This window comes from Sinorhizobium sp. 8-89 (assembly GCF_030124325.1).
Lineage (GTDB): Bacteria > Pseudomonadota > Alphaproteobacteria > Rhizobiales > Rhizobiaceae > Sinorhizobium.
Genome location: NZ_JASKLR010000004.1, coordinates 1 through 57,161, shown reverse-complemented (window position 1 = coordinate 57,161; position 57,161 = coordinate 1). Strand labels below are relative to the sequence as shown.

At 61.9% G+C, this 57,161-nt stretch carries 52 protein-coding genes and 1 tRNA gene (1 of these 53 running past the window's edge); 27 read left to right on the top strand and 26 right to left on the bottom strand.

Annotated elements, in window-relative coordinates:
* Both hisC and QN219_RS10335 read left to right on the top strand, forming a co-directional pair.
* A protein-coding gene (hisC, locus tag QN219_RS10340; RefSeq protein ID WP_283999560.1) for a histidinol-phosphate transaminase crosses the window boundary here: on the top strand, positions 1–740 show its 3' portion. 367 nt of this gene lie to the left of the window's left edge; 740 of the gene's 1,107 nt are visible here — the last part of the coding sequence; the start codon falls outside the window, past its left edge; its stop codon occupies positions 738–740.
* On the top strand, positions 740–1,663 hold the full coding sequence (locus tag QN219_RS10335; protein ID WP_173509258.1) for a prephenate/arogenate dehydrogenase family protein: 924 nt from the start codon (positions 740–742) through the stop codon (positions 1,661–1,663). The genes hisC and QN219_RS10335 overlap by 1 nt, the downstream gene beginning before the upstream one ends.
* Before the next feature lie 39 nt (positions 1,664–1,702).
* On the opposite strand, the gene QN219_RS10330 is transcribed toward QN219_RS10335, so the two are convergent.
* Positions 1,703–2,716: a DUF2125 domain-containing protein gene (locus QN219_RS10330; RefSeq protein ID WP_283999559.1), complete on the bottom strand. Its 1,014-nt coding sequence runs from the start codon at positions 2,714–2,716 to the stop codon at positions 1,703–1,705.
* Positions 2,717–2,978: 262 nt separating this feature from the next.
* On the opposite strand from QN219_RS10330, the gene QN219_RS10325 reads away from it, so the two are divergent.
* Entirely contained in the window at positions 2,979–3,551 is a 573-nt protein-coding gene (locus QN219_RS10325; RefSeq protein WP_283999558.1) for a gamma-glutamylcyclotransferase, read from the top strand.
* A gap of 70 nt (positions 3,552–3,621) precedes the next feature.
* Here the strand turns inward: QN219_RS10325 and QN219_RS10320 are convergent, their stop codons facing one another.
* The 4 genes from QN219_RS10320 to ftsE all read right to left on the bottom strand — a co-directional run bounded on the left by QN219_RS10320 (position 3,622) and on the right by ftsE (position 7,214).
* Positions 3,622–4,404: a 1-acyl-sn-glycerol-3-phosphate acyltransferase gene (locus QN219_RS10320; protein ID WP_283999557.1), complete on the bottom strand. Its 783-nt coding sequence runs from the start codon at positions 4,402–4,404 to the stop codon at positions 3,622–3,624.
* A 259-nt stretch (positions 4,405–4,663) separates the two neighbouring features.
* Positions 4,664–5,365 carry a YdcF family protein gene (locus QN219_RS10315; RefSeq protein WP_283999556.1) on the bottom strand — a complete coding sequence of 234 codons (702 nt, stop codon included), beginning with the start codon at positions 5,363–5,365 and terminating at the stop codon, positions 4,664–4,666.
* Positions 5,366–5,554: 189 nt separating this feature from the next.
* Positions 5,555–6,562 (bottom strand): ABC transporter permease, encoded by a 1,008-nt coding sequence (locus QN219_RS10310; protein ID WP_283999555.1) that lies wholly within the window; start codon positions 6,560–6,562, stop codon positions 5,555–5,557.
* Entirely contained in the window at positions 6,555–7,214 is a 660-nt protein-coding gene (gene ftsE / locus QN219_RS10305) for a cell division ATP-binding protein FtsE (protein WP_167528349.1), read from the bottom strand. The genes QN219_RS10310 and ftsE overlap by 8 nt, the downstream gene beginning before the upstream one ends.
* A 431-nt stretch (positions 7,215–7,645) precedes the next feature.
* Between ftsE and QN219_RS10300 the strand changes: the two genes are divergently transcribed.
* From QN219_RS10300 to QN219_RS10290, 3 genes are all read left to right on the top strand, one after another.
* Positions 7,646–8,305: a hypothetical protein gene (locus QN219_RS10300; RefSeq protein WP_283999554.1), complete on the top strand. Its 660-nt coding sequence runs from the start codon at positions 7,646–7,648 to the stop codon at positions 8,303–8,305.
* 67 nt (positions 8,306–8,372) lie between these two features.
* Complete coding sequence (gene hpt / locus QN219_RS10295) at positions 8,373–8,918, top strand: hypoxanthine phosphoribosyltransferase (RefSeq protein ID WP_283999553.1); 546 nt, start codon at positions 8,373–8,375, stop codon at positions 8,916–8,918.
* A gap of 287 nt (positions 8,919–9,205) precedes the next feature.
* Positions 9,206–9,565, top strand: a complete 360-nt coding sequence (locus QN219_RS10290; RefSeq protein WP_136508849.1) for a response regulator — start codon at positions 9,206–9,208, stop codon at positions 9,563–9,565.
* A gap of 111 nt (positions 9,566–9,676) precedes the next feature.
* Here the strand turns inward: QN219_RS10290 and QN219_RS10285 are convergent, their stop codons facing one another.
* The 4 genes from QN219_RS10285 to argH all read right to left on the bottom strand — a co-directional run bounded on the left by QN219_RS10285 (position 9,677) and on the right by argH (position 15,668).
* Positions 9,677–12,313, bottom strand: a complete 2,637-nt coding sequence (locus tag QN219_RS10285) for a TIGR02302 family protein (RefSeq protein ID WP_283999552.1) — start codon at positions 12,311–12,313, stop codon at positions 9,677–9,679.
* A 253-nt stretch (positions 12,314–12,566) separates the two neighbouring features.
* Positions 12,567–13,835, bottom strand: coding sequence for a diaminopimelate decarboxylase (gene lysA / locus QN219_RS10280; protein WP_283999551.1), 1,269 nt, complete (start codon positions 13,833–13,835; stop codon positions 12,567–12,569).
* Between the two features lie 14 nt (positions 13,836–13,849).
* Positions 13,850–14,041 (bottom strand): LPS translocon maturation chaperone LptM, encoded by a 192-nt coding sequence (locus tag QN219_RS10275; RefSeq protein WP_283999550.1) that lies wholly within the window; start codon positions 14,039–14,041, stop codon positions 13,850–13,852.
* 223 nt (positions 14,042–14,264) lie between these two features.
* On the bottom strand, positions 14,265–15,668 hold the full coding sequence (gene argH, locus QN219_RS10270) for an argininosuccinate lyase (protein WP_283999549.1): 1,404 nt from the start codon (positions 15,666–15,668) through the stop codon (positions 14,265–14,267).
* 26 nt (positions 15,669–15,694) lie between these two features.
* On the opposite strand from argH, the gene tlpA reads away from it, so the two are divergent.
* Complete coding sequence (gene tlpA / locus QN219_RS10265; RefSeq protein ID WP_283999548.1) at positions 15,695–16,390, top strand: thiol:disulfide interchange protein TlpA; 696 nt, start codon at positions 15,695–15,697, stop codon at positions 16,388–16,390.
* A 3-nt stretch (positions 16,391–16,393) separates the two neighbouring features.
* Here the strand turns inward: tlpA and QN219_RS10260 are convergent, their stop codons facing one another.
* From QN219_RS10260 to QN219_RS10230, 7 genes are all read right to left on the bottom strand, one after another.
* Positions 16,394–17,266 (bottom strand): 3-hydroxybutyryl-CoA dehydrogenase, encoded by an 873-nt coding sequence (locus QN219_RS10260; RefSeq protein WP_173509271.1) that lies wholly within the window; start codon positions 17,264–17,266, stop codon positions 16,394–16,396.
* Positions 17,267–17,422: 156 nt separating this feature from the next.
* Positions 17,423–18,352, bottom strand: coding sequence for an electron transfer flavoprotein subunit alpha/FixB family protein (locus tag QN219_RS10255; RefSeq protein ID WP_283999547.1), 930 nt, complete (start codon positions 18,350–18,352; stop codon positions 17,423–17,425).
* 24 nt (positions 18,353–18,376) lie between these two features.
* The gene (locus QN219_RS10250) at positions 18,377–19,126 is read right to left on the bottom strand and encodes an electron transfer flavoprotein subunit beta/FixA family protein (protein WP_283999546.1); all 750 of its coding nucleotides are present in this window, start codon (positions 19,124–19,126) and stop codon (positions 18,377–18,379) included.
* A 291-nt stretch (positions 19,127–19,417) separates the two neighbouring features.
* A complete protein-coding gene (locus tag QN219_RS10245; RefSeq protein WP_283999545.1) occupies positions 19,418–20,209 on the bottom strand; it encodes a rhomboid family intramembrane serine protease in 792 nt (263 codons plus the stop codon).
* A gap of 30 nt (positions 20,210–20,239) precedes the next feature.
* The gene (locus tag QN219_RS10240) at positions 20,240–20,818 is read right to left on the bottom strand and encodes a cob(I)yrinic acid a,c-diamide adenosyltransferase (RefSeq protein WP_283999544.1); all 579 of its coding nucleotides are present in this window, start codon (positions 20,816–20,818) and stop codon (positions 20,240–20,242) included.
* A gap of 17 nt (positions 20,819–20,835) precedes the next feature.
* Positions 20,836–21,039: a twin transmembrane helix small protein gene (locus QN219_RS10235; protein ID WP_173509276.1), complete on the bottom strand. Its 204-nt coding sequence runs from the start codon at positions 21,037–21,039 to the stop codon at positions 20,836–20,838.
* A gap of 21 nt (positions 21,040–21,060) precedes the next feature.
* Positions 21,061–21,894, bottom strand: a complete 834-nt coding sequence (locus tag QN219_RS10230) for an SDR family oxidoreductase (RefSeq protein ID WP_283999543.1) — start codon at positions 21,892–21,894, stop codon at positions 21,061–21,063.
* Between the two features lie 118 nt (positions 21,895–22,012).
* Between QN219_RS10230 and QN219_RS10225 the strand changes: the two genes are divergently transcribed.
* Positions 22,013–22,888 carry a YihY/virulence factor BrkB family protein gene (locus QN219_RS10225; RefSeq protein WP_283999542.1) on the top strand — a complete coding sequence of 292 codons (876 nt, stop codon included), beginning with the start codon at positions 22,013–22,015 and terminating at the stop codon, positions 22,886–22,888.
* Between the two features lie 60 nt (positions 22,889–22,948).
* Here QN219_RS10225 and gluQRS read toward each other — a convergent pair whose 3' ends face one another.
* Positions 22,949–23,845 carry a tRNA glutamyl-Q(34) synthetase GluQRS gene (gluQRS, locus tag QN219_RS10220; protein WP_283999541.1) on the bottom strand — a complete coding sequence of 299 codons (897 nt, stop codon included), beginning with the start codon at positions 23,843–23,845 and terminating at the stop codon, positions 22,949–22,951.
* 157 nt (positions 23,846–24,002) lie between these two features.
* On the opposite strand from gluQRS, the gene QN219_RS10215 reads away from it, so the two are divergent.
* Both QN219_RS10215 and QN219_RS10210 read left to right on the top strand, forming a co-directional pair.
* Positions 24,003–24,647, top strand: a complete 645-nt coding sequence (locus QN219_RS10215; protein ID WP_283999540.1) for a DNA-3-methyladenine glycosylase — start codon at positions 24,003–24,005, stop codon at positions 24,645–24,647.
* A gap of 106 nt (positions 24,648–24,753) precedes the next feature.
* Positions 24,754–25,311 (top strand): HNH endonuclease, encoded by a 558-nt coding sequence (locus QN219_RS10210; RefSeq protein WP_283999539.1) that lies wholly within the window; start codon positions 24,754–24,756, stop codon positions 25,309–25,311.
* Between the two features lie 26 nt (positions 25,312–25,337).
* Here QN219_RS10210 and QN219_RS10205 read toward each other — a convergent pair whose 3' ends face one another.
* A complete protein-coding gene (locus tag QN219_RS10205) occupies positions 25,338–25,847 on the bottom strand; it encodes a disulfide bond formation protein B (RefSeq protein WP_283999537.1) in 510 nt (169 codons plus the stop codon).
* Positions 25,848–26,055: 208 nt separating this feature from the next.
* Between QN219_RS10205 and QN219_RS10200 the strand changes: the two genes are divergently transcribed.
* Positions 26,056–26,140 (top strand) — tRNA-Leu (locus QN219_RS10200).
* Positions 26,141–26,247: 107 nt separating this feature from the next.
* A complete protein-coding gene (locus QN219_RS10195) occupies positions 26,248–27,891 on the top strand; it encodes an AMP-binding protein (protein WP_283999536.1) in 1,644 nt (547 codons plus the stop codon).
* A gap of 103 nt (positions 27,892–27,994) precedes the next feature.
* Here QN219_RS10195 and QN219_RS10190 read toward each other — a convergent pair whose 3' ends face one another.
* From QN219_RS10190 to secA, 3 genes are all read right to left on the bottom strand, one after another.
* The gene (locus QN219_RS10190; RefSeq protein ID WP_283999535.1) at positions 27,995–29,269 is read right to left on the bottom strand and encodes a GNAT family N-acetyltransferase; all 1,275 of its coding nucleotides are present in this window, start codon (positions 29,267–29,269) and stop codon (positions 27,995–27,997) included.
* The gene (locus QN219_RS10185; protein ID WP_283999938.1) at positions 29,266–30,663 is read right to left on the bottom strand and encodes a lipopolysaccharide biosynthesis protein; all 1,398 of its coding nucleotides are present in this window, start codon (positions 30,661–30,663) and stop codon (positions 29,266–29,268) included. The genes QN219_RS10190 and QN219_RS10185 overlap by 4 nt, the downstream gene beginning before the upstream one ends.
* Positions 30,664–30,880: 217 nt before the next feature.
* Entirely contained in the window at positions 30,881–33,592 is a 2,712-nt protein-coding gene (secA, locus tag QN219_RS10180; protein WP_283999534.1) for a preprotein translocase subunit SecA, read from the bottom strand.
* Positions 33,593–33,834: 242 nt separating this feature from the next.
* Here secA and QN219_RS10175 point away from each other — a divergent pair, with 242 nt between their 5' ends.
* From QN219_RS10175 to QN219_RS10155, 5 genes are all read left to right on the top strand, one after another.
* Complete coding sequence (locus tag QN219_RS10175; RefSeq protein WP_283999533.1) at positions 33,835–34,689, top strand: peptidylprolyl isomerase; 855 nt, start codon at positions 33,835–33,837, stop codon at positions 34,687–34,689.
* A 234-nt stretch (positions 34,690–34,923) separates the two neighbouring features.
* Positions 34,924–36,165 carry a bifunctional glutamate N-acetyltransferase/amino-acid acetyltransferase ArgJ gene (gene argJ / locus QN219_RS10170; RefSeq protein WP_283999532.1) on the top strand — a complete coding sequence of 414 codons (1,242 nt, stop codon included), beginning with the start codon at positions 34,924–34,926 and terminating at the stop codon, positions 36,163–36,165.
* A 44-nt stretch (positions 36,166–36,209) separates the two neighbouring features.
* Positions 36,210–37,055, top strand: a complete 846-nt coding sequence (locus QN219_RS10165; protein ID WP_283999531.1) for a GNAT family N-acetyltransferase — start codon at positions 36,210–36,212, stop codon at positions 37,053–37,055.
* 69 nt (positions 37,056–37,124) lie between these two features.
* Positions 37,125–37,538, top strand: coding sequence for an 8-oxo-dGTP diphosphatase MutT (mutT, locus tag QN219_RS10160; RefSeq protein WP_269281863.1), 414 nt, complete (start codon positions 37,125–37,127; stop codon positions 37,536–37,538).
* A gap of 239 nt (positions 37,539–37,777) precedes the next feature.
* Positions 37,778–38,098, top strand: a complete 321-nt coding sequence (locus tag QN219_RS10155; protein WP_283999530.1) for a hypothetical protein — start codon at positions 37,778–37,780, stop codon at positions 38,096–38,098.
* Positions 38,099–38,174: 76 nt separating this feature from the next.
* Here QN219_RS10155 and QN219_RS10150 read toward each other — a convergent pair whose 3' ends face one another.
* Positions 38,175–39,062 (bottom strand): methyltransferase domain-containing protein, encoded by an 888-nt coding sequence (locus tag QN219_RS10150; protein WP_283999529.1) that lies wholly within the window; start codon positions 39,060–39,062, stop codon positions 38,175–38,177.
* An 88-nt stretch (positions 39,063–39,150) separates the two neighbouring features.
* Between QN219_RS10150 and QN219_RS10145 the strand changes: the two genes are divergently transcribed.
* The 4 genes from QN219_RS10145 (at position 39,151) to QN219_RS10130 (ending at position 41,671) form a co-directional block, all read left to right on the top strand.
* Entirely contained in the window at positions 39,151–39,897 is a 747-nt protein-coding gene (locus tag QN219_RS10145; RefSeq protein WP_283999937.1) for a ComF family protein, read from the top strand.
* 143 nt (positions 39,898–40,040) lie between these two features.
* Positions 40,041–40,298: a glutaredoxin 3 gene (gene grxC, locus QN219_RS10140; RefSeq protein WP_269281865.1), complete on the top strand. Its 258-nt coding sequence runs from the start codon at positions 40,041–40,043 to the stop codon at positions 40,296–40,298.
* A gap of 90 nt (positions 40,299–40,388) precedes the next feature.
* Entirely contained in the window at positions 40,389–41,246 is an 858-nt protein-coding gene (locus QN219_RS10135; RefSeq protein ID WP_283999528.1) for a carbon-nitrogen hydrolase family protein, read from the top strand.
* The gene (locus QN219_RS10130) at positions 41,243–41,671 is read left to right on the top strand and encodes a DUF1178 family protein (RefSeq protein ID WP_283999527.1); all 429 of its coding nucleotides are present in this window, start codon (positions 41,243–41,245) and stop codon (positions 41,669–41,671) included. Before QN219_RS10135 ends, QN219_RS10130 begins: the two co-directional genes overlap by 4 nt.
* A gap of 189 nt (positions 41,672–41,860) precedes the next feature.
* Here QN219_RS10130 and ubiG read toward each other — a convergent pair whose 3' ends face one another.
* The gene (ubiG, locus tag QN219_RS10125) at positions 41,861–42,607 is read right to left on the bottom strand and encodes a bifunctional 2-polyprenyl-6-hydroxyphenol methylase/3-demethylubiquinol 3-O-methyltransferase UbiG (RefSeq protein WP_283999526.1); all 747 of its coding nucleotides are present in this window, start codon (positions 42,605–42,607) and stop codon (positions 41,861–41,863) included.
* 338 nt (positions 42,608–42,945) lie between these two features.
* The gene (locus QN219_RS10120) at positions 42,946–44,475 is read right to left on the bottom strand and encodes an ABC-F family ATP-binding cassette domain-containing protein (RefSeq protein WP_283999525.1); all 1,530 of its coding nucleotides are present in this window, start codon (positions 44,473–44,475) and stop codon (positions 42,946–42,948) included.
* Positions 44,476–45,066: 591 nt separating this feature from the next.
* Between QN219_RS10120 and QN219_RS10115 the strand changes: the two genes are divergently transcribed.
* From QN219_RS10115 to clpB, 6 genes are all read left to right on the top strand, one after another.
* A complete protein-coding gene (locus QN219_RS10115) occupies positions 45,067–46,341 on the top strand; it encodes an aspartate kinase (RefSeq protein WP_283999524.1) in 1,275 nt (424 codons plus the stop codon).
* Between the two features lie 92 nt (positions 46,342–46,433).
* A complete protein-coding gene (gene ptsP, locus QN219_RS10110; protein WP_283999523.1) occupies positions 46,434–48,701 on the top strand; it encodes a phosphoenolpyruvate--protein phosphotransferase in 2,268 nt (755 codons plus the stop codon).
* Positions 48,702–48,871: 170 nt separating this feature from the next.
* On the top strand, positions 48,872–49,954 hold the full coding sequence (gene prfA / locus QN219_RS10105; RefSeq protein WP_283999522.1) for a peptide chain release factor 1: 1,083 nt from the start codon (positions 48,872–48,874) through the stop codon (positions 49,952–49,954).
* Between the two features lie 6 nt (positions 49,955–49,960).
* Positions 49,961–50,842, top strand: a complete 882-nt coding sequence (prmC, locus tag QN219_RS10100; protein ID WP_283999521.1) for a peptide chain release factor N(5)-glutamine methyltransferase — start codon at positions 49,961–49,963, stop codon at positions 50,840–50,842.
* Positions 50,843–51,173: 331 nt separating this feature from the next.
* A complete protein-coding gene (locus QN219_RS10095) occupies positions 51,174–51,824 on the top strand; it encodes a DUF4167 domain-containing protein (protein ID WP_283999520.1) in 651 nt (216 codons plus the stop codon).
* Between the two features lie 326 nt (positions 51,825–52,150).
* Positions 52,151–54,757 carry an ATP-dependent chaperone ClpB gene (gene clpB / locus QN219_RS10090; RefSeq protein ID WP_283999519.1) on the top strand — a complete coding sequence of 869 codons (2,607 nt, stop codon included), beginning with the start codon at positions 52,151–52,153 and terminating at the stop codon, positions 54,755–54,757.
* Positions 54,758–54,825: 68 nt separating this feature from the next.
* Here clpB and QN219_RS10085 read toward each other — a convergent pair whose 3' ends face one another.
* Together QN219_RS10085 and QN219_RS10080 are read right to left on the bottom strand one after the other, a co-directional pair.
* Positions 54,826–56,787: a M23 family metallopeptidase gene (locus QN219_RS10085; protein WP_283999518.1), complete on the bottom strand. Its 1,962-nt coding sequence runs from the start codon at positions 56,785–56,787 to the stop codon at positions 54,826–54,828.
* Positions 56,788–56,937: 150 nt separating this feature from the next.
* Positions 56,938–57,161, bottom strand: a 224-nt coding sequence (locus tag QN219_RS10080) for a hypothetical protein (RefSeq protein WP_283999517.1), incomplete at its 5' end; no start/stop codon positions are given.

Sequence of the window (57,161 nt, the reverse complement as noted above, 5' to 3'; positions counted from 1 at the left end):
AGATCCTGGCCGCCTGCGCCACCGCAGTCACGGTCAAGGAAAAGGATGCGCGCGTCGATGTCGACGCGATCCTCGCTGCAGTGACGGAACGGACGAAGATCGTCTTCATCGCCAATCCGGCCAACCCGACCGGCACCTATGTCCCGGTGGACGAGGTCCGCCGGCTGCACGCGAGCCTTCCCTCCGGGGTGTTGCTGGTGCTTGACGCTGCCTATGCGGAATACGTCCGGCGCAACGATTACGAGGCGGGCGTGGAACTGGTGTCGAGCAATCGCAACGTCGTGATGACGAGGACGTTCTCGAAGATCTATGGACTCGCCGGGCTTCGCATCGGCTGGATGTTTGCCCCGCGCGAGATCGTGGATGCCGTCGATCGTGTACGCGGTCCATTCAATCTCAATGCACCCGCGATCGCGGCAGGCGCGGCAGCTATCCGCGACCAGGCCTTCGTTGCCGTGGCGGTCGATCACAATCTTACCTGGCTCGCGAAAGTCACCGCGGCATTGCAGGCGATCGGTCTGCGTGTGACGCCTTCCGTAACCAATTTCGTGCTGATCCACTTTCCGGAGATGGGCGGGAAATCGGCCGAGGAGGCGGATGCGTTCCTGACGGCCCGCGGCTTTATCCTGCGCGCCGTGCGCGCTTACGGTTTTCCCAATGCGCTCCGCATGACCATCGGGTCCGAGGAAGCGAACGAAGGCGTCATCGCCGCATTGACTGAATTCATGGGACAAAAATAATGGCTCAACAGTTCGAAACGATCGCCCTTGTCGGTATTGGCCTGATTGGGTCGTCGATCGCCCGGGAAATCCGCGAGAAGCAATTGGCAGGCACGATCGTCGTCTCGACACGGAGTGCCGCGACGCTAAACCGGGCCCGCGAGCTCGGCCTCGGCGACCGCTACACGCTTTCGGCGGCCGAGGCGGTCAAGGATGCCGACCTCGTTGTCGTTTCGGTGCCGGTCGGCGCTTCCGGTGCCGTTGCCGCCGAAATCGCCGCGCATCTGAAGCCCGGTGCAATCGTAACCGATGTCGGTTCGACGAAGGGCTCGGTCATCGCGCAGATGGCGCCGCATTTGCCCAATACGGTCCATTTCATCCCCGGCCACCCGATTGCGGGTACCGAACACTCCGGCCCCGATGCCGGGTTCGTCGGACTTTTCCGCGGACGCTGGTGCATCCTCACGCCGCCCGTCGGCGCAGACGAAGAGGCGATCGCGAAGCTCAGGCTCTTCTGGGAGACGCTCGGCTCGATGGTCGACGAGATGGACCCCGAGCACCACGACAAGGTGCTGGCGATCGTCTCCCACGTTCCGCACATCATCGCCTACAACATCGTGGGAACGGCGGACGACCTGGAAACGGTCACCGAGTCCGAAGTCATCAAATATTCGGCCTCGGGTTTCCGCGACTTCACGCGCCTGGCGGCGTCGGATCCGACCATGTGGCGTGACGTCTGCCTGCACAACAAGGATGCGATCCTCGAAATGCTCGCCCGCTTTTCCGAAGACCTTGCCTACCTGCAACGGGCGATTCGCTGGGGCGACGGCGACAAGCTCTTCGATCTCTTCACCCGCACGCGGGCAATCCGCCGCTCGATCATCCAGGCGGGTCAGGACACGGCCATGCCGGACTTCGGCCGGCACGCAATGGATCCCAAATAGCGGGCAACCGCGAAGCGGCGGGAGGCCGCCGCCTCGGCTTCAGAGCGTCGGTAGCACGCCAACCGGAATGAAGGCCAGGAAGGCGGTGCCGTCCCGTACGTTGAGTTTTACCGTTGCCTCGTTCTTGCCGCCGGCCAGAGCCTTCAGCATGGTCGCGATGTTGTTGATCAGGTCGATTTCCTCGGGAACGACCTTCATGAGGCTCGTGTGCCAGGCATCGATATTCATCATGGTCAGCGAAAACTCGCCGGATATCAGGCCCTGATCGTTCACTGAAAACGGACCCGAGAGCTTCGCGCTCATTCCTTCGCCCGCATCAAGGGTCAAGTGACGCAGTTCGCCGCTGCTGCCGCGCAGCATGCGTGCTGAAAGGGCACCCGCCTGCATCCACCCGGCCTTGCCAACGACGGTGACGTCCGCTGCGACATCGACCGGCGAGGCGAGGCTCGGTCCTTGCGCCGGGCGCAGATCGAGCTTCTCGACGCTCAGGGCGGCATCGAGGTCTTCGCCGTTCTGGCGCAAGTGTATCTCGCCGTGACTGGCGCCGAAGCCCAGACTGTCACCCGTCAGCGGCCAACGCGCCGTTCCGGTGAGATTGTCGTAGGCGATCGACGAGCGCTCCAGGCCCGACATCGTCGCGTTGAGGCTCGCATGCAACAGCGTCCAGTCGGCCGAAACCGTAAGGCCCGGCGACATCCGGACCTCGGCGGGGCCGTCGAGTTCGACAATGGCGCGTCCCGGTTGATAGACCTGAGAAGCCGTCCTGAGGGAGCCGAAGGATACGGACGCGCCGCGAAGATTGTCGTCGAGGCGCAGCTTGTCGCAGAAAAGACCGATGCGGAACGGGAAGCCCCGCACTTCCATGTCCGTGCACTCACCGCCAAGACCGTTTTCCCGTTTTTCGGAGAGATAGGTTGTCAGTCGCTTTTCGATCTGGTCTGCGGCAAAGAACCAGCCGGCGGAATAAATGCCAGCGGCGAGCACGATGCCCACTGCCAGCCAAAGAAATTTCTTGCCGGCTGATGATCCGTTGGCGACATCGGTGACGGTCATTCTAATCGCGTACTCCAATTGATGCTGTGGCGGAAACCGCTTCGATCATCGCGACCGAAGACGGAAGGGCTGAAAGAACATTTTGGTTTTCTCTCATGCCGTTCCGGGTGGCGGTTGCCGATCCTGTAAACTATCTTCCATTCCTGTATACGGTGGCCGGCTGCCTTTTCCGTGTTCCGCAATGTGTGCCGTAGAAGTTCGGCTTGATCGATCACGACCGTGCCGGTGAATGATGCGACATGTGGCAAAGCGGCGTGTATGAATGGCAGTGGATATGGACGAATTTTGGGTCTTTGGCTACGGTTCCTTGATGTGGAACCCGGGTTTCCGTTTCGAGGAGAAGTCGACGGCACGCGCCTTCGGGTACCGCCGCTCCCTCTGCGTACACTCCTGGGTGCATCGCGGCACGGAGCAGCGGCCCGGTCTGGTGCTCGGCCTCGACTACGGAGGCTCCTGCATCGGCACCGCATTTCGCGTGCCGGGAAACGAAAAGTCCGATGTGATCGGCTATCTGCGTGAGCGCGAGCTGGTGACGCAGGTCTACAAGGAGCGGACCATGCCGATCCAGCTTGCCGACGGACGCCGGGTGCCGGCGCTTGCCTATGTGATCGATCGCGGCCACGCCCAATATGCGGGGGCGCTCAGTGCGGCGGAAGCGGCGGAAACCGTCGCGATCGCCTCCGGCAGGTCCGGGCCGAACAGGGAGTATGTCCTTAATACGCTCGCTCATCTCAAAGAGATGGGCATCCGCGACCAGTGGCTGGAGGACGTGGTTGCGCGATTGACCACGACTGCAGCGCCGCAGGTCTTATCAGACGCGCAAAGGTCGCTGTAATCATTTGAATTATGCATGTTTGCCGGAATCGGTCCCGATTCAGGCAAACATGCAGTAGGGCGGTCGCAGCTCAGGCCTGACCGAGTTCGCGCAGCCGCTGCTCCGCCGTCGGCGGCAACGGCAGATGCGGATTGGCCTTGACCGTCTCGACAAGCAGCTCATCGCTTGCGGCCTCGGTCACCTCGATCAGCTTTTTGAGGAACGCATCCGGATCCAAGCCGGCCTCCACCGGGGGCAGGACGCGTACCTTGAAATGACCGGGGAAGCGCAGGAATCTGCGTCGCGGCCAGAAGAGGCCCGGATGCATGGCAACAGGCACGACCGGAACCTGCAGGTCCCGGTAGAGGCGGGCGATTCCATATTTGTATTCAGGTGGCGCGCCCGGGGGGCGGCGCGTGCCTTCCGGATAGATGATCAACTGCCGCCCGGTCGCCATCTCGTTCTTGGTGCGCTCCATGACATCGGTCATCGCTTTGCCGCGCGCGGCGCGGTTTACTGGCACCATGCGCTGCTTGATGATGTACCAGCCGAACAGCGGTATCCAGGTAAGCTCGCGCTTCAGGATATAGAACGGATCGTCGAGCCAGGGCAGGAGCGCGTAGGCATCCCAGAAGGACTGATGCTTCGGCGCGAAAATATAGGGACCATCCGGAATATTCTCCAGGCCTTCGATTTCGAAGGTCGTGCCGACGATCTTCCCTAGGAGCCAGTGATTGCTGCGAACCCAATTCTTCGGCACGAACCAGGCCTTCTTGCGGGGAAGAAGGAAATAGATCGGCGTCAATACGATCATCTGGACGACCAGATTGGCATAAAACACAAGGTTGAAAACGATCGAACGCAGGATAATCATCAGGTGGCTCTCGATGCGGACTACAGGTCCGCGCGTCTTAAGACGCGCAAAGGACGCTGTAGAACTTTGAAGTGCTGCATGTTTCCTCAAATCGGCTACGCTTTAAGGAAGATGCAGCAGGCGGCGATTGGTGACCGGGGGTCGGCCACTCCGCTGCCTACACGAATATATCGCCAAGGAAAACCGCTGCGACGGCACCGCAGGCCTTTACCAGCGCAAAAGTCGCCGTCGGCTCTGCTCCGGGACGTAGCCGCCTTTTTTACTCTTCCGCCGGGGTCACCCGAGAGGAAATGGCCGCCCTCAGGCCGTTCGTCGGACGCGCGCCCATCATGTCGAGCACGGAGGCGACGGAATATTTGCCATATTCAAGCAGAATGGCCTTCAGGACCAGCGGGTTGCGCAGCCAATTTGTCGTCTTCAGATCGGAATTGATGACCGGATAGGCCATGAATTCCGTGTCGGGCTTGGCGCGCCGCAACTCCAGAAGGCTGCGCGGCATGTGGTAATTGTTGGTGACGACGAGCACGCTCTTGTAGCCCCGGTTGCGGATCCACTGGGCGGCCTCCGTGGCGTTGCCGATGGTGTCAATCGCTTCATGCCCGATGTCGACGCAGCATTTGAAGAGTTCGGCCGAGCTCTGCGTGTTTCGGCGTATCTGGCTTCCCGTCGTCGTCGGGTGTACGCCTGAAATCAACAGACGCTTGCCTGCACCCGTTTTCAGGAGATCCACCGCCTGATTGATCCTCTGGAAACCGCCCGTCAGGACGACGATTGCATCAGCCTTGGGATGTGTGGGCGGCTGCAGCGTTGCGACCGTATCGGCAAATTGCAGGAAACCGCCGATGAAAATGGCGAGGAATACGAGCAGCACGAAAAAGGTCCGGCGCAGAAGCTTGCGCAACAAGCTGCGGGACCGGCGGCGGCGCGCGGCTCTCTCCCGCCATCTGCCCCTCTCGGCCATTCCGCTCTCGCGTAATTCTCGCCCCATCGTGATTCTCTTCACATACAGCGCCCGCGTCCAATCGGACGCGCAAAGATCGCTGTAGCACTTTGAATTGCTGCATGTTCCTTAAATCGCTTCCGATCTAAGGAACCATGCAGTAGCCGCAGATTGCGGCAAGGAATAGATGGCGTGAGCGGTTCATGGCTTTCAGCTTTGATAGGTATCCGTCCGGCCGGGATCCGACCGGATGAGGTCGATTTCGTAGATCGTCCTCATGACTGTAAGGCGCGCCGTCAGGGTCGTCAGCAGAGCGATGACGATTATGATCGCGAAAATGCCGAGATAACCGGTATAGCCGATGGCAAACCGTCCAAACAACGCCGTCGCCTGGTCCGTTTCGGGGGTGGCAAGCGTTTGCGATTGCCAGAAGCTGGCGGCGGCGAAGGACAGCGCGGCCAGCAGACCGCCGGCACCGGCCCCTTTCAGGCTGATTCGGAGGAAGTGCTTCTGGAACTCGGAGGCCACGAAGCCCGCCTCCGCACCCACGAAGTGAAGTACTTCGACGATGTGGCGGTTGCCGGACAGTGCACCGCGGGTTGCGAAGACGACGGTGAGGACCATGGCAGAGAATACCAGCGCAAGGACGCCGCTTCCGATCATCGCGGTGGTATTGGCCATCGCCACCAGGCGGTCGACCCAGGTGCGATGATCGTCAAGAAAGGCCTGCGGGATGATTTCCGTCAACGCCGCGCGCATGGCGGCGAAATCGGGCGGGTTGTTCTCGTCGATGGTAATGACGACCAGTCGCGGCACGGGCAGTTCGTCGAGGTCGAGACCTTCACCGAGCCACGGCTCCAGGAGGCGGGCCGTGGCGGCCCGGTCGATGATCTTCCCGCCCGTCGTGCCGCTGAAGGTCAGAGCGAGGTCCTGCGCATCGGCCAGCGCCTTCTCCATGTCGAGATTATCGTCCGGCTTGATCTGGATGGTGATCTCCCGCGAGATCTGGGACTGCCAGCTTTGCGCCGTCGCTCGCACCATGCTGACGCCGCCGAGCGTCAAGCAGGCGAGGAACGACATGATGGCGATAACGCACATCAGCGCATGGCCGGAGACATTGGCCGAAGGAACGATCGGCCCCGTCGGGCGCACGCGCATCTCGGCGCGGCGTTGCTGCGGCGGCTCGGATTCACGGCGGGGGACGCTGTTCTCATTCATAGATGTCGAGCCGCCCCTGTGACAGGATCATGCGCCGGGCTTCGACCTGATCCATCAAGGACAGGTCGTGGGTGGCGATCACCACCGCCGTTCCGAGCCGGTTGAGCTCGAGGAAGAGGTTCAGCAGCCGGCGTGCCATCGGCGGGTCGACGTTGCCCGTCGGCTCGTCGGCAAGCAGGATCTCCGGCCGGTCGATCAGAGCTCTTGCGATCGCCGCCCGTTGTTTCTCGCCGCCCGAAAGCACCGGCGGCAGGACGTTGATGCGCTCGCCGAGGCCGACCCATTTGAGAAGTTCGAGCACATCCGCGCGGTAGCTTGCCTCCTCCTTGCCGCGCACCCGCAGCGGCAGGGCAACGTTCTCATAGGTCGTCAGGTGGTCAAGCAGGCGGAAGTCCTGAAAGACGATGCCGACGCGCCGGCGCAGCATCGGGAATTCGTCTCTCGGGATGGAGGAGATGTTGCGATCGAACATGCGGATCAGGCCGCGCGTCGGCTGCAGCGACAGAAAGAGCAATCGCAGCAATGTCGTCTTGCCGGCGCCCGAGGGGCCGGTGAGAAACTGGAACGACCGGCGTGGAATGTCGAATGTCAGGTCCCGGAGGATCTCCGGTCCCATGCCATAGCGCAATCCGACGTTCTCAAAGTGAATCAATGGGACAGCCCAGTCTCTCTTCACGACCTTCGATACCCGCGAAGCGATCGTCCGCGCGTACGGCGCCGCGCATTCCATAGGACGCGCAAAGATCGCTGTAGCACTTTGAATCGCTGCATGTTTCCTTAACCCGGCTCCGATTTAAGGAAACATGCAGCAGGACAGCACGCCTGCCAAGGCTAAACCGCGTGCGGCACGATGGTTAAGCAGCGGTTCATTTTCCATGAAAAGGCGCCGCTTTCACGGCCTCTTTCCGAAACATTAACCATTTCGGTTTACGTGTCGTAAGGATTTGATGCAATGCCCTGTTTCTTGCACGGGCCGGTTACAGGCATTGCCCGCAAGCTCCGCTCAAGGCTGGCGCCGGTCGAGCTGCCGATCCGGGCGCATGATGCGCCGGGAGGAGAGCCGGAGCGATCCCGAGGGGAACGATGCAGGCATTTCGTTCAAAAACCGCCGCACGTGTCGATCTGCTTCCGCCGGAGCGGGATGCGCGTACAAGGGGAGCCGTCGCTAGAAGCCCGAACTATGTCGACGTCGAATTCGAGACCGTCGCCAACACCGTCCGGCCCAGCCCCTATCCGGTCTTCAACGACAATCGGCAAGCCGCCGCCCGCGGGTGCAGTCAATGTGCCTCGACGGCGCAGTCCGGAAAACCGGCTCGGCAGGTTCTTACTGTCATCGAGACAAGGTTGCGCGCCATGCCGCCCCGACGTTTTGCCGGGCTGGTCGGCGGGCTCGGCCTTGGAGCGTTCCTTCTGATCGCGGGCCTCTTCAACGAAGACCAGGGGGACGCCCGACCTCTGTCGATCGGTGGCGTCACGACGTCCTTCGACTATGCCGGCGGCATGCGTGTGCTTTCGGTCTACGGAAGCATCGACAACCGTTCCGGCACCGAGCAGCGTCTGCCGCTGGTCGTGGTCGACGTCACGAGCAATGGCCGGAAGGTGACGGCAACGCGTTTGATGCCCGACGGCACGTCGATTGCACCCGGCGAGAGCCGCCATTTCGCTGCCCGCCTTCCTTATGCGGGCGGGAAAATGCCCGACGTGACGGTTTCTTTCGCCGAAACCAGTGTTTCTCGGCTCTGATTGTGCTAAGCGGCGCCTGAAAGGGAAGGCGCTCCCGTCTTCCGCAATTAAGCGCTGGAGAGCCCGCATGCCCGTCGTTCGCGGTAAGAACATCGAAGTCCTTTACAGCGCCGAGACGATCGCTGCCCGCAATCACGAATTGGCCGAAGCAATCGTTCGCGGCCCGCACAAGGATCTGCTGGTCATTTCGATATTGAAAGGTTCGTTCATCTTCGCGGCCGATCTGATCCGCGCCATGCACGATGCCGGTCTCGCGCCGGAGGTCGAATTCATCACGCTGTCGAGCTACGGCATGGGCACCGAATCCAAGGGCGTAAAGATCACCAAGGATATCGACAGCGACGTGCACGATCGCGACGTCCTGCTGATCGACGACATTCTCGAGTCCGGCCGGACATTGCGCTTCGCGAAGGATCTGCTTCTGGAGCGCGGCGCGCGCAACGTCACGATCGCCGTTCTCCTGGACAAGCGGATGAAGCGGCGAGTCGATCTGGAGGCGGATTATGTCGGCTTCGAGTGCCCGGACCATTTCGTCGTGGGTTACGGCATGGACGTCGCCTACGCCTTCCGGGAACTGCCGTTCGTCGGCGTCGTGACCGGCGACGCTGAGTGATAGCGAGGCTCCAACGCGCAAATGTCGTTGCGGTCCCTGGATCGGAACAACGACCCATGCATGGCCTTTTCTGAAAATCGACGTTCCGGCGTTTACCGAAAGCAAACGAAAAGCTGTTTGTTTGAAGGAGCGTCACGGCTTCGGCCACGCCGAAGCGCGACGTCGGCATATGCTCGAAATCGGAAGCGATTTTCGGAAGGCATGATGCTCGAGTTCAAACGAGATGAGCGTCCTTTGCATTCCAGGGGGCGCGTGGCGCTCTATGAGAGCGAAGACGGGAGGCCATGATGGCGAGAATCCTGATTACCGAGGATGAGGATGCCTTGCGCTCATTTGTGGCGCGCGCATTGCGACTCGATGGGCATGAAACTGTCGAGGCCGGGGATGGAGCCGACGGGCTCGCCTGCCTTCAAAGCCAAGCCTTTGATCTGCTCTTGTCCGACATCCGCATGCCGGTGATGGACGGCATTGAATTGGCCCATCAGGCATCTGCCGCGTTTCCCGCGCTCAAGATCCTGCTGATGACCGGCTACGCGGAACAGCGCGAGCGCGCGGACGACCTCTCCGGCAAGGTTGTCGATGTGATTTCCAAGCCGTTCTCGCTGCCCGATATCCGCAAGGCGGTCGCCCTGGCACTCGTCGCCTGAGGCTATCCCGCTTTCCGGCCTTCGCCGCCTCGGCGAGGGCCGGCTCCTGCACCGAGCGTCCTTTCCGACGGGATCGATAAATCGAATCCGATTCAGGGAATCACGCAGTCGTCAACGCATGTCGAGCAGGCGTTCGAGGTATTGCCGCTCAGCTTCCGGAGACAGGCTGTCACCGAGCTTGCGGCGGATCGCGTCGAGGATCTCACGGGCGCGCTGCGTGTCGATTTCGTCCGGAACCTTGACCTGATCGCCGAAGTCAGGACCGACGTTTTGCTGGCGACGGCCGAGCGGGTCACGACCGTTCTGGCCATATTGCGGAACGCCCTGTCCGGGACCTTGTCCCTGTCCCTGGGCCTGCATCTGGTTCATCATGTCCTGTGCGCCTTCGCGCAGCGCCTGCAGCGCCCGGCCCTGGTTGCCGACGGCCTGTTCCCCTTGGCCTTCGCCCAGAGCGTCGGCCGCGCCTTTCATTTCACGCTGTGCCTGGCCGAAGCCTTTGCCGGGCTTGATGCCAAGGTCTTCAAGGCCCTTCTGCAACTCACCAAGTTGCTTGCCAAGCCCCTCCTGCTGCTGCCTCAGTTGCTTCAAGGCTTCCTTCAACTGTTCCGCGGTCATATCGTCGAGCGGGTTGGGCTGGCCGTTGGGGTCGTTCCGCTGCCCGGGATCCTGCGGCATGTCCTGACCGAAAAGTTCGTCGTCTTCGCCCTGCAGCGGGTCGCCGCGTTGCATGCGGTCGCGCAACGCCTGGTCCAGTTTGAAGGTCTCGTCCATCAACTGTTGCTGCTGCTGCATCAACTGGCCAAGCTTGTCCATCTGCTGGCGCATGGCGTTGTTCTGCTCGCCCATCTGCGGCATACGCCCGGCCTGCAGGTTGTTCATCATTCTTTGCAGTTCGGACAGGAGTTGGCGCGCCTGATCGCGCGCACCCGACCGAGCCAGATTTTCGATCTGGTCCATCATCTTTTGCAGATCCTGCTGGCGCAACACGTTGTTCTGGTCAGGGTTGGCCGCCATGCGCGGATTTTTCGCGGCTTGCCGTGCAAGTTCCTGCATGTATTCCTGCATCGCCTGGCGCAATTCCTGCATCAGCTTGGCGATTTCCTCGTCGGACGCGTCGCGGTCCAGTGCATCGGAAAGCTTCTGCTGAGCGTCGCGCAACCGCCGCTCGGCGAGCGACAGGTCTCCGTCCTCGATGCCGAGTGCAATCTCCCAGAGATGATCAGCTGCGTCCCTGAGCATGTCGTCGTTGCGCGCTAGCGCCATGCGCGTGCGTGCCGACTGGATCAGCAGGAAATGTGTAAGATTCGGGATCGTCTCCTCTGCATAGAGCGTCAGTGCGTCGTTGAGATCGATCGCGCGTGGCAGGTCGTTGACATTGAGCGCGAAGACCTGCCGTTGCTCGGCAACGGCAGCAGCGAGCGGTTCGAAGAACTGCCGTGCCGGAAGGATCATGTCCTGCGGCACACTTCGGCCTTCCTGGCCGGCGGCATCGCGGGCTACCAGTGTGATGCGCACACGCTTTCCGGCGAGCGGATGCTCGCTGAGGTTCCGGCTCGTGGTCCCCTTGGCCTCACGGGCATTGCGTCGCGGCAGGTCGAGGCGGTACTCGGGCGGAGGGTAGAGCGACCGGGCGCCGGCAGGCGGCTCATCCAGCGGCTTGATCTCAGCCCAGGCCTGCGCGATGCCGTAATCGTCATGCGCAAGGAAGCTCATTTCGAGCGACGCATTCGCGGTCGGGCGCGGGGCGCCGTCGAAGGCGATGTCCGGGACGCTGTCGGGCGTGATCTTGAAGTCCCAGCTCTGCCCACCGACCGAAAGCGTTCCGTCCTTGGTTATTTTGTAGAGATGGTTGCGGACGTCGTTTCGCGGTGCCTGAGCTGTGTCCTGCGGTTCCTTCTTCGGCTCCGATCTCGCCTTGCCGTCGGAAGTCGGAACGACGATCGGCTCCGATCCGCCAGCTTCGGCATAGCTGACGCGTGCCTCCGGTCCGACACCGGTTATCCTGACGGTCAAATCGCTGAACTGCGGCACGGTGATGAGAGCTTTTTCCTCAGCCGGGGGCTGCTCCTGAGCTGGCCCCGTGTCCTGTCGGCCAGTCAGGAAAATCGGCGCGCGGCCCGTATAGGCCGGCGGCGTCACCCAGGCATCGATGCGGATGTCCGCCGCGACGACCTGTTGCTGGGGCAGCCGGAAGGCGTCCGTCACCAACCCCGCGCGGTTCGAATAGGAGTAGGCGAAGGCGAGGCAGGCAAGCAGCACAGGGACCGCCCTCAGCGCTAGGGGATCGTGGCGCGCGATGTCGGGACGCGGCAGGCCGGTGTCCAGGCCGCGGACCAGTCGGGCCATGCGCGCCTGGTGCTCGCGCCACAGCGCCGCGCCGAAAGCTCCATCTGTCGCCGGCGTGTCATCCTGGACGCGGATCGCCTGGTGGGGCAAATAGTTCCGCTCCTCGAGCATCCGGTCCGCATCGGCGTTTTCCGGCCAGCGGATCCGCGTCAGCGGCAGGAGCGAAAAGAACAGTGCGGCGAAGAACGCGAGAAGCATCGCGGCATGCAGCCACAGCGGCGCTACACGGAATAAGCCGAGCCAGCCCGCGGAGAGGAACAAGAGGACAAGCGAGGCCGGTATCAGAGTGCGAGGCAGCACCTGCTCCGCCAAAAGGACCGAACGAGCGAAAAACCTCTTGGTCGCCAGCATTCTGGCAAACGGCTTCGGTTGTGGCGTGTTATCCCGCCGGAATTGCGTCATCCGCCCAAGTTCCCTTTCGGTCGCTCATGATCACTCTCCTGCATGTTCCTTAAATCGCAGTCGATTTAAGGCCAAAAACATGCAGCAATTCCAAGTGCTACAGCGTCCCTTGCGCGTTTGATAAGACGTGCAACGCTGTAGTCGATCCTCGCACCGCAGGATAACACCGTTTGTGGCGAAGACGAGGGCGACAACAAAACGTGATCGCCACAGGGCTTTGCGCGGTCAGGATCAGAAACTGAATGAAATTGGCTCAGTCGAGCCAGTCCGGCACGGAGTCGAGGCCTATCAGGCTGTCGTGATCCGTGCGCGGACGGACGACATGGAAGCGGTCGCCCTTGACGAGCACTTCCGGCACGAGCAGACGGCTGTTGTAGGTGCCGGCCTGCACGGCGCCATAAGCACCGGCCGAGCCGATCGCGAACAGGTCGCCCGGTTTCGGCATGGCCATTTCGCGATCAAGCGCCAGATAGTCGCCGGTTTCGCAAACAGGGCCGACCACGTCGGCCTTGATGCGCGGCGCGTTGGCGGCGGAAATCCTTACCGGCCGGATTTCGTGGTAAGCCTCGTATAGGGTCGGGCGGATCAGGTCGTTCATCGCGCCGTCGACGATGACGAAGGTCTTGTCGCCGCCGTCCTTCACGTAGATCACTTCGGTGACGAGAATGCCCGCATTGCCGACGATCAGCCGGCCGGGTTCCGTCACAATCCGGCAGTCAAGGCCCTTGAGCTGGCTCTTGACGATCTCGGCATAGGCATCGGGCAGCGGCGGCGGATTGTTGTCGTCCTTGTAGGGAATGCCGAGACCGCCGCCGATATCGACGTGGTCGATCGCGTGACCATCGGACCTGAGGGTATCGACGAGTTCACGCAGCAGCTTGAAGGCATCGTCGAAGGGCTGCAGCTCAGTGATCTGGCTGCCGATATGCATGTCGATGCCGGTAACCTTGATGCCGGGCAGAGTGGCGGCATGGGCATAGACGCCGCGCGCCCGCTCCCAGGAGATGCCGAACTTGTTTTCCTTCTTGCCGGTCGAAATCTTGGCATGCGTGCGTGCATCGACGTCGGGGTTGATGCGGAAGGAAACATGTGCCTGCTTGCCAGCGCGCAGTGCCCGCTGGTTCAGGATCTCCAGTTCCGGTTCGGACTCGACGTTGAAGCAATAGATGCCCACTTCGATCGCGAGATCCATTTCGCGCGCGGTCTTGCCGACGCCGGAAAACATGATCCGGTTTGCCGGAACGCCTGCGGCAAGCGCGCGACGGAGTTCGCCTTCGGAGACCACGTCGATCCCCGCGCCAAGCCGGGCCAGCGTCTTCAGCACGGCCTGGTTCGAATTGGCCTTCATGGCATAGCAGACCATGGCGTCAACATCCGCAAAGGCTTGCGCGAAGACCCGGTAGTGGCGTTCTAGCGTTGCCGTGGAGTAGCAATAGAAGGGTGTTCCGACGGCTCTTGCGATGTCCGTTACGGGGACGTCTTCGGCGTAGAGAATTCCGTCACGGTATTCGAAATGGTTCACGGCGTTTGCTCGGTTCAGAGGAGGGGATCAAGCAGGAAGGGTCGGTCCTCTACCGTAGCCTTCTCTTCGACGGTTCCGGCCGGCGCTTTCGTGTTGAGCGTCGTGGCGCCGGGTCTGTCGAGATCGCCCTTACGCCCACAACCGATGAGAACCAGCCCGGGGATAGCGAGCAGAAGCGCAAGCCGGGCTGCCTTCGTCAATGTCATCGTTATTTTCCTTTGCCGGAACTGGAGCCGATTGAGTTGGAGCGGGCGGATTTCTCGCGCCGCTCTGGTGCGATGTCTTATCGATTTTTCAGGGCCTTGTGCACCCTTTTTCTGCGCTGCCCAAAGCGCGTCGCATTCAATGGGAGCCAGGCACGTGCTCTAGGTTTTCGCTTGCATGCACACCGTTGTTCCGAAACCGCTGCACACTTTCGGGCGACATGCGTTAGTTGCGGGCGCGCCACCAAGAGATCTGCTTGCGCACCTCGGCCGGCGCGGTGCCGCCGAAGCTGGTGCGGCTTGCGACCGAGGCCTCGACGGTGAGCACGTCGAAGACCTTCTCGGTGATCGCCAGGTTGATCGACTGCAGGTCGGCGAGCGAGAGATCGGCGAGATCGCAGCCCTTCTGCTCGGCAAGCGCGACGGCGCGGCCGGTCACGTGATGGGCATCGCGGAAGGGGAGGCCCGCTTCTCGCACCAGCCAGTCGGCAAGATCGGTCGCAGTCGAATAGCCGGAGCCGGCGGCGGCCTTCATCCGGTCCGCGCGCACGGTCATGTCGCGCACCATGCCGGTCATCGCCGCGATCGCGAGTTCGAGGCTCTCAGCCGCGTCGAAGACTTGCTCCTTGTCCTCTTGCATGTCCTTCGAATAGGCGAGCGGCAGGCCCTTCATCACCGTCAGCAGCGCGACCAGCGAGCCGTTGATGCGTCCGGTCTTTGCGCGCACGAGCTCGGCGGCGTCGGGGTTCTTCTTTTGCGGCATGATCGACGACCCGGTCGAAAAGGCGTCCGAGAGGCGGATGAAGCCGAATTGCGGCGTCGACCAGATGACGATCTCTTCCGCCAGGCGCGACAGGTGGGTCGCCGCGATCGAGGCGATCGAAAGGAACTCCAGCGCGAAGTCGCGGTCGGAGACGGTGTCGATCGAATTGCGGGTCGGCTCGCGGAAGCCGAGCGCCTTTGCGGTCATGTGCCGGTCGATCGGGAAGCCGGTGCCCGCGAGGGCGGCAGCGCCAATCGGGCTCTCGTCCATGTGCTCGATTGCGTGGCGAACGCGCGAGCGATCGCGGCCGAACATTTCGACATAGGCCATGCAATGGTGGCCGAATGTGACCGGCTGCGCCGTCTGCAGATGGGTGAAACCGGGCATTACCGTATCGGCATGCTCTTCCGCGCGATCCAGGAAGGCGGCAATGAGCGCCGTCAGAGCCTTTTCGGTCTTCTGCAGTTCCTCCTTCACCCAGAGGCGAAAATCGAGGGCCACCTGGTCATTGCGCGAGCGTGCCGTGTGCAGCCGGCCGGCAGCAGGACCGATTAGGGTTGCCAATCGCGCCTCGATGTTCATGTGGATGTCTTCCAGACGCCGTGAGAACTCGAATGCGCCGCTTTCGATCTCTGACAGGATTGTGTCGAGCCCGTGAACGATCTTGTCTTTGTCGTCCGCTGAAATGATGCCTTGATGCGCCAGCATGGTCGCATGCGCTATTGAGCCGCGGATATCCTGGGCATAGAGCTTCTTGTCGAAGCCGATCGAGGCGTTTATCTCCTCCATGATCGCATCCGGGCCCGAGGCGAAGCGCCCGCCCCACATCTGGTTGGAGGATTTCGTCTCGGAACTGCCGTCAGCCATGAGGATGCCCGCCCTTGGAGAATGAAATGCCAGACCAGAAGAAAAGTCCGCTGGCCATCAGGTTGTTCGCGCTTGCCGCCCTTTTCGGCGTGATCGTCGGCGCGGCTGCGGTATACGTGAAGGAGACGGGGTCTGGCAATGCCGTAGGGCCTGGCGATGGCGCTGCACCGTTAACGGCTCAAGGCGGGAGCTGCCCGCAAGCCAAACAGAAAATCGCCTCGCTGACTCCCTTCATGAAAGGGCAGGTTGCGGCCATGACGCCGGCGGCCGATCCGCGTCCAATCGGCGGCCTCGACTTCAAGGGGCCGGATGGTACACCGCTGACGCTCGCGGCCTTTGCCGGCAAGACGATCCTCGTCAATCTTTGGGCAACCTGGTGCGTGCCCTGCAGGGAAGAGATGCCGGCCTTGAATGGGCTGCAGAAGGCGCTCGGCGGCGACCGCTTCGAGGTCGTTGCGGTCAACATCGATACTGGCGACGACGACAAGCAGAAGGCCTTCCTCGACGAGATCGGCGTTCGCGAACTCCGCTACTACCGTGACGCGTCGATGGGCGTCTTCAACACGCTCAAGAAGGAGGGCCTCGCCTTCGGCCTTCCGGCAACAGTGCTTCTCGACGAGAAGGGCTGCTTGATCGGATCGATGAACGGTCCCGCCGCCTGGGACAGCGAGGATGCCAAGCGGCTCATCGAGGCAGCGCTCGGCTCGATGGCCGGGAGTTGACCGTCAGCGCGTCGGAACGGGAACGTCGCCGCGATAGTCGTAGAAGCCGCGGCCTGACTTGCGGCCAAGCCAACCAGCCTCGACATATTTGACCAGCAGCGGGCAGGGGCGGTACTTCGAGTCCGCCAAGCCATCGTGCAGCACCTGCATGATCGACAGGCAGGTATCGAGACCGATGAAGTCGGCCAATTGCAGTGGCCCCATCGGATGGTTTGCACCGAGTTTCATTGCCGTGTCGATGGCTTCGACGGTGCCGACACCCTCGTAAAGCGTATAGATCGCCTCGTTGATCATCGGCAGCAGGATGCGGTTGACGATGAAGGCGGGAAAGTCTTCCGCTACGGTGACTGTCTTGTCGAGATGGGCGACGAATTCCTTCGCGGCCTTGAACGTTTCTTCCTCGGTCGCGATGCCGCGCACCAATTCGACCAGTTTCATCACCGGCACCGGATTCATGAAGTGGATGCCCATGAAGCGCTCCGGACGATCGGTCGCGGAAGCGAGCCGCGTGATCGACAGCGAAGAGGTGTTGGTCGCGAGAATCGCTTCCGCTTTCATAAGCGGACAAACCTGCCCGTAGATCTTGCGTTTGACCGTTTCGTCTTCCGTCACCGCCTCAATGACGAGATCGGCCTGCGAGAGATCGTTCATGTCGGCGGAACCCTTGATCAGGGAGAGCGCCTTCTTGCGGTCCTCGTCGGTCATCTTGCCGGAGGAAACCTGACGGGCGAGATTGCCGTTGATGGTGGCAAGCCCGGCCTCGATGCGGTCCGCAGCAAGATCGTAGAGCTGTACCTTGTATCCGGCCGCTGCTGAAACATGGGCAATACCGCAGCCCATCTGCCCAGCGCCAATAATTCCGACAGTCTTGATCATCGAAGCGAACATCCATCTTCAAGAGATTTCGGCGGCTTTGCTGCCGCAGATATAAAAATACCGGGCCGATTGGGCCGGCCCGGTACGATTGTTAATGCCAAGCCCGCGCTTTTTCCAGCCTTTTTCATGCCGGAGGTAAACGCGTTTTACGCGCGGTCACAGCGCCTTTTCGAGTTCCGGCAGGACATCGAAGAGGTCGGCGACGAGGCCGTAGTCGGCGACCTGGAAGATCGGCGCTTCCTCGTCCTTGTTGATCGCGACGATCACCTTGGAATCCTTCATGCCGGCAAGATGCTGGATGGCGCCGGAAATGCCGCAGGCGATGTAGAGGTCGGGGGCGACCACCTTGCCGGTTTGGCCGACCTGCCAATCGTTCGGGGCATAGCCGGCATCGACGGCGGCGCGGCTGGCGCCGACGGCCGCACCGAGCTTGTCGGCGACCGGCAGGATCACTTCCTTGAACTTTTCCGACGAGCCGAGCGCCCGACCGCCGGAGATGATGATCTTCGCCGAGGTCAGTTCTGGCCGGTCAGAGGACGACAGCGCATCGGAAACGTGGCTGGAAAGGCCAGGATTGGTGGCGGCTGCGACCGTCTCGATCGGCGCCGAGCCGCCTTCCTGAGCGGCGGCGAAAGAGGCGGTGCGGACGGTGATCACTTTCTTCGCTTCGGTCGTCTGCACGGTCTGGATGGCGTTGCCGGCATAGATCGGCCGCTTGAAGGTGTCACTGGAAACCACCTCGATGATTTCCGACACCTGCGAGACGTCGAGCAGCGCTGCGACGCGCGGCATGACGTTCTTGCCGACCGAGGTGGCGGCGGCAATGAGCGTGTCGTAAGAGCCGGCGAGAGAAACGATCGTTGCCGCCAGCGGCTCGGCGAGATTGTTGGCAAGGCTTTGATCGTCGACAACCAGCACCTTGGCGACGCCGGCAAGCTTTGCCGCCTGTTCGGCAACGGCCTTGGCGCCAGCGCCGGCGACCAGCACATGCACATCGCCGCCAATCTTCGTCGCTGCCGTCAGCGCCTTGGCGGTCTGGTCGGAAAGGTTCGTATTGTCGTGGTCAGCCAGAAGCAGAATGGCCATGAGTAGTGTCTCCCTTTCCTGATGTTATAGAACGCCGGCTTCGGTCTTGAGCTTTTCGACGAGCTCGGCAACCGACTTGACCTTGACGCCAGCCTTGCGGCCCGACGGCTCTTCAGTCTTCAAAACCTTCAGCCGCGCCGTCGTGTCGACGCCGAAATCGGCCGGGCTCTTCTTGTCGAGCGGCTTCTTCTTCGCTTTCATGATATTCGGCAGCGAGGCATAACGCGGCTCGTTCAGCCTGAGATCGGTGGTCACCACCGCCGGCAGCTTCAGTTCCACCGTCTGCAGGCCGCCATCGACCTCGCGCGTCACCTGAGCCTTGCCGTCGGCAATCTCGACCTTGGAGGCAAAGGTGCCCTGGGCCCAGCCGAGCAGCGCCGAGAGCATCTGGCCGGTCTGGTTCGAATCGTCGTCGATCGCCTGCTTGCCGACGATGATCAGCCCCGGCGCTTCCGCCTCGGCGACACCCTTGACGATCTTGGCGACGGCGAGCGGCTCGACCTGGTCTTCGGTCTCGACCAGGATCGCCCGGTCGGCACCCATGGCGAGCGCGGTGCGGAGCGTTTCTTCGGCCTTGGCCGGACCGACCGAGACGACAACCACTTCGCTCGCCTTGCCGGATTCCTTCAATCTCAGCGCCTCTTCGACCGAGATCTCGTCGAACGGGTTCATCGACATCTTGACATTGGCAAGCTCGACGCCGGAACCGTCCGCCTTCACCCGGATCTTGACGTTGTAGTCGACGACCCGCTTCACCGTCACAAGTACTTTCATGGATTCATTCCCTCCAAGAGCTTTCGCAGGAAAATGCCCCTTAACAGAGCTGCCTGATTGTCGGTTGGCGACATCGATACGCGTTTTTTCTCCAATTACAATCGTCGCCCGCGAAGCTAAATCGATATAATCCTGAGATTTGGAATTACGTTTACGTACACGTAAGAATGCCGCCTGGCAAGAGGTGAGGCCGGGAACGTCCAACGGCCCGAACGACGCCATCCGCGTCAGGGCCAAGGCATTGAAATCGCGTTTTATATCGGCGCCAATAGGGCACGTCGAGATCAGGCCTCAGGTAGGACGTCCCCAAGGTGTAGGCGGTTTTCTCGTGCCAGTGGGGCTGGCGCTGATCTCGTCGGTTCGCTCCGCGCGATGCTCGACGGCGCGCGGGGTGACGATCGTGCGGTCGAAAAGCGGAACGCCGCGCCGTCGCAAAATGACCACCAGCAGAAGCCCCGCAACAATTCCGCCGACATGAGCGCTCCAGGAGACACCGTTGCCGGAGTCGACCACCAGCATGAAGAATTGCTGGCCGATCCAGAAAGCGAGCGGGATCGCGGCGGGCAACGGCAATGGAATGCGGAAGAGGACGAGCACCCAGACCCGCACCTTCGGATGGAGCAGGAAGTAGGCGGCGACGACGCCCGAGATGGCGCCGGAAGCGCCGATCAGTGGCGCTTCGGAGGCGGGGTCGAGCAGTCCGTGTGCAAGCGCGCCTGCTGCCGCGCACAGCAGGTAGAAGACGAGGAAACGAAAATGCCCGAGCGCGTCCTCGACATTGTCGCCGAACACCCAGAGAAACAACATGTTCATCGCCAGATGCATGAAGTCGCCGTGCAGGAACGAATAGGTGACGAACGTGAATTGGTCGGGGACGATCACGAGCGACGGATCGAGATTGGCGTAGTCGAAGATCACTGCTGGGATGTAGCCGAGCCCGAGCACCGCCGCGTTCGCGAACTCCTCCGTGGCGATCGGGCCGGTAACCAGCCACACGGCGATGTTGGTGGCGATCAGGGCGATCGTCACATACTGCATGCGTATGTGCTTCAGCGTGTTCCTGTCGTGAAGCGGTATGAACATGCGGCCCCCGAGCGCGATTCTTGACGAACGTTATCTGTTCTTGCCCGGAACCCAAAGCACATCGGCACGTCCCTTGTCATTTGCCCAGCGGGCCGCGACGAAAAGGAAGTCCGAGAGACGATTGATATAGGCGATTGCATCGCGGCTGACGATCTCGCCGGCCGTCTGCCCAAGCGCCACCATCTGCCGTTCGGCGCGGCGCGCGACGGTGCGGGCTACATGCAGGGCCGCGGAAGCCGGGCTGCCGGCCGGCAACACGAAAGAACGCAGGGGCTCGAGTTCGGCATTGAGGCGGTCTATCTCCGCTTCGAGTCTTGTGACCTGGGCGGCGGCGATCCTCAGCGGCTCATGGTCCTGCTTCTCGCCGGTGTCGGGCGTCGCAAGGTCCGCGCCGAGGTCGAAAAGGTCGTTCTGAATGCGCATCAGCATTGCGTCGAGTTCGGCGATGTCGCCGGTATGGAGGCGCGCGAGGCCGACCAGCGCGTTCGCCTCGTCGACCGTTCCGTAAGCCTCGACGCGAAGGTCGGACTTCGGACGGCGCGGCCCGGAAACGAGGCTTGTGGTGCCGTTGTCGCCGGTTCTCGTGTAGATCTTGTTGAGCCTTACCATGGTGCCGCCGCCTGCGCTTAACTCGGCCGTCCGCCGCCGGTGATCCAAAGTGTCAGCATGATCAGAGCGATGGCGATCGCCTGCAGGACGATACGCGCCTGCATCAGCTTGTTTGACGTGTTGCCGCTGCCGCCCGTGGCCATGTTGAAGAGACCTCGGATCAGGACGATGACGACCAGGCCCATGACGAGCAGGGTCAGGCCGGTGAAGAAACTGGACATGATGAATATCCTCCGATTCGGTCAGCCGAGGCGGCCGATGATGCGATAGAACAGAGCGGCCGGCAGGAGTTTCTTCAGCAGCGCACCCTGCTTGGCGGGTCTTGTTACTATATAGTGCGGCCGCGGCCTGCGTGACGTCAGCGCATGTTTCAAGACAACATAGACCGCCTCAGGCCCGAGCTTGCCGGACGCCGGTTTGCTTTCGCCGCGCAGGCGTCGCATCTGCCGCTCGTACTCCGTGCGATGGACGGAATTCTTGAGATCGATGAAACGCTCGATGTAGGGTATCGCATTGGCCGTGAATTTCGACGCGATCGGCCCGGGCTCGATCAGGCTGACGTCGACGCCGCTGCCGGCAAGCTCCATTCTCAGGGTCAGCGACAGTCCCTCGAGTGCAAATTTCGAGGCATTATACGCGCCGCGCCAGCGATAGGGGACGATGCCGAGAATCGAGGAACACTGGACGATGCGACCATGGCCGCGTGCGCGCATCGCCGGTATCACGCGGCGCGTCAGGTCATGCCAGCCGACGACGTTGGTTTCGAGCTGCAGCCTGAGCGCCTCCGGCGGAAGATCCTCGACCGCGCCCGCCTGGCCATAGGCACCGTTGTTGAAGAGGGCATCGATCCGCCCGCCGGAACGGGCCATCACAGCCTCCACAAGCGCTATGATCGTTTCCGGTCTGGTGTAATCCATGATGAAGGTTTCGATGCCCTCGGCCTCCAGTTCCGCCTGATCTTGCGGCTGGCGAACGGTCGCGAATACCCGCCAGCCGTCCGTCTTCAGGGCGCGGGCGCAATAGGCTCCGATGCCGGAAGAACAGCCGGTGACGATGATGGCGGGGCGATCGGGCATCCGGTCGATTCCTGTAGAAATCCATCCCCCGTTTCCCATATTCATCGCTGGGATACAAATTGAATTGCATGTGTACACTCGCGTCATTTCGAGTGGATGCCGCAAGCTCGGAGATGGAATGCCAGCCCTCGTTCGCGTCATCTGGAAGGTCATATTCGATGCGCTCTGGCATTTCAGCGAGGACGACGGCTGGGCGATGGCAAGCCACGTTGCGCTTTCCTCTCTGATGGCCGTCTTTCCGTTCCTGATTTTCGGTACGGCACTCGGCAGCTTTCTCGGCGCCGACCAATTTGCCGTGACCGCCGTCCATCTGATTTTCGATGCGTGGCCGGAATCGATCGCGAAACCCGTCGCGGACGAGATCGTGGAGGTGCTGACAGTTCAGCGCGGCGGCCTGCTCACCATTTCGGTGCTGGCGGCCGCCTATTTTGCCTCGAATGGGGTCGAAGCGCTCCGGATCGCACTCAACAGAGCCTATAGGGTCGCGGAAAGCCGCCCCTGGTACTTCACCCGCCTCTCCAGCCTTGCCTTCGTGCTCGCGGCCGTCCTCATTCTCGCTGCCGTCAGCATCGTGCTCGTCGCCGTGCCGCTCGCCGTCCGCAATGCCGACGAGTGGCTGCCTTGGCTCGACGCGGTGCTGGCGACGGTGGACAATTGGGGGTTGGCGCTGGCGCTGGTGATGGTGACTTGCGGGCTTCTGGTGTCGCATCTGTGGCTACCGGCCGGCCACCGCAAAGTCGTCGACGTGCTGCCCGGCATCGTTCTGACGCTGCTCCTGTGGTCGGTCGGCGCCTATGCCTTCGCTTCTTACATCTCGACCTTCTCCAATTACGTCGCGACCTATGCCGGTCTCGCCTCGGTCGTGATCGTGCTCGTTTTCCTTTACATGATTGGTGCCATCTTCATCATCGGCGCGGAGATCAACGCCGCAATCATGAAGTTCAGGGTGAGACGCATGGTCATGCGCAGCTTTCAGACGACGCGGGACGAGTGACCGCCGGCTTGCAATAATCGCGATCCACATGAGCCGGTGCGGGAAGCGGGCGACCGCGGTTCATGATGCGCCCTCGCGGACCATGGCGCGGACGTCCGCCGGCGAGCGCCCGGCGACGCGGAAGGCGGCAATGCCCGTGTCCTGATTGCTCTTCGACAATTTCCGCCCGTCCGGTCCAAGAACAAGACGGTGGTGGTGGTAAACCGGCTCCGGCAGATCGAGAAGCCGTTGCAGCAGACGGTGGACGGAGGTTGCATGATAGAGGTCGCGCCCGCGCACTACATGGGTGATGCCCTGCAGGGCGTCATCGACCACCACCGAGAGATGGTAACTCGAGGGCGCATCCGAGCGCGAAAGGATGACGTCGCCCCAACCGGCCGGATCGGCTGTGATCAGGCTCGTTTCACCTGCCGGGCCGGCCCCCGTTTCCTGCCATGTCAGCGGTTCGGCAACGAGCTTGATTGCCTTGGCGACGTCGAGGCGCCAGGCATAGGGCCGCTCGCCGGCGGCAAGAGCGGCCTGCCCGCGAGGCGAGAGCTCGCGCTCGTAGCCCGGATAGAGAGGCGATCCGTCCGGATCGCGCGGCCAGACCACGCCATCGGCTTCTGCCGCAGCCACGGCTGAGCGGATCTCGCCGCGGGTCATGATGGACGGATAGACGACGCCCATGGTCCGCAGGCGCTGAAGCGTCTCAGCGTAAAGATCGAGATGGTCTGACTGGCGCCGGACTGGCTGTTCCCAGGCAAGCCCCAACCAGGCGAGATCCTCGATGATCGCCGCTTCGAATTCCGGACGGCAGCGCGCCCGGTCGATGTCTTCAATCCTCAAGAGGAAGCGTCCATTCGTGGCGGCCGCCATGTCATGATTGAGGATGGCGGACAGGGCGTGACCGAGGTGCAGCAGGCCGTTGGGGCTCGGCGCGAAGCGAAAAACGGGTTGCTCTGGCAAAATGGGCATCGGTTCCCTTTGGCATGGAAGAGGTATAAACGTCACCCGCTTTCTACAGCGCCGTGCGTCTTCTCAGACGCACAAAGATCGCTGTAGCACTTTGAAGTGCTGCATGTTTTTCTCCTTAAATCGGTTACGATTTAAGGAGACATGCAGTGGAGGGCGTATGCGGATCATCCGGACACACGAGGACGTCGAGGCCGGGCTTGCCGGTCTGATGATGCTCGACGCCCGTCTCGAGCATGTGGTCGCCAAGGCAGGGCCGGTGCCGCTCAGGCGCACCGATCCCGGCTACCGCGGTCTTGCCAACATCATCGTTTCGCAAATGGTCTCGAAGGCGAGTGCTGCCGCGATCTGGCGGCGCATGGAAGCCTCCCTCGGTGAGATCAGTCCGGCCGCAGTCCTTTCGCTTGGCGATGAAGATTGCCGGCAGTTCGGTCTTTCCCGCGCCAAGGCCGACACCCTGCGTCGCGTCGCAGCGGCGGCACATGCAGGCGAGATCGACCTCGACGCCATCTGCGATGCGGACGCCGCTGTTGCTGTTCGCGAACTGACGGCGATCAAGGGCGTTGGCCGCTGGACGGCAGAAGTCTACCTGCTTTTCTGCGCGGGCCACCCGGACGTCTTTCCATCCGGCGACGTTGCCCTGCAGAACGCCATCGGCCACGCGCTCGACTTCGATCGCCCGACGGCAAGCGAGATCGATTCGCTCGCGACCTCCTGGTCACCGTGGCGCAGCGTCGCCGCCCGGCTGTTCTGGGCCTATTATGCACAGGAAATGCGGCGTGATGCGATGCCGGTGACGCCTTGAAGAAAAAAGCGAATCCTTCGCGTCGTTTTTCTTTGTGGCTTCACAATCCTGTCGCAACGCGCCTAATATAGAAGGTGCAGATGCCGAATCGATCAGGAGAATACGCTTGACGATTGCAGTCTCACCTCAGGCCTTGCCGGCGCTCGTCTTGAACGCCGACTACCGGCCGCTGAGTTATTACCCCTTGTCGCTCTGGTCCTGGCAGGACGCGATCAAGGCCGTATTCCTTGACCGCGTCACAATCCTTGCTGAATACGAGCATTCGGTGTCGTCACCGAGCTTTTCGATGCGGCTGCCGAGCGTCGTCTGTCTCAAGAGCTACGTGCAGCCGTCGCGTCATCCGGCATTCACCCGATTCAACGTTTTCCTCCGCGACAAATTCGAATGCCAGTATTGCGGATCGCCTGACGATTTGACCTTCGACCATGTGGTGCCCCGCGCTCACGGCGGCCAGACGACGTGGGAAAATGTCGTGGCGGCCTGTTCGCCCTGCAACCTGCGCAAGGGCAGCAAGTTGCCGAAACAGGCCAACATGTTCCCTCATCAGAAGCCCTATCACCCGACGGTGCAGGACCTGCACAACAACGGCCGGCTCTTCCCGCCGAACCATCTGCATGAAAGCTGGATGGACTATCTCTACTGGGATGTCGAACTGCAGCCGTAAAGGTCAAGCCTGAAGTGAAAGCACTCTCAGGCCTTGGCGGCACCGCGTAAAGCGATGGCCGCGAGGATGAGGCTTGCGATCACGTTCCAGCCGGCGAAGGAAAGGCCGAGGACGCGAAGCGCGGCATCCGTGCAGGAGGGGGCGTGTTTGGCATCGAGATCGCCGAGCAGATCGCCGACATCTGATGAAACGCCCCGGGCGGCTGTCGCGCAGGTCGACGGTCCCTCCCAGAAATGCCATTCGACGCCCGAGTGATAGACCCCTATGCCGGCGCCGACGAGCATCAGAATGCCGACGAGAAGGAGCAGCGCTCGCGTGATCCAGGCCGGCAGCTTGAGGGCGCTCGCGACGATCGCTAGGATGCCGAGCGGGATGCCGTAGTAATAGGGGTTGCGCTGCAGCAGGCAAAGCGCACAAGGGATGTAGCCGCCGATGTGCTCGAAACCAAGCGCGCCGCCGACAGTTGCCGCCATGCCGAGCGTGACGAGAACGGCGCCAACAAGGTGTTGGCGTTGAGCGACGGAAGCTGCGGTCATGGATACCTCGCGCTTATGCGAAACGGCGGTCGGCGATGCCGGCCGTAAATTACGACGCCTTCTTAGGAAGGATCTGTCTCGCTGTAAATTGCCCGCATAATACAGAGTTTGCACGCTTTTGTGATCGCCGGGGGCCGAAATGCAATTTCGCGGTTGACCGCCGCGAAATCGATCGTGTAAATCGCAAACCGCTGACATCACAGCCTTGGCCCCATTGGCGGAATTGGTAGACGCGCTCGACTCAAAATCGAGTTCCGAAAGGAGTGCTGGTTCGACTCCGGCATGGGGCACCACTACACCCCCGCAGATCATCGGACGCGTTCCCGCGGCCGTACCTCCATTGAACAGACGGGGGCGAAAATGCTAGCTGCGTGGCGGAAAAATTCTGTTGCGGCGGCCCATGCTCCCGAAAATCGAAAACTACGACGAACTTTACCGCGATTTCCACTGGCGGATTCCGAAGCGCTTCAACATCGGTGTTGCGGTCAGCGATGCCTGGGCGGAGCGCGAACCGGAACGCGTCTGCCTTCAGCATTTCAAGCCCGACGGCGGGCATCTGTCTCTGACCTATGGTGAATTCGCGGCGCGCTCTTCCGCCTTTGCCGGTGGATTGGCGGGTCATGGTGTGAAGCGCGGCGATCGTGTCGCGATCTTCCTGCCGCAGGGCTTCGAGGCCGCAATTGCGCATGCCGCGATCTACAAGCTCGGCGCGATCGCCCTGCCGCTCGCTTTGCTGTTCGGCGTCGATGCGCTCGAATATCGCCTGCTGGATGCCGGGGCGACGGCGATCGTCACCAATCGGTTCGGCTATGAGCGGCTTGCGGCGATCCGGGCGAAGTTGCCGGACCTCGGCCTCATCGCGCTCGCGGAAGAGGCGGATGAGCCCGGGACGGTTCGTTTCGACCGGCTCGCGAACAGCGGGAGGCGTTTTGCCGCGGCCGACACGACGCCGGACGATCCGGCGCTGATGATCTATACCTCCGGGACGACAGGTCCGCCGAAGGGCGCGCTGCACGGCCATCGTGTCCTGCTTGGCCATTTGCCGGGCTTCCAGTTCCATCATCATTTCCTGCCGCAGCCGGGCGACCGGATGTGGACGCCGGCCGATTGGGCCTGGGCTGGCGGCTTGCTGAACGCACTATTGCCGTCGCTGCTGCTCGGTGTGCCGGTCGTTTCGTCGCCGGCTCAGAAGTTTGATCCGCATGTAGCTTTCCGGATCATGGAAGAGATGGACGTCCGCAACGCCTTCATCCCGCCGACGGCGCTTCGGCTCTTGAAGGCCGTCGACCGACCCCGTGATCACTACGCCCTCAAGCTGCGCACGATCGGTTCTGCGGGTGAGTCGCTCGGGCACGGGACCTTCGAATGGGCAAAGGCTGCGCTCGGCATCGAAGTCAACGAATTCTACGGCCAGACGGAATGCAATATCGTGATTTCTTCGGCGGCAAATCTCGGTGTCTTGAAGCCCGGCTCCATGGGCAAGGCGGCGCCTGGCCATCGCGTGGCGATCATCGACGGCGAGGGTCGCGTCCTGCCGCCGGGCACGGTCGGGCAGGTGGCTGTGCGGCGTCCGGACCCGGTGATGTTCCTCGGCTATTGGCGCAACGAGCCGGCGACTGAAACGAAGTTCATCGGCGACTGGATGACGACCGGGGACCAAGGCGTGATGGATGCGGAGGGCTACTTCACCTTCTTCGGCCGTGACGACGACGTCATCACCTCGTCGGGCTACCGCATCGGTCCGGGCGAGATCGAGGATTGCCTGGCCGGCCACCCGGACGTTCAATTGGCGGCCGCTGTCGGCAAGCCCGACCCGCTCCGCACGGAAATCGTCAAGGCCTATGTGGTGCTGAGACCCGGCGCCTCTGCGGATGAGGAGACCGCGGCAGGGATCCGTGACTGGGTGAAGACGAGGCTCTCCATGCATGAATACCCGCGCGAGATCGAGTTCGTCGACAGCCTGCCGTTGACAACGTCGGGGAAAGTGATCCGCCGGCTTCTGCGCGATCGGGCGGCTGCGGAAGCCTGCTGCATGTTCCCTTAAATCGTAGCCGATCAAGGAAACATGCAGCAATTCCAAGTGCTGCATCGTCCTTTGCGTCTGGTGAGATGCGCCGCTTAAGAGAGCAGTAAAGCCGGACTGCGCGTCAGCGGCCGGCAAGCGCGCGTATCTTCTCGCGGAGCAATCGCGCCATGTTGCGAGTGTTGCGATAGAGGTGGAGCTGGGCGGCTACCTGGCGGACATCGCGGTCACGGTTCTGCTGCAAGCCGATGACGAGTGTTCCCATCTCCTCTCGCTCCTGCCAGAAGCGGCCTATTACCGGATGGTCGGGCACGGCGCAGGAATCGGAGCGGGCTATATTGGCATCGTCGAGATGCCATTCCGTCAGTTCGGCGAGCAGCAGCTTGCCTGGCGAATATTTGGCATATCGCTCGTCATAGGTCGTCTTCCACGTATAGGCTTCGCCGGCCATCAGCAGAACGACCATGGCGGCGATCGCCCTGCCATCGAGATCGAGTGTGTGGATGCGGACGCTGTCCGTCTCGGCGAGATTGGTGATCGCCTCCCTGGCGAAGGCGGCGCGGAAGCGATCCATGATCATGGCGCTGCGCTCTCGCCCCTTCCAGCCGGAAGCCTCCAGCGCCAGGAATTCCTCCATGCGCAGCCGGATTTCCTCGGGCCGGCGCGCGACGTTGTAGATCAGCTGTCCGTGCTTTTCGAGGTTCTTCCACTGGCGCCGCAATTCCTTGAAATGCGGGCGTTTGATCGCGTTGCGCAGATAGGTCGGGCCGTCGAGCAGGCTTTCGAGCATCGGCCGCTCGAAGGTGTCGGTCACGGTCAACGGCAGGTTTTCGCCGATCGCGACCGCGCGGGCGAGCTGTGCGAACCGGCCCTTGAGCCTCACGTCCGGCAGCACGAGCACCGGCGGCAATCCGGACGAGGGGACGGCCAGCGCTTCATAGAGATTGCTGAGCGTTTCGGCCGCGTCTTCGGCGTCGAGCAGCGGTACGCCTAAGGGACCGAATGGGTTGGACCAGGCACGAATGATGGTCGCGCCGATCGCGAAGCCAGGCTTCTCGATCGAGAACGGCATGAGGAAGCGCATCCGGTTGCGGTGTTCGTCGTTGTCCCGGATCACGGCGAGCCGGATCACCCGGTCTTCCAGGCGCGGCATGGCCGGAGCGAGAAAGCGGCCGGTAAAGAATATGTTCGGTTCTATCGCACGGTTCGAGAGGAAATCGAGCTCTCGCTGCAGCTCGTAGCCGGCCTTTGCGGAATAGATCGAGAGATATCGGCCGGGCCGCCCGACGCTTACGGTCTGCTCGGGCTGCGACGAGTCGAAGCCGGGCTGGGCCAATCCGGCGAGCAGGCGGCTCGCCCTGCTGTTTGCGTCTCCGGGAAGGGGGGTGTTGCCGATCATGGACGGATCGCCTCGTTCTTGTCGTTGCCGCTTCCTCTGCCCGCGAAAGCGAGGAGCGGGATGTCGAAAGTGCGTCTTGCGGCGAGGTGCAGAATTGCCGCCTCGACGAACATCGCTCCGGCGGTGGCGAGCGCTGCGCCCGTCAGGCCGAAGGCGGGGATGAGAACAAGGTTCAGCGCGATGTTGACAGCGAGAGCGGTCGCGTAAAGGATCACGCAGAGCTTCTGCCGGCCAGCCATGGTGAGCAGCGTTTCGACGGGGCCCACGAAGGCCTTGGCCAGAATGCCGGCAAAAAGGATCGCCATCAATGGCGCGCCGGCGGTAAAGGCCGGGCCGAATAGCGACAGCAGGAACCGACCGGCGAGGAGCACCGCGCCGCCCATCGCGAGCGAGGGCCAGAAGGACCAGTGCGCGCTTTCGGTCGCGATTTCGGCGAGTTGGCGGCGATCGCGGGCAGCCATCGCCTCGGAAAAGCGCGGCCCGGCCGCTGCCTTTACGGCGAACATGACAAAATGCACGAGAGCCATGGTCTTGGCGGCCGCGAAGTAGATCGCCACGTCATCCGGCGGCAGGTAGAACCCGACGATCACGACATCGGAATTGGTCAGCAGGAAACCGAAACCGTCGACGAGAAATATCGGCACGGAGAGGCGCAGCCATGGTCCGAGTTCGATCTTCATCGGGCCGCGGACGTACCGCCTGCGGAGGCGCCGTGTCATTGCGAGAAACTGCCCGAGCGTCGTGACGTAGGTGGCAGCCAAGGCGGCGATCATTGCGGTCTTCGCCGTGTTGGGCAATCCGGCGGCGGTGGTGGCGAGCACCATGAAGGCGAGGATGAGCAGCGGCCGGATGATGAAGGTGGGACTCAACGCGGCGAATGGCCAGCTGTGCGCGCGCGCGGTGCCGTCCATGACATCGCCGAGTGCGATCATCGGCAGGGCGACGAGGCCGAGATAGAGGGCGACGAGATAATAGCGCTCGATGACGTCCGCAAAGAACCAGAGACCAATGCCACCGAGCGTGGCCAGCGCAGTCGCCGAAAGGAGCGCGAAGACGCGCGCGACCGTCGTGAGGCCGCGGATTTCGGCCACGGCGTCGGCCGTTTGATATTCCGGCAGAAAGCGGATCACGGCCGTGTGCAAGCCGAGGCAGGACAGATTTCCGAACAGGATGGCCAGGACCCAGACGAAGACGAAGACGCCGTATTCGAACTCGCCCATGAGACGAGCGAGAACGATCTGCGAGACGAGGGCAATGGCTGCACTGAAGATGCGGATCGCAAAGGCGATCAGGGCCGTGCGTTGCGCGCGGCCCTTGGGGTCGGTGGTGGAGGCGATCGATCCAAGCCTGCCCGGCAGCGGAGACAGGCGGTGCCTCAGCGCCGACGGCAGCATTCGTCCGGCCGATTGACATACCGCCATGAACACGAGGACACCCTGAACCTACGCAATACAGGGCCTCACTTCTGCCAGATCAGCGTTAACAAACGGTTCAGCGCGGCTATCTCGACGACGGCCATCACAATCCGATCCGCGAAAATCGGCGCCGGATCATGCCGCAGGAAAAGCCGAAGGCGCGCCTATGAAAATGCCGCCCGGAGGCGGCATTCGATCACGCTTCATAGGTTCCGTGGCAATGCTTGTATTTCTTGCCGGAGCCGCAAGGGCAGGGCTCGTTGCGCGATACCTTGCCCCAGGTCGAGGGGTCGGCCGGATTGCGGTTCGTTGGCGCGATGGCCAGCAGCGACGCTCCGGACTGCGCGAAGTCGTCCTCGCCGGTCAGCGGATCGATGTGATGACCTTCCATCGGCGGCAGCGGCTGCGGTGCTTCGGGTGCCTCGCGCACCAGTTCGACGCGCATCAACTGTGCCGTCACGGCCTGGCGGAGATTGCCGAGCAGGGCCTGGAACAGTTCGAATGCCTCGGACTTGTATTCCTGCAGCGGATCGCGCTGGGCGTAGCCGCGGAAGCCGATGACCGAACGAAGATGGTCGAGGTTGACGATGTGTTCGCGCCAGAGATGGTCGAGCGTCTGCAGTACGACGGAGCGCTCGACATATTGCATGACGTCGAGGCCGAAGCGTTCGGTCCGGTCGGCTGCTGCCTTGTCGGCGGCCTCCCTAATGCGTTCGAGAATATCGTCCTCGGCAATACCCTCTTCCGCAGCCCACTCGGTGATCGGCAGGTCGAGATTGAGATACTGCTGGACGTCCGCTTTCAGGCCTTCGACGTCCCATTGCTCGGCATAGGCGCGCTCGGGAATCCGCTTGCTGACGACATCCTCGATCACTTCGTTGCGCATGTCGGTGACCGTCTCGGTGACGCTCTCCGCATCCATCAGTTCGATGCGCTGCTCGAAGATGACCTTGCGCTGGTCGTTGAGCACGTCGTCATATTTCAAGAGGTTCTTGCGGATGTCGAAGTTGCGTGCCTCGACCTTTTTCTGGGCCCGTTCGAGTGCCTTGTTGATCCAGGGATGGACGATTGCTTCGCCTTCCTTCAAGCCCAGCTTCTGCAACATGCCGTCCATGCGGTCGGAGCCGAAGATGCGCATCAGATCGTCCTGGAGCGACAAGAAGAACTTCGAGCGCCCGGGATCCCCCTGACGGCCGGAACGGCCTCGCAGCTGGTTGTCGATGCGGCGGCTCTCGTGGCGCTCGGTGGCGAGAACATAGAGACCGCCGGCGGCGAGCGCCTTCTCCTTGAGCTTCTGCACCTCTTCGCGGATCGCCTTTTCGCGCGCTTCGCGCTCGGGGCCGGGCTCGATCTCGTCCAGTTCCTGCTGGATGCGCATGTCCGGATTGCCGCCAAGCTGGATGTCGGTACCGCGGCCGGCCATGTTGGTCGCGATCGTGATCGCGCCGGGCACGCCGGCCTGGGCGACGATATAGGCTTCCTGCTCGTGGTAACGGGCGTTCAGGACCTGGAACTTCGAGAAGCCGCTCTTTTTCAGCATTTCGGCGAGAAGCTCGGATTTCTCGATGGAGGTGGTGCCGACGAGCATCGGCTGGCCGCGCTCGTGCGCGGATTTGATCTCGTCGATGATCGCCTTGTATTTCTCACCCGCGGTCCGATAGACCTCGTCGTCCTCGTCGAGGCGCTTGATCGGCAGGTTGGTCGGAACTTCGATCACTTCGAGGCCATAGATATTGCCGAATTCTTCGGCTTCCGTCGCTGCCGTACCGGTCATGCCGGCAAGCTTCTCGTACATGCGGAAGTAGTTCTGGAAGGTGATCGAGGCGAGCGTCTGGTTCTCGGGCTGGATCTGCACCTTTTCCTTGGCTTCCAGCGCCTGGTGCTGGCCTTCGGAATAGCGGCGGCCCGGCATCATGCGGCCGGTGAATTCGTCGATGATGACGATCTCGCCGTTGCGCACGATATAGTCCTTGTCGCGCGTGAAGAGCTTGTGGGCTTTCAAGGCATTGTTGACGTGGTGGACGATCGCGACGTTCTCGATGTCGTAAAGCGACTCGCCTTTCAAGAGGCCCGCCTGCCGCAGCATGTTCTCGAGCTTCTCGGTGCCTTCTTCGGAGAAGTTGGCCGAGCGCTGCTTCTCGTCGATTTCGTAGTCTTCCGGCGAGAGCAGCGGAATGAACTCGTTGATCGTATTGTAGAGGTCGGAGCGGTCGTCGAGCGGACCGGAGATGATCAGCGGCGTGCGCGCCTCGTCGACCAGGATGGAGTCCACTTCGTCGACGATCGCGAAGAAGTGACCGCGCTGCACCATCTGCGAGCGCTCGTATTTCATGTTGTCGCGCAGATAGTCGAAGCCGAGTTCGTTGTTGGTCGCGTAGGTGACGTCGCAGGCATAGGCGTCGCGGCGCTGCTCGTCGGTGAGGCCGTGAATGATGACTCCGGTCGTCATGCCGAGGAAGCCGTAAATCCGGCCCATCATGCCGGCGTCGCGCTGGGCCAGATAATCGTTGACCGTCACGACATGCACGCCCTTGCCGGCAAGCGCGTTGAGGTAGACGGGCAATGTCGCGACGAGCGTCTTGCCTTCGCCGGTCTTCATTTCGGAAATGGCGCGCTCATGCAGGATCATGCCGCCGATGAGCTGGACGTCGAAGGGACGTAGGCCGAGGACGCGGCGTGCGGCTTCGCGCACGACTGCAAAGGCCGGCACGAGGATGTCGTCGAGCGTCTTGCCTTCGGCCAATTGCTGGCGGAATTCCGCGGTTTTTGCCGCCAGCGCTTCGTCGCTCAACGCCTTCATTTCGGCTTCAAGAGCGTTGATGGCGTCCACCCGGCCCTTGTAACTACGGACGCGGCGCTCATTGGCGGAACCAAACAACTTGCGGGCGAGGCCGCCGAGACTGACCATACGAATGGCCCTTTCTTTATTTGTCGCCTGGGGTTTCAGGTTGGGCTTGAAAAACCGCATAATGCCATGAAACGCCCGGAAACTGTTCTGGACGCGAGGTTGCGTGACAGATAAGAGGGGGGTCGGATTATGTCAACGCACTTGCACAGCCGGAAGGCTACAGAACGGCCACATTCTGGTGTTGTGCAGCCGCAAGGGCCAGAGGCAATCGAGCTGGCGGCCAAAGGTGAAAGGTTAGTGAAATGTCCAGATACAAGACTTTGGCGGCTGCGGCATTCGTCGTGGCAATCGCTGTGCACGGAGCGCGCGCCGAAGAGACCGATCCGGTGATCGCGACAGTTGGCGGGCAGGAAGTCCGTCAGTCCGAACTCAACCTCGCTCTCAGTGGTCTTGATCCGCAGCTTCAGCAGATGCCGGAAGAACAGAAACGCGCCGCAGCGCTTTCGGCCGTCATCGATGTCAAGCTTCTGGCAAAGAATGCCGAGAAGGAAGGCCTGCAGGACGACGCCGTTTTCAAACAGCGTATCGCTTACCTTACCGAACGTGAGCTGCACAATGCGTTCTTCAAGAAGCATGTCGTGGACGCGGTGACGAAGGAAGAAGTCAAGGCCCGCTACGACAAGGAAGTTGCCGCCATCCCGGCACAGGAAGAGATAAAGGCCCGCCATATCCTGGTGAAGACCGAGGATGAGGCCAAGGCTGTGATCAAGGAGCTTGAGGCAGGCAAGAGCTTCGTCGACCTCGCCAAGACGAAGTCGTCCGATCCGAACAAGGATGAGGGCGGCGATCTGGGCTACTTCGCCAAGGGGCGGATGGTGCCCGAATTCGAAGAAGCAGCATTCGCGCTCGAAAAGGGCGCCTATACCAAGACCCCGGTAAAAACACAGTTCGGCTTCCACGTCATCCTGGTCGAGGACAAGCGCCCGCAGGCGCCGCCGACCTTGGAACAGGTCGAACCGCAGGTGCGTCAGCTCGTCATGCGCGACAAATACCTGGAGCTTCTGGCTTCCGCGAAAAAGGACACCGGCGTCGAAATTTCGGATCCTGCGCTCAAGAAGGCCTACGACGAGGCCAACAAGCCGCAGGAAACGAAGTAAGGTATCGCAGATGTCGTTTCGCCTGCTGCATGTATCCTTAAATCCTAGCCGATTTAGGGATAGAAGCATGCAGCACTTCTAAGTGCTACAGCGTCCTTTGCGCGTTTGATGAGACGCGCGGCACTGTAGAGGGCTGAGCGACATCCGGTCTCGCTCATTGTCGATGCCCGACGGCGCGATGCCGTTCGGGCATTGTCGCAACATCATCCAGGCTTCTCCAAAGCAGGTTTACACATGTCCGGCTCCGTCTCTCCGCTTGCTCCGAAAATCTTCGCCGAAATGCCGCCACTTCGAGGCGTGCGCATGGCAACGGCCGCGGCGGGGATCAAGTACAAGAACCGCACCGACGTGCTGATGATGATCTTCGACGAGCCCGCCGCGGTTGCCGGCGTCTTCACCCGATCGAAATGCCCGTCCGCACCGGTTGATTTCTGCCGCAGGAATCTCCAAGGAGGCGTCGCGCGCGCCGTGGTCGTCAATTCGGGCAACGCCAATGCGTTCACGGGCAAGAAGGGGCGGGAGGCGACCGAACTCACCGCGCAGTCCGCAGCCAAAGCTGCCGGATGCAGCGAGAGCGAGATCTTCCTGGCCTCGACCGGCGTGATCGGCGAGCCGCTCGATGCGACCAAATTCGCCGGCGTGCTCGATGGTCTTGCTGTTTCCGCCAAGGAGGATTTCTGGTTCGAGGCGGCTAAGGCGATCATGACCACGGACACCTACCCGAAGGTCGCGACCCGCAGTGGGGAGATCGGCGGCATCACGGTGACGATCAACGGCATCGCCAAGGGGGCCGGCATGATTGCGCCAGACATGGCGACGATGCTCTCCTTCGTCGTGACCGATGCGGACATCGCGCCGGAAGCACTTCAGGCCCTGCTTTCGGCTGGCGTCGGTCCGACGTTCAACTCCGTCACGGTCGACAGCGACACCTCCACGTCCGACACTCTGATGCTGTTTGCGACCGGTGCCGCGGCGAAGGAGGGTCAGGCGAAGGTGGTCGACGCCGCCGATCCGCGCCTCGACGCCTTCCGTGCCGCCCTCAATGATGTGCTGCGTGATTTGGCTCTCCAGGTCGTGCGCGACGGCGAAGGCGCCCGCAAGATGGTCGCCGTGACCGTCGAAGGTGCGGAGACCGATGCCGCCGCCAAACGCATTGCGCTGTCGATCGCCAATTCGCCTTTGGTCAAGACGGCCGTTGCCGGAGAGGATGCGAACTGGGGCCGCGTGGTCATGGCCGTCGGCAAATCCGGAGAGATGGCCGAGCGCGACCGGCTGGCGATCTGGTTCGGCGACGTGCGTGTCGCCGTCGAGGGCGAGCGGGATCCGCATTATTCGGAAGCGGCTGCGAGTGCCGTCATGAAAGGCGAGGACATTCCGATCCGCGTCGACATCGGTCTCGGTTTGGGCCGCGCGACCGTCTATACCTGCGATCTGACCAAGGAATATGTCGAGATCAACGGCGACTACAGAAGCTGACGATTTCGCGTGATGCGGTATCCGGGACCCGGGGTTAAGGGCGAATGACATCGAACGACAGGCGGCCGCCGACGGAAGGCGCGGCGGTTGGGGAAACGATCATGGTTGACCTTCCGAGTGTGCGCCGGCTGGAAGCCGTCGGCTTCCGCGCCTGGCCGTCTGCGAACGTTCAATACGACGGCAGCTGGCTGATCCGTCTTACGGCCGGACACGCTTCCAAACGTCTGAACTCCGTCAATCCGCTTGATCCGTCGGATTACCGCGACATCGCCATCCGGCTTGAAAAGGCAGGCAAGCGCTTCTCCGACTACGGTCGTCCGCTCACGGTTCGCCAGACGCCGCTGACGCCGCCGCAACTGATCGCCTACATGGACAATGAAGACTGGGCCGCATTCGGACACAGCCTGGTGCTGACGGCCGATCTCGCCGAGCGCGACTTCAGCGATGGCATCGATCACCTCCCGATCAAGGATATAGGCCGCTTCGTCGATGCGCGTATCCTGATCGGCAAGGAGGAGCCGCAGACCAAGGCGGCGCTCACCGAAATCATCAATGCCATCAAACCGGAATGCGGTCTGTTCCTGTTCGAAGACCTCGAGATCGGTCCGACCGCGGTGTCGCTGGTAGTTCAGGACAATGATCTTGCCGGCATCATGCAGTTCGCGGTGGCCGAGGCCGTGCGCCGAAAGGGCGTCGGTTCGGCGCTGCTCGATGCGTCGCTCCGCTGGGCACGGCTCAAGGGCGCGAAGAAGGCTTGGCTGCAGGTGGAGGCCGAAAACGAGCCGGCGGTCGAACTTTACCGCAGGGCCGGCTTCACCGAAGTCTATCGCTATCTCTATCGGACACCTACAGCGCCCTGCGTCTCTTCAGACGTACAAAGGTCGCTGTAGCACTTTGAATTGCATGTTTTGCCCTTAAATCGGCTCCGATTTAAGGAAACATGCCGAAGGGGCTGAGGAATGGATATGCAGGGAAAGAAGATCGTGCTGGTTGCGGCCTGCGCGCTGGTCGATTCCGACGGCCGCATTCTCCTGGCGCAGCGTCCGGAAGGAAAGCCGCTTGCCGGGCTCTGGGAGTTTCCGGGGGGCAAGGTGGAGCCGGGTGAAACGCCCGAGGTGACGCTGATCCGGGAGCTTGAAGAGGAGCTCGGCATCCGCACCAAGGTCGCATGTCTTGCGCCGCTCACCTTCGCGAGCCACAGCTATGACGACTTCCATCTGCTGATGCCGCTTTATGTATGCCGGCGCTACGAAGGCTTCGCCGAGGGGCGCGAGGGCCAGACGATCAAGTGGGTGCGGCCGAAGGCGCTGCGCGACTATCCGATGCCTCCCGCAGACGAGCCGCTGATTCCGTTTCTGATGGATTTGCTTTGACCGGTCCAACCCTCGGCTGGAGCCTTGCCTGATCGCTTTGGTCCCGTAAAAGCTCGAATTTTAGCGGAAAATCTCACACTTTATTAATCAAAAGTTTATCACCCTTCTGCAATGATAGGGCCATCAGTTTCGGTGCTCGACGGCTTCTGGCGTGGCACCGGTTTCGAGCAGGTGTGGTCAGGTCGAGGCTTGGGAAGGATGCTTTCGCCCGCCGCTCTTTACGTGTTTGCGAGGCTGGGATGGTGGACGAAGATTTCTGGAGGACAGTTCAGGACAAGGATCTGGCGGCGACCCAGGCCCGCCGGACGGGCGTGCTCAATCTGTCGCTGCTGTTCGGAACGGCGGTGATCGCGCTGACGCTGATCCTCACGCCGATGCTGTCGTCAAAGACGGACAAGCGCATGTTGGCGAATACGCCGATGGAGTACGACAATATTTCGACCGGCTCGATTCCCTCGAACGGCACCAGCCGGCGCTACACGGTCCGCCGCAGTGTGCTGCAGGAGACTCCGGGGGCCGTCTGCATCATCGATGCGGATGGCAGCAAAAGCGGATGCTGAGCTGAACGAAACGCGGGAGCAGTCAAAGTGCTACCGCATCGTTTGCGCATGACGAGGCGCGCGACGCAGCGTTGTCTCACTTCTCTTTCAATGGATGTTCATCGACGCCCAGCGCCTCGGACAGCCTTTGCTTCGCGGAGCCGGGTCTCAAAGGCTTTTGCTGGCTCTCGTGCGGTGCCCAGCCGGAGATGTAGATGATCGAAAATGTTGCGCGAACGCGGCCGTCGGGGTCGGAGAAGCGCTCCGCGTAGAGCTCGGCCGCCCTCAGGAAGAACCGTCGGGAGACGGGCACGCGGCTTCGCGCCGCCAGCGGGTTGGCCATGCCCATGGCCCTCAGGTCCCTAAGCAAGCCGAAGAGGGAATCGTAACGGACCGTATAGGTTTCGGCGTCTGCGACCGGCAGGGCAAAGCCAGCTCGCTGCAGCAGGGCGCCCATTTCGCGGACGTCGGCAAACGGAATGACCCTTGGGCTTGCTCCGCCGGTCAGTTCGGCTTCGGCCGCCAGAAGCGTGTCGCGAAGCTCCTGCAGCGTGCCGCTCCCCGGGATCGCCGCGAGGAACAGGCCATCCGGCTTCAATACCCGACGGGCCTGAATGAAAACTCCGGGCGTATCGTTGGTCAGATGCAGCGAAAGCGGCGACACGACAAGGTTGAGGGATTCCGGCGCGGCGGGAATCTGCTCCAGTGGGGCGACCGTAACAGGTTGATCGGCGGAACCGAAGCCCTTGTCTGTTTCCACCCTCTCGATGGTTCCGACCTTGCCTGTCGCCGCAAGGCACTCGGCTGTGAGCCCGGTGTAACCGTGCAATTCCAACGCTCGATCGAACTGCCGCTCGACCACACTCACACGGTCGGCGAGCTCCCGTGCCACGATATCGAGCAGGAAGGTCGCCTTCTCATCGGCGTGAAGCAGGGCCCTGTGGCGGCGAGCCTCAACGAGGCTCTGGTCAAAGATGATTTCCACGATACTCTCTCCGAAATCACGGATGCAAAGAAACCCTGACGTGGACAAAGTCAACCATATGGAACCGGAAGGATGGCGAAATCGGGCCCTGCGCTGGGCGGCGCTGTTGCGCCGGTTCGGGAGCGAGGCCGCCGGCATCGTCTTTCCGCCGGTCTGCTGCGGCTGCGGCCGGTTGACCGGCCATCATCACGCTGTTTGCCCGGCTTGCTGGTCAGGCCTTCGGCTGATCGAGCGGCCCTATTGTGAGATCCTGGGGCTTCCCTTTGCTTTCGACCCTGGACCGGGTGCCGTCTCTCCCGAAGCGATCGCCGAGCCGCCCGTCTTCGACCGGCTTCGCTCAGTCGCGATCCACGAAGGTGTCGTGCGCGACCTTGTCCACGGTTTGAAATACCGCGACCGGACCGATCTGGCGCCGATGATGGGCGAATGGATGATCCGTGCGAGCGACGGAGCGGTGGCGGCGGCCGACATGATCCTGCCGGTTCCGCTGCATGCATTCCGCCTCTGGCGGCGAAAGTTCAACCAGGCCGCGGAACTCGCGCGCGTCGTTGCGGCGCATGCGGGAAAACCCTATCGGCCGGACGTGCTTCGTCGCATCAAACGCACCAGCCGACAGGTCGGCCTCGGCACCCGGGCGCGTGAGGAGAATGTCCGCGGCGTCTTCGTCGTCCCTGAAAGCGGCAGACCGGTTCTCAGCGGGAAAAGAATTGTGCTCGTGGACGATGTATATACGACCGGTGCAACCGTCTCGGCCGCCACCCGCGCGCTGAAGCGGGCAGGGGCCGGGGACGTCACGGTTTTGACCTTTGCAAGAGCAATGTCCGGTCCTATATGACTACAGCGCCGCGCGTCTGATAAAGCGCGCAAAGGTCGCTGTAGCACCTTGAAATGCTACATGCTTCCTTGAATGGGAAGCGAACTCAAGGAAGCATGTAGCGGCAGATGTCCGGCATCGATGTTAAGGAGCGGTTCAGGATCATGGCTTCGGTCGTCATTTATACGCGTCAGTTCTGCGGCTATTGCTCGGCGGCAAAGAAACTGCTCGAAACCAAGGGCGTCCCCTACGTCGAACACGATGCAACCTATGATCCGGGCATGCGCCAGACGATGATCGAAAAATCCAACGGCGGCACGACGTTTCCGCAGATTTTCATCAACGACCTCCACGTCGGTGGCTGCGACGACCTGCATGCGCTCGACCGTGCCGGCAAGCTCGATGAACTGCTCGCAGCCTAGCGCGCGAAGGGCGCTCCAGGGACCTGATGCGCCGTCACCGCAAAACGTCCAAGCCTTAGTGGGCGCAAGGATGGCTACGGGGAGAAAAAGATGAGTTTCAAAGCTGCTGCCGTCCAGATGTGCTCCGGCGTCGATCCCGCCAGAAACGCGGAAACCATGGCGAAGCTCGTGCGCGAAGCGGCCGCTCGTGGCGCGACCTATATCCAGACACCTGAAATGACCGGCGCGATCCAGCGCGATCGGGCGGGGCTTCGGTCCGTGCTGAAGGACGAGGCGAACGATATCGTCGTCCGCGCGGCTGCGAACCTTGCCGGCGAACTTGGCGTCTATCTTCATGTAGGCTCGACACCGATTGGACTTTCCGACGGCAAGATCGCCAATCGCGGCTTTCTCTTCGGCCCGGACGGGGTCAAGATCTGCGACTACGACAAGATCCATATGTTCGATGTGGATCTGGAGAACGGCGAAAGCTGGCGCGAAAGCGCGGCGTACCGCCCAGGTGCTACCGCGCGTATCGCCGATCTTTCCTTCGGCAAGCTGGGCTTTTCCATCTGTTACGACGTCCGCTTCCCCGAGCTCTTCCGTCAGCAGGCCGTTGCCGGCGCCGAGATCATGTCGGTGCCCGCAGCCTTCACCCGGCAGACCGGCGAAGCGCATTGGGAGATTCTGCTGCGCGCCCGCGCCATCGAGAACGGGTTTTTCGTCATCGCCGCCGCGCAGGCCGGAGAGCATGAGGATGGCCGTGAAACCTTTGGCCATTCGATGATTATCGACCCCTGGGGCAGGGTGCTGGCTGAGGCCGGGCCCACCGGAGAGGGGATCATCTTCGCCGAGATCGACGTTGCCGCGGTGCACGGCGCGCGGGCGAAAATACCCAATCTCAGGAACGCCCGCACTTTCGTGCTGGACGAGGTGGCGCCGACTGGGAAAGGGGGCGTTGCAGCGTGATCCGTTACAACCTCTCGTGCGATGACGGCCATGACTTCGAAGGCTGGTTTGCGTCGAGCGACGACTTCGACTCCCAGGTCGAACGGCATCTGGTTACCTGTCCCACCTGCGGCTCTGGCTCTGTCAGCAAACAGTTGATGGCGCCGGCGGTCTCGACCGCGCGCAAGAAAGAGACGACGCGCGCGCTCGTGATGGATCGGGCCCAGAAGGAGACGATTGCCAAGATCCGCGAACTGGTCAATTCGATCCGCGAGAATGCCGAGGACGTCGGCGAACGTTTTCCGGAAGAAGCGCGCAGGATCCATTATGGCGAGGCCGAGCAGCGCGGGCTGATCGGCAAGGCAAGCGCGGACGAGGCGATCGCACTTCTGGAAGAAGGCATCGAGATCGCACCCTTGCCGGTGCTGCCGGATGATGCCAACTGAGGGTGATAGTCACGACAATTTGGTCGACCCAGAGATCCTTCCCCACAAGGGGAGGGGCGAAGTCCCCGCTGCGATCTCCTGCAATTTCAAGCGGGTTGTCAGGCGCAGAAGGTCGACATGGAGGCGCAAACCGAGCAGCTCCTCCTACCTGCGGGAAGGGGTTGGGAGGGTAAGAGCCACGCCCTTAGGTCAGACCGGCCGCTTGGCGACGATCATGTAATTGACGTCCATGTCCCTCGACAGGTTCCATTGGTTTGCGAGCGGGTTGAAGAACACGCCGGTGCGATCGGCGATTTCCATGCCGCTGGCCTGGAGTGGTTTTTCGAGTTCCTCCGGGCGAACCAGTTTCTCGTACTGGTGGGTGCCGCGCGGAAGCCAGCGCAACAGGTTTTCCGCGGCGAAGATCGCGAGCGCCGCGGCTTTCACTGTGCGGTTGATCGTGGCTATGAACATCAGCCCGCCGGGCCGAACCATATGGGCGCAGGTGGAGACGAAGAAATCGACATCGGAGACATGCTCCACCACCTCCATATTGAGGACGATGTCGAAGCTTTCGCCGGCTTCGGCGAGCGCCTCTGCGGTGACTGCGCGATAATCGACGGAAACGCCGCTGCCGGCGGCGTGGATCTTGGCGATGCCGATATTCTTTTCCGATGCATCTGCCCCGAGAACATCTGCGCCCATGCGCGCCATCGGTTCGGATAAGAGCCCGCCTCCGCAGCCGATATCGAGCAGCCGCAGACCTTTGAGCGGCTGCGGGCCCTTGGGGTCACGGCCGAAATGTTCCGACGCCTTGTCGCGGACATAGGCAAGCCGCACCGGATTGAACTTGTGCAGCGGACGAAACTTGCCGGTCGGATCCCACCATTCCGCCGCCATTGCGGAAAACCGGTCCACTTCGCTCTGGTCGATCGTGGTGCGCGCCGTCTCGGTCATCGGGATGCCTCCGTATTGTTCAGAGCGGACGAGGAATTGTGATATCGCTTTCGCTGCATCTCGCTCCAACTGTTCTAGGTGAAGTCGGCTGATCCGGGAGCGATGTCAAGGGGATCGTTCAGCCGTCGCGTTGGCCACGCGCCCCGAAATCGCGCACCCATCGTTCTCCCCTTCCGATTCCTCAGATCAAGGGGACTGCGGCAGTTAGTGCTAGGACATCGCGCTTCCCCGAAGCCTATCGCTGCCGATGAGCGGACGCGATGAACGGAAGCGGCTGCACTGGTTTCGGTCGAGCTTGCAGCGTCCCGCCAGCGGGCGGGACGCTGCAAGGTGCTCCTTTACGCCTGACCTGTTGTCGCGGGGGCAAAGAAATCCTCCGGCCCCTCGACCTCGACGAGTCGCCGGTTCTCGATCAGCCAGAATCGATTGCCGACGGCGCGCACGAAGCTGCGGTCGTGCGAGACGAGAAGGCAGGTCGCTTGGTTGGTCATCAACTCCAATTCCAGCGCTTCCTGTCCCTCGATATCCAGGTGGTTGGTCGGCTCGTCGAGCAGATAGAAGTTCGGATCGGTAAGCCTCAGCACGAGCATTGCGAGCCTTGATTTTTGACCACCCGAAAGAACACCGATCGGACGGGTTTGCAGGTCGATGCCGAGGCCGGCGCCCGCCAGTAGCGCGCGCGCCCTTTGATCGCCGATCTCAAAACGTCGACCGAGCGCGGCAAGCGGCGTATCGTCATCCGGCAGGCCGGCAAGCGCCTGATCGCTGTAGCCGAGCACGAGCGACGGGGTTGTCTTGATTCTTTCGGATGCGCCATCCGGCCCGGATATTGCTGTCTTGATCAGGTTGACGAGACGCGATTTTCCGGCGCCGTTGTGCCCGAGCAGGACGATGCGATCGCCTTGGCAGATCCAGCGCTTACCTGTTTTGAAGAGCAGGCGTCCGTCAGGCGCTTCGACGGACACATCGTCGAGTGTCACCAGGGTCTTGGCGTGCGTGCCACGGTTGGCAAGTCGGATCGCCCCGGATGACCGTTCTTGAAAGCCCGGCCGCGCTGAATCTTCCAGACGCTCCGCCCGCTGCCGCAACTGCTTCGTCTTGACGGTCAGGAGATCGCTGCCAGAGTTGATGCCGATATTGTTGAGCTTGGCCGCCTGCCGGCGCAGCTGCTGGGCGGTCTTCATCTCCTTCTGGTAGCGCCGCTCGTCCGAGGCATCGATCTCGTCGAGGGCATCGCGGGCGCGCGAATAGGGAAGCGAGAAGACATGGGACTGCTCCGGCCGCAGAAACAGCGTCCGATTGGTCGTTGCGTCGAGAAAGGCGCGGTCATGGCTGGAGATCAGCACGGGAACGTCACGGGGCAGGCTGTTGAGCCACGTCTCCAGCTGCATGATCTTGGCGAGGTCGAGGTGGTTGGTCGGCTCGTCGAGCAGAAGCGCGTCCGGATCCGTAACCGCCGCGCGCGCAATGAGCGCAAGCCTCTGCCATCCACCGCTCAGCGCCGCGATCGGCCGGTCGCGAAGCTCCGGCGGAACTTCGAGCGAGTCCAGCATGACGTCGACCCGCCAGCTCTCGGTTTCCGCCTGTTCCTCCTGCAGTACCTGGCGGACAGCATCGTAAAATGACTTGCTGAAGATGGCGGTCGGCACGGCTTGCTCCACATAGCCGATGGTGAGACCGCGCGAGCGTGTGATTTCACCGGCGGTCGGATCGAACCCGCCTGCGATGCATTTCAAGAGCGTGGATTTTCCTCGGCCGTTGGCAGCGACGATGCCGATACGGTCACCGGCTGCGACCGCAAGGTTGAGGTTCGAAAAGAGCGGCGCACCCAAGGTGGCGCCGAGATTCCTTACATTGATCAAGGCCATTGTCGTTCTCTGGACTGCCCGAGCTGAGGCTTCGCATTTCCGACGTCAATCGCGGAAGAAGCAAAGCGGCTGGGCCGGATACGAACGTCAACGCGTCGCTTGGGGCCACTCGGCTCGGTTTGATGACGATAGGCGGCGCCATTGAACTTATCGTTCGGCGCTGCACGACGACTGGGCAGACCAGGAGGTGATGAGAATGAGCTTCAGTCTCTGGTCAGCCCTGCAAACGCATCTGCAGGGCTGAGACGGGGCCACGCTGGCGGTGGTGCCGAAAGTATGTGATCACGCGCAGCCCTCCTTCATCAATCGAGTTGCGGTGCGTTGATAACACTGCGGACAAGGACTTGCAACCTGGGGGCGACGAGAGGCCCAGGACCGGTTCCAAACACCGGCCGGAACCTCGGGCATTCCGTCGCCTTGCCATTGCACGTCGCCCGTCGATCCGCTAAGAGACGCCGCGACTTTCCGCTCCCCGAAGCGGTGACTGGCCGATGTCCGAGAAGTCCCAAGCTTTTTTGATCGTCAGGCGCCGGCGGGGACGCTTTCCCTGTCGCGCGCTCGCGCGCAAACATCGGTATCGGTAGAGGCGAAATGGCACGCATCGTGATGAAATTCGGCGGAACGTCCGTCGCAAATTTGGAACGCATCTACAATGTCGCTCGCCATGTGAAACGTGAAGTTGATGCCGGCCACGAGGTCGCCGTTGTCGTTTCCGCCATGTCCGGCAAGACCAATGAACTGGTCGGCTGGGTGGAAAACATGCCGAAGGTTGCCGGTTCGAACGCGCCGTTCTACGACGCGCGTGAATACGATGCCGTTGTCGCCTCCGGTGAGCAGGTCACCTCCGGACTGCTCGCGATCGCGCTGCAATCCATGAACATCAATGCGCGTTCCTGGCAGGGTTGGCAGATCCCGATCAAGACCGACAATGCCCACGGTGCCGCGCGTATCCTCGACATTGATGGCGCCGATATCATTCGCCGGATGGGTGAGGGCCAGGTTGCGGTCATCGCCGGCTTTCAGGGGCTCGGTCCGGACAATCGCATGGCGACGCTCGGCCGCGGCGGCTCGGACACCTCGGCCGTCGCGATCGCTGCCGCCGTCAAGGCCGACCGCTGCGACATCTACACGGATGTGGACGGGGTCTACACGACCGATCCGCGGATCGAGCCCAAGGCGCGGCGGCTGAAGAAAATCGCCTTCGAGGAAATGCTGGAAATGGCCTCGCTTGGTGCGAAAGTGCTGCAGGTGCGCTCGGTCGAGCTTGCCATGGTGCACAAGGTCCGCACCTTCGTGCGCTCTTCTTTCGAGGATCCCGATGCGCCGGGCATGGGTGACCTTCTGAACCCGCCCGGAACGCTGATTTGTGATGAGGATGAGATCGTGGAACAGGAAGTCGTAACCGGCATTGCCTATGCCAAGGATGAAGCTCAGATTTCGCTGCGCCGTCTGGCAGACCGGCCGGGCGTTTCCGCCGCGATCTTCGGACCCCTGGCGGAAGCGCATATCAACGTCGACATGATCGTCCAGAATATCTCGGAAGACGGGTCGAAGACGGACATGACCTTCACCGTGCCCTCCGGGGATGTCGACAAGGCGCTGAAGGTGCTTTCCGACAACAAGGAAAAGGTCGGCTACGACGTCGTCCAGTCGGAATCCGGCCTCGTCAAGGTCTCGGTGATCGGTATCGGCATGCGCAGCCATGCGGGCGTCGCCGCGTCGGCTTTCCGTGCGCTTGCTGAGAAGGGCATCAACATCAAGGCGATCACAACCTCCGAGATCAAGATTTCCATCCTGATCGACGGTCCATATGCGGAATTGGCGGTTCGCACTTTGCATTCCGCCTACGGTCTGGATAAGAGTTAAACAGCAGGCATTTGATTTGGGATTCGCGGCTGGAACGGTCGCGAGCTTCCTGTGCGTGCCGTCGGTAATTCTTATTCGGGAGACCTTACGCGATGAGAGACCTTTCCGCAGGTCCGCGCGTTCTCCTCAAGCGGTTGCGCGAGCTCATGGCGGAACCGCTCGAGCCGCAGGAGCGCCTGGACCGCATCGTGCGCCAGATCGCACAGAACATGGTCGCGGAAGTGTGCTCCGTCTATGTGCTGCGTTCCGACGGAGTGCTCGAACTCTATGCCACCGAAGGTCTGAACAAGACCGCCGTCCACCTGGCGCAGTTGAAGATGGGGCAAGGCCTCGTCGGTACGATTGCGGCCTCCGCACGACCGCTCAATCTTTCTGACGCGCAGTCGCATCCGGCGTTCACCTATCTGCCTGAGACGGGCGAAGAGATCTACCACTCCTTCCTTGGCGTGCCGATCCTCCGCACAGGGCGCGCACTCGGCGTTCTCGTGGTGCAGAACAAGGCGATGCGCAACTACCGCGAGGACGAGGTCGAGGCTCTCGAGACGACGGCGATGGTTCTCGCCGAGATGGTCGCGACCGGCGAGTTGAAGAAGATCACCAAGCCCGGCCTCGAACTCGACCTTTCGCGCCCTGTGACGATCGACGGTAACAGCTTCGGCGAAGGCATCGGCCTCGGCTATGTCGTGTTGCACGAGCCGCGAATTGTCGTCACGAACCTGCTCAACGAGGATACGGACCACGAATTGCAGCGCCTTGCCGAGGCGCTCGGTTCCTTGCGCATCTCGATCGACGACATGCTGTCGCGCCGTGATGTGTCGATGGAGGGCGAGCACCGGGCGGTGCTCGAAACCTATCGCATGTTCGCCCATGACCGCGGCTGGGTGAGGAAACTCGAGGAGGCGATCCGCAACGGCCTGACAGCGGAAGCGGCGGTCGAGCGCGTGCAGAGCGAGACCAAGGCGCGAATGATCCGGCTCACGGACCCTTATCTCCGCGAGCGGATGCATGATTTCGACGATCTTGCCAACCGCCTGCTGCGCCAGCTATCCGGCTATGGCGCCAAGCTGTCGGCAGCCGATTTTCCGAACGACGCGATCATAGTTGCCCGCGCCATGGGGGCGGCCGAATTGCTGGACTATCCGCGCGAAAACGTCCGCGGTCTTGTCCTGGAAGAGGGTGCCGTCACGAGTCATGTGGTGATCGTCGCCCGTGCCATGGGTATTCCGGTCGTGGGCCAAGCGGCGGGGGCCGTGGCGCTTGCCGAAAACCGCGACGCCATAATCGTCGACGGGGACGACGCGAAGGTGCATTTGCGGCCGCTCGCCGATCTGCAGCGTGCTTACGAGGAGAAGGTGCGGTTCCGCGCCCGCCGGCAAGCGCAGTTTCGTGCACTGAAAGACGTCGAGCCGCTAACAAAGGACGGCAAACGCATCACATTGCAGATGAACGCTGGTTTGCTGGTCGATTTGCCGCATCTGAACGAGGCGGGCGCCGAAGGCATCGGTCTTTTCCGCACCGAACTGCAATTCATGATCGCCTCGACCATGCCGAAGGCCGAGGAGCAGGAAGCCTTCTATCGCAGTGTGCTGAAGCAAACCGGCGGCAAGCCGGTGACGTTCCGCACGCTCGACATCGGTGGCGACAAGGTCGTTCCCTATTTCCGTGCGGCGGAAGAGGAGAACCCGGCGCTCGGCTGGCGGGCGATCCGGCTTTCGCTCGACCGGCCGGGACTTCTGCGCACGCAGCTGAGGGCGATGCTGAGAGCGGCCGCCGGCGCTGAGCTCAAGCTGATGCTGCCGATGGTGACGGAAGTCTCCGAGCTCAAGATCGCGCGCGAACTTTTGCAGAAGGAGATCGAGCGTCAGTCGAAGCTTGGCGAGCAATTGCCGCGCAAGCTGCAGTTCGGCGCAATGCTGGAAGTTCCGGCGCTGATGTGGCAGCTCGACGAACTGATGGCCGAGGTGGATTTCGTTTCCGTCGGTTCGAATGATCTCTTCCAGTTCGCGATGGCGGTCGACCGCGGCAATGCCCGCGTATCCGATCGGTTCGATATTCTCGGCCGGCCATTCCTGCGCATCCTGCGGGAGATCGTGCGGGCCGGCGAACGCAACGACACGCCGGTGACGCTCTGCGGCGAAATGGCGAGCAAGCCGCTGTCGGCGATGGCGCTGCTCGGCCTCGGCTTCCGCTCGGTGTCGATGTCGCCGACGGCGGTCGGGCCGGTCAAGGCGATGCTGCTGGCGCTCGATGCCGGCAAGCTGGCGGAGCTTCTGGAGTCTGCGCTCGACGACGTGAAATCCGATACGTCGGTTCGGCAGCTTCTCGTTGATTTCGCGGCGGCGAACGGCATACCAGTTTAGACAGGATTGAAGCGTCCTTACAGCGCCGCGCGTCTAATCAGACGCGCAAGGTCGCTGTAGAGCTTTGAGTTGCTGCATGATTTTGTCCTTAAATCGATTCCGATTTAAGGAATCATGCAGTAGCCACGCCCGGATCATCCCGGGCCGGACGAACGCATTTGGAGTTACACTTGGCAAAGCTTCCCGTTGAAAAGATGCGCGAACTGGAACGTCGGTTTGGCGAAATCGAGGCACGCATGTCGGCCGGGCCGTCGGCGGACGTCTATGTGAAGCTGGCTTCCGAATATTCCGAACTGCAGCCGGTCGTGACGAAGATCCGCGCCTACGAAAAGGCGCGCGCCGAGCTTGCGGACATCGACGCAATGCTTGCCGACCGCACGACCGACAAGGAGATGCGCGGCCTTGCGGAGATGGAAAAGCCGGAGGTCGAAGAGCTGATCGAAGCGCTCGAACAGGACATCCAGATCCTGCTCTTGCCAAAGGATGCGGCCGATGAAAAGAGCGCGATCCTCGAAATCCGTGCCGGCACGGGCGGCTCGGAGGCAGCACTCTTTGCCGGCGACCTCTTCCGAATGTACGAGCGCTATGCCTCGACCAAGGGCTGGCGGGTCGAGGTTCTTTCGGCAAGCGAGGGCGAGGCCGGCGGCTACAAGGAAATCATCGCGACGGTATCGGGCCGCGGCGTGTTCTCGCGGCTGAAATTCGAATCCGGCGTTCACCGGGTGCAGCGCGTTCCGGAAACGGAGGCGAGCGGACGCATCCATACCTCCGCGGCGACGGTGGCGGTCCTGCCCGAGGCCGAGGAGATCGATATCGATATCCGTCCTGAGGACATTCGCATCGACACGATGCGGTCTTCGGGTGCCGGCGGCCAGCACGTCAATACGACCGACTCTGCGGTCCGCATCACCCATATTCCGACCGGTCTCGTCGTCACGAGCTCGGAGAAGTCGCAGCATCAGAACCGCGCCAAGGCGATGCAGGTGCTGCGCTCGCGACTTTTCGATATGGAGCGCCAGCGCGCCGACAGTGAGCGGTCGGCGGATCGCAGGAGCCAGGTTGGCTCCGGCGATCGTTCGGAGCGCATTCGCACCTACAATTTCCCGCAGGGACGCATCACCGACCATCGCATCAACCTGACGCTCTACAAGCTCGACCGGATGATGATGGGCGAGATCGACGAGGTCGTGGATGCGCTGCTGGCGGATTATCAGGCAAGCCAGCTCGCGCTTCTCGGCGAGCAGCAGGGCTGAGCCGCAATGGCCGAGACGCTCGACCACCTCCTTGCCGAAAGCCGCGACAGGCTGAAGGCCGCCGGTATCGAGACGGCGGCGGTCGATGCCAGGCACCTGATTTCCGGGCTGCTCGGCCTTTCGTTAGCGGCAATAATGGCGCGGGGAGGGGAGGCGGTTGACGACGCTCTCGCGGCGCGCATCCGAGCTGCCGTCGAGCGTCGCGCAGCGCGCGAACCGGTTTACCGCATCCTCGGCGAAAGGGAGTTCTACGGACTGACGCTCAAGCTCTCCAAGGACACGCTGGAGCCGCGGCCGGATACGGAGACGCTGGTCGACTGCATGATCCCGCATGTGCGGCGGATTGTCGCCAACAAGGGAACCTGTCGGATCATCGATCTCGGCATCGGAACAGGAGCAATTTGTCTTGCTCTTCTCGATAAGGTACTTGAAGCTCGCGGCCTCGGTACTGATATATCCGAGGACGCCTTGGCGACGGCGCGCGAAAACGCAGAGCGCAATGGTCTTGCCGGGCGGTTCCAGACGCTTCGGAGCAGCTGGTTCGAGGAGGTCGAGGGTCGGTTCGATGTGATCGTCTCAAATCCGCCTTATATCCAGTCCAAAGTTGTCGAAGAGCTTGAGCCGGAAGTAAAATTCCATGATCCGGCCGCTGCTCTTGATGGCGGAGACGACGGGCTGAATGCCTATCGTGCCATTGCCCTTCACGCTGATCGTCATCTTGAAGCAGACGGCGTAATAGGCTTGGAAATCGGTTTCGATCAAAAGCAGGCGGTAACGGCGCTGTTCGCAGCGCAAGGGTTCCGTTTGCGTGACAGCGCGAAGGATCTCGGCGGCAACGATCGGGCCCTTGTATTCAAGCGCGACCGGGAATGCAGCAGCAACCGTTGAAAAAATGCTGCATCGGCACATCTCTTTTCTTGAAGGGCAAAGAAAGGGCTTGGAATCCTAAAGGAAGCGGGCTAGTTTGCCCCCGCGCACTGGGCAGTAAGGTCATCGACCAAAGATTCGCTCCGGTATGACCTGGCCACGGGGATTGCTCTCAGAAAGAGTTGCTAGGGTTCGACAGTGCCTTGTGCGGGTACCTGTTAATTTGACGTCAGCCGGCGCCGAGATCGCGATGCGGTCTTTCGTGGCGCGTGTTTTCTCGGGCGCGGACAGGTCCGGCCGGGATGCGGAACCACATGATCATCATTATCAAGAGAATTCGGGTGAATATACTATGAGGCCAGGACAGCAAAACAAGCGCGGCCGTGGGCGAAATAACAACAATAACAACGGAAACAATCATAACCGCAAGGGATCCAATCCGCTTACGCGGACTTACGATAGCTCCGGCCCCGATGTGAAGATTCGCGGTACCGCCCAGCACATCGCTGAGAAATACGCTGCCCTTGCGCGCGACGCGCAAAGTTCCGGTGACCGCGTCATGGCGGAAAACTACCTGCAGCACGCCGAGCACTACAACCGCATTATCGCCGCGGCGCAGGCGCAGATGCAGGATCGTTTCCAGCGCGAAGAGCGCCAGGACTATCAGGACCGGGACGGGATCGATCGCGATCAGGACGACCTGGATCAGGGCTATTCCGAGGATGCACCCGCAGCCTCGAATGCAGCCGCACCCTCGGTGAGCGCACCTCAACCGGTTATCGATGGTTCCGGTCCGCAGCCGGTGATCGAAGGCACGCCTGCCGAAGTGGCAATGGAAGAGGAAACGCCTGCGGCGACCTCCAGCCGTCCGGCCTCTCGCCGTCGCAGTGCCAGCCGTCCGCGTCGCCAGCCGCGGCGCGGCGCGCAGGACGAAGCATCGGGCGACGCCCAGCCGTCCGGCGAAGCTGCTGGCGATGCGCCGGCGCTAGCCGCCTCGGACTAAGCGCTCCCGGGCGCTTCGCTTTACGCAACCGATTTGACCAGAACCCGGCCGCCCTGCGGTCGGGTTTTCTCATGTCAGCCACTCGGCGATCGGGGCGCTCTTTCTTGGTTGAGCCCGGCGCCACCTGTCCGTGGAGATTTCGCCAAGCGCCTTCCGCCACCGCCCTTTAATTTCTGAAAACACTGCCCCATATTCCGCTTCGAAGACTTGATCCCGCGCAACGCGAGGACGAGTCATCAATGACAGGCTTGCCGAATGCGGGAGCCTGATCCTGAAACACCGGCCAGTGCCACGATGATGGGCTCGCCGGGCTATGGAGGTAGAGAATGAATATCGAGAAATATTCCGAGCGCGTGCGCGGTTTCCTGCAATCGGCGCAGACCTATGCGTTGGCCGAGGGACACCAGCAGTTCACGCCCGAGCACGTCCTCAAGGTATTGCTCGACGATGATCAGGGCATGGCGGCGTCCCTCATCGAACGCGCCGGCGGTGATGCGCGCGAGGCAAGAGCCGGCACGGCTCAGGCTCTGGCGAAGCTCCCGAAAGTCTCCGGCGGCAATGGTTCCGTCTACCTGTCACAGCCGCTTGCCAAGATTTTCACTACGGCCGAGGAGGCCGCCAAGAAGGCCGGCGACAGCTTCGTGACCGTCGAACGCCTGCTCCTGGCACTGGCGATCGAAAGCTCGGCTGCCACTGCTTCGATCCTGTCGAAGGCGAGCGTCACGCCGACCAAGCTCAACCAGGTCATCAATGAAATCCGTAAAGGGCGCACGGCCGACAGCGCCAATGCCGAGCAGGGGTTCGATTCGCTCAAGAAATACGCGCGCGATCTGACAGCGGAAGCGCGGGATGGCAAGCTCGACCCGGTGATCGGCCGCGACGACGAAATCCGGCGCACGATCCAGGTGCTTTCGCGGCGGACCAAGAACAACCCGGTGCTGATCGGTGAGCCGGGCGTCGGCAAGACGGCGATCGCCGAGGGCCTTGCGCTCCGGATCGTCAATGGCGACGTGCCCGAAAGCCTCAAGGACAAACGCCTGATGGCGCTCGACATGGGCGCGTTGATTGCTGGCGCGAAATTCCGCGGCGAATTCGAGGAGCGGCTGAAGGCTGTGCTCAACGAGGTCCAGTCGGAAAGCGGCGAGATCATTCTGTTCATCGACGAGATGCATACGCTCGTCGGCGCCGGAAAGGCGGACGGGGCCATGGATGCCTCGAACCTTCTGAAGCCCGCGCTCGCTCGTGGCGAACTGCATTGCGTCGGCGCGACGACGCTCGACGAGTATCGCAAGCATGTCGAGAAGGACGCCGCCCTTGCCCGGCGGTTCCAGCCGGTGATGATCGACGAGCCGACGGTCGAGGACACGATCTCCATCCTGCGCGGCCTCAAGGAGAAATACGAGCAGCACCACAAGGTGCGGATTTCGGATTCCGCGCTGGTGGCCGCCGCGACGCTCTCCAACCGCTACATTACCGACCGCTTCCTGCCGGACAAGGCGATCGACCTGATGGACGAGGCCGCCTCTCGCCTCAGGATGCAGGTCGACTCCAAACCGGAGGAACTCGACGAACTCGACCGGCGCGTCATTCAGCTGAAGATCGAGCGCGAAGCCTTGAAAAAGGAGACCGACGCGTCCTCCAAGGATCGTCTCGCAAAACTGGAACTCGACCTGTCCTCTCTCGAAGAGGAAGCTGCCGCACTGACGGCGCGCTGGCAGGCAGAAAAGCAGAAACTCGGGCAAGCTGCCGATCTCAAGAAGCAGCTCGACGAAGCACGCAACGAGCTTCAGATCGTCCAGCGCAAGGGCGAATTCCAGCGCGCGGGTGAACTTGCCTACGGCGTGATCCCGAAACTCGAGAAGGAGCTTGCCGAAGCGGAAAGCCAGGACGGTTCGGAAGCGAATGCGATGGTGCAGGAGGTCGTGACTCCCGACAACATCGCCCATATCGTTTCGCGCTGGACCGGCATTCCCGTCGACAAGATGCTCGAAGGCGAGCGCGAGAAGCTGCTCAGGATGGAAGACGAACTGGCAAAATGGGTCGTCGGCCAGGGCGATGCGGTTCAGGCCGTCTCGCGTGCCGTTCGGCGTTCACGCGCCGGGCTTCAGGATCCGAACCGGCCGATCGGCTCGTTCATCTTCCTTGGGCCTACCGGCGTCGGCAAGACGGAGTTGACCAAGGCACTTGCTCGGTTCCTCTTCGATGACGAGACGGCTCTGATGCGGATCGACATGTCGGAATACATGGAGAAGCACTCCGTGGCCCGGCTGATCGGTGCGCCTCCCGGCTATGTCGGCTATGAAGAGGGCGGAGCGCTGACCGAATCCGTTCGCCGCCGGCCCTACCAGGTGGTGCTGTTCGACGAGATCGAGAAGGCCCATCCCGATGTCTTCAACGTGCTCTTGCAGGTGCTTGACGACGGCCGCCTGACCGATGGTCAGGGGCGCACGGTCGACTTCAAGAACACGATGATCATCATGACCTCGAATCTCGGAGCGGAATACCTGACCGCTCTCGGCGAGAACGAGGACAGCGATGCGGTTCGCGACCAGGTGATGGAAGTGGTGAGAGCCGCCTTCCGTCCGGAATTCCTGAACCGCGTGGACGAGATCATTCTGTTTCACCGGCTGCGTCGCTCGGAAATGGGCGCGATTGTCGATATCCAGCTCGAAAGGCTGCGCAAGCTGCTTGCCGATCGCAAGGTCACGATCGAACTGGAGGACGAGGCGCGCGCCTTCCTGGCCGACAAGGGCTATGATCCCGCCTATGGCGCACGGCCCTTGAAGCGGGCGATCCAGAAATATGTTCAGGATCCGCTGGCCGAGAAGATGCTGCAAGGCGAGTTCCCGGACGGGTCCGCGGTGAAGGTTATTGCCGGATCCGACCGGCTGAACTTCAAGCGCGGGACCCCCGCCGAGAAGGAAGCCGCGTAAGGCGGAAAGATCGAGACAGAAAAGGCCGCCGAAAGGCGGCCTTTTTGCATGGCTCATGCCATGGAATATTATTGTTTGCTTGCAATCTCGTTGCCGGCCTCGTCCTTGCCGAGGAGTTCGTCGATACGCATGCGTTCCTTCTCGAAGGTCGCCAGCGCCTCGCCTTTGAGCGACTTGCCGCCGGGCAGGCGGATGCGCAGAGGATCCACCTTGTTGCCGTTGACGATCAGCTCGTAGTGGAGATGCGGGCCGGTGGAAAGCCCGGTCGTGCCTACCCAACCGATCACCTGGCCCTGGACGACCTTGACGCCCGGCCTGACGTTCTTGGCGATCGCGCTCTGATGATTGTAGGACGAAACGTAGCCGTTGGCGTGGCGGATCAGCGTTTGGTTGCCATAGCCGCCGGAGTCCCAGCCGGCTTTCTCGACCGTGCCGTTTCCGGCGGCGATGATCGGGGTGCCACGCGGCGCGGACCAGTCCACGCCGGTATGCATGCGGGAGAAGCCGAGGATCGGGTGGCGGCGCATGCCGAAACCGGAACGGAAGTGGCCGTTCGGAAGGGGATTGCGCAAGAGGAACTGGCGGATGCTCTTGCCGTCCTTGTCGAAGTAATCGATCGAATTGTCGTCCGGATCCTGAAAACGGTAGAACCGGGTCTCGGCGTCACCGAACTTGGCATTCACGTAAAGAAGCTCGGATTCGTCCGTCGCGCGCCCGCTTTCGTCGGTGACCGAGAAGAAAGCCTCGAGCGAATCCGCAGGCTTCAACTGCGCCTGGAAATCGACATTGCTTGCCAACAGCTTGACCACCAGGGCCACCATGTCGGAATTCATGCCGTAGGAAAGGGCGGCTCGATAGATGCCGTCATAGACGCGCGGCAGGTCATGACCGCTTGCGACCACCGGCGTTCCGTTGTCGTCGAAGGCGGTCGCGACCGCATCGAGTCTCGGCGGCTCGGCGCCGGGAACGAAACGGCCTTTGTCGTCGACGGCCATGGTGAGCACGTGACGATTGCGCGAGTAAATGGTGGCGCGCACGATCCGCGCTTCCTCGCCTTTCTGGATGATGCCGATGCGCAGGACGTCGCCGGCGGCCAGTTCCTTGGCGCCGAGTGCCTCTTCGATGTAGCCTCCGGCATCCTCGGCCTGCGCCTTGGAATAACCGGCATTCACCATCACCATTGCGATCGGTGTCGGGCGGCGAACCGGGATAACGTCGTCCGCATATTCGGTGCTCTGCTTGGTGATGTTCTCATAGGCCGAAACGCTCATGTTTTCCTCGACGATCCGGGCCGACAGCCCCTGGATCAGATCGAGTTCGCCTGCGTCCGAAGCAAAGCGTTGCGGGTCGACATAGAAAAGCGAAGCAACCTGCGTGTTGCCTTCCGTCAGGACCGAGCCGTTGGTACGGACGTTTTCCTCCACCTCGTCGAGCGACATGGATGGTCCGAAAGTCAGGCTGGATCCCTTCAGCGGAAAGTCGATGGTTTTCAGTGCAACCTCGGATTCGACGTCCGAACCGTAGATGGTGCCCGTTCGTGCCACCGGAGCTTCCGCGTCCGCATCGTCCGTCGCGAAGATCGCCAGCGGATCGAATGCGGGATAGTTTTCGGACGTCTGGTGATTGGCCGCGAGCGCCATCTTAACATGGACAAAGGGCTGCCGGCGGACGACCTCCTTCTCGCCGTCATGGATCATCGTCGAGACTTCCATGACTGTCTTGTCGGCAGGCTTGGCGACGATGTTCGGCGAAAGGATGCGGTCGCCGCGCTTGGCGGTACTGATCGGCGCAGCGCCGGGAGCGGAAGGGTCGAGTGCTGCAAAGGCCTCCGCCGGGATCGCCAGTTGCTGCCGGCCATCGAGAGCGGCAAAGAGGGCGACGCCCATCAGCAGGCTCGATGTGATACCGGTGAGGAACGTGCCCGACAGCCAGCGCATCGAGATCTCGCGCCGGTCCGGCGCGCGACGGCCATCCGCAAGGATCGGCGGCTGGTCGCCAAGCGACCGGACCATGTTCTTGTCGGTGATCATGCCAAGCTTAAGCGCCCCTGATTACTCTCAACCGTATTCTTGACGTCGATACGTTACGCGAAGGTGTGCATCCTCCGCGCGCCGGAGTCAAATCGGCGAGGGGAAGGGCCCCCGCTTATGTCCCCCGAAGCGAAGCATCGATGATGTCGCTTAGATCGGTCGATTGTGAAGAAGTGAGGGCGAAATTGTGAATCCACAGGGCGGCCGATCCGGCGAGAAAAGAATCTCCGGCCCGCAAAGCCTTGCGTCGCCGAGGTTTGTCAAAAAACTGTCATTTTTTTTGAAAATGGCTGTTGACTGGGGAAAGGGTGCGGGTCTATAAGCCCGATCACTGACGAGGGCGGCGGCGCTGCTGGCGACGATGACCTTCGCTC

Bases quoted from the DNA above. Each gene is read 5' to 3' on its own strand.
- QN219_RS10335 (WP_173509258.1), top strand. From the start codon at position 740: ATGGCTCAACAGTTCGAAACGATCGCCCTTGTCGGTATTGGCCTGATT.
- QN219_RS10330 (WP_283999559.1), bottom strand. From the start codon at position 2,716: ATGACCGTCACCGATGTCGCCAACGGATCATCAGCCGGCAAGAAATTT.
- QN219_RS10325 (WP_283999558.1), top strand. From the start codon at position 2,979: ATGGCAGTGGATATGGACGAATTTTGGGTCTTTGGCTACGGTTCCTTG.
- QN219_RS10320 (WP_283999557.1), bottom strand. From the start codon at position 4,404: ATGATTATCCTGCGTTCGATCGTTTTCAACCTTGTGTTTTATGCCAAT.
- QN219_RS10315 (WP_283999556.1), bottom strand. From the start codon at position 5,365: ATGGCCGAGAGGGGCAGATGGCGGGAGAGAGCCGCGCGCCGCCGCCGG.
- QN219_RS10310 (WP_283999555.1), bottom strand. From the start codon at position 6,562: ATGAATGAGAACAGCGTCCCCCGCCGTGAATCCGAGCCGCCGCAGCAA.
- QN219_RS10300 (WP_283999554.1), top strand. From the start codon at position 7,646: ATGCAGGCATTTCGTTCAAAAACCGCCGCACGTGTCGATCTGCTTCCG.
- hpt (WP_283999553.1), top strand. From the start codon at position 8,373: ATGCCCGTCGTTCGCGGTAAGAACATCGAAGTCCTTTACAGCGCCGAG.
- QN219_RS10290 (WP_136508849.1), top strand. From the start codon at position 9,206: ATGGCGAGAATCCTGATTACCGAGGATGAGGATGCCTTGCGCTCATTT.
- QN219_RS10285 (WP_283999552.1), bottom strand. From the start codon at position 12,313: ATGACGCAATTCCGGCGGGATAACACGCCACAACCGAAGCCGTTTGCC.
- QN219_RS10275 (WP_283999550.1), bottom strand. From the start codon at position 14,041: ATGACATTGACGAAGGCAGCCCGGCTTGCGCTTCTGCTCGCTATCCCC.
- argH (WP_283999549.1), bottom strand. From the start codon at position 15,668: ATGGCTGACGGCAGTTCCGAGACGAAATCCTCCAACCAGATGTGGGGC.
- tlpA (WP_283999548.1), top strand. From the start codon at position 15,695: ATGCCAGACCAGAAGAAAAGTCCGCTGGCCATCAGGTTGTTCGCGCTT.
- QN219_RS10260 (WP_173509271.1), bottom strand. From the start codon at position 17,266: ATGATCAAGACTGTCGGAATTATTGGCGCTGGGCAGATGGGCTGCGGT.
- QN219_RS10255 (WP_283999547.1), bottom strand. From the start codon at position 18,352: ATGGCCATTCTGCTTCTGGCTGACCACGACAATACGAACCTTTCCGAC.
- QN219_RS10250 (WP_283999546.1), bottom strand. From the start codon at position 19,126: ATGAAAGTACTTGTGACGGTGAAGCGGGTCGTCGACTACAACGTCAAG.
- QN219_RS10245 (WP_283999545.1), bottom strand. From the start codon at position 20,209: ATGTTCATACCGCTTCACGACAGGAACACGCTGAAGCACATACGCATG.
- QN219_RS10240 (WP_283999544.1), bottom strand. From the start codon at position 20,818: ATGGTAAGGCTCAACAAGATCTACACGAGAACCGGCGACAACGGCACC.
- QN219_RS10235 (WP_173509276.1), bottom strand. From the start codon at position 21,039: ATGTCCAGTTTCTTCACCGGCCTGACCCTGCTCGTCATGGGCCTGGTC.
- QN219_RS10230 (WP_283999543.1), bottom strand. From the start codon at position 21,894: ATGCCCGATCGCCCCGCCATCATCGTCACCGGCTGTTCTTCCGGCATC.
- QN219_RS10225 (WP_283999542.1), top strand. From the start codon at position 22,013: ATGCCAGCCCTCGTTCGCGTCATCTGGAAGGTCATATTCGATGCGCTC.
- gluQRS (WP_283999541.1), bottom strand. From the start codon at position 23,845: ATGCCCATTTTGCCAGAGCAACCCGTTTTTCGCTTCGCGCCGAGCCCC.
- QN219_RS10215 (WP_283999540.1), top strand. From the start codon at position 24,003: ATGCGGATCATCCGGACACACGAGGACGTCGAGGCCGGGCTTGCCGGT.
- QN219_RS10205 (WP_283999537.1), bottom strand. From the start codon at position 25,847: ATGACCGCAGCTTCCGTCGCTCAACGCCAACACCTTGTTGGCGCCGTT.
- QN219_RS10195 (WP_283999536.1), top strand. From the start codon at position 26,248: ATGCTCCCGAAAATCGAAAACTACGACGAACTTTACCGCGATTTCCAC.
- QN219_RS10190 (WP_283999535.1), bottom strand. From the start codon at position 29,269: ATGATCGGCAACACCCCCCTTCCCGGAGACGCAAACAGCAGGGCGAGC.
- QN219_RS10185 (WP_283999938.1), bottom strand. From the start codon at position 30,663: ATGCTGCCGTCGGCGCTGAGGCACCGCCTGTCTCCGCTGCCGGGCAGG.
- secA (WP_283999534.1), bottom strand. From the start codon at position 33,592: ATGGTCAGTCTCGGCGGCCTCGCCCGCAAGTTGTTTGGTTCCGCCAAT.
- QN219_RS10175 (WP_283999533.1), top strand. From the start codon at position 33,835: ATGTCCAGATACAAGACTTTGGCGGCTGCGGCATTCGTCGTGGCAATC.
- argJ (WP_283999532.1), top strand. From the start codon at position 34,924: ATGTCCGGCTCCGTCTCTCCGCTTGCTCCGAAAATCTTCGCCGAAATG.
- QN219_RS10165 (WP_283999531.1), top strand. From the start codon at position 36,210: ATGACATCGAACGACAGGCGGCCGCCGACGGAAGGCGCGGCGGTTGGG.
- mutT (WP_269281863.1), top strand. From the start codon at position 37,125: ATGGATATGCAGGGAAAGAAGATCGTGCTGGTTGCGGCCTGCGCGCTG.
- QN219_RS10155 (WP_283999530.1), top strand. From the start codon at position 37,778: ATGGTGGACGAAGATTTCTGGAGGACAGTTCAGGACAAGGATCTGGCG.
- grxC (WP_269281865.1), top strand. From the start codon at position 40,041: ATGGCTTCGGTCGTCATTTATACGCGTCAGTTCTGCGGCTATTGCTCG.
- QN219_RS10135 (WP_283999528.1), top strand. From the start codon at position 40,389: ATGAGTTTCAAAGCTGCTGCCGTCCAGATGTGCTCCGGCGTCGATCCC.
- ubiG (WP_283999526.1), bottom strand. From the start codon at position 42,607: ATGACCGAGACGGCGCGCACCACGATCGACCAGAGCGAAGTGGACCGG.
- QN219_RS10120 (WP_283999525.1), bottom strand. From the start codon at position 44,475: ATGGCCTTGATCAATGTAAGGAATCTCGGCGCCACCTTGGGTGCGCCG.
- QN219_RS10115 (WP_283999524.1), top strand. From the start codon at position 45,067: ATGGCACGCATCGTGATGAAATTCGGCGGAACGTCCGTCGCAAATTTG.
- ptsP (WP_283999523.1), top strand. From the start codon at position 46,434: ATGAGAGACCTTTCCGCAGGTCCGCGCGTTCTCCTCAAGCGGTTGCGC.
- prmC (WP_283999521.1), top strand. From the start codon at position 49,961: ATGGCCGAGACGCTCGACCACCTCCTTGCCGAAAGCCGCGACAGGCTG.
- QN219_RS10095 (WP_283999520.1), top strand. From the start codon at position 51,174: ATGAGGCCAGGACAGCAAAACAAGCGCGGCCGTGGGCGAAATAACAAC.
- clpB (WP_283999519.1), top strand. From the start codon at position 52,151: ATGAATATCGAGAAATATTCCGAGCGCGTGCGCGGTTTCCTGCAATCG.
- QN219_RS10085 (WP_283999518.1), bottom strand. From the start codon at position 56,787: ATGATCACCGACAAGAACATGGTCCGGTCGCTTGGCGACCAGCCGCCG.